General features: G+C 62.0%; 49 protein-coding genes and 2 pseudogenes (2 of these 51 cut by a window edge). 32 read left to right on the top strand and 19 right to left on the bottom strand.

All coding sequences use genetic code 11. The features are described from left to right. The 3 genes from RL_RS05240 to ribB form a co-directional block, all read left to right on the top strand. Positions 1 to 912, top strand: the 3' portion of a protein-coding gene (locus RL_RS05240) for a bifunctional diguanylate cyclase/phosphodiesterase (RefSeq protein ID WP_041936187.1). The gene continues 2,268 nt to the left of window position 1, outside the view; only the last 912 of its 3,180 coding nucleotides appear in the window; its start codon lies beyond the left edge, outside the window; its stop codon occupies positions 910 to 912. 232 nt (positions 913 to 1,144) lie between these two features. Next, positions 1,145 to 2,242, top strand: coding sequence for a chorismate synthase (aroC, locus tag RL_RS05235; protein WP_011650744.1), 1,098 nt, complete (start codon positions 1,145 to 1,147; stop codon positions 2,240 to 2,242). 12 nt (positions 2,243 to 2,254) lie between these two features. Next, positions 2,255 to 3,358 carry a 3,4-dihydroxy-2-butanone-4-phosphate synthase gene (gene ribB / locus RL_RS05230; protein WP_011650743.1) on the top strand — a complete coding sequence of 368 codons (1,104 nt, stop codon included), beginning with the start codon at positions 2,255 to 2,257 and terminating at the stop codon, positions 3,356 to 3,358. A gap of 170 nt (positions 3,359 to 3,528) precedes the next feature. Here ribB and RL_RS05225 read toward each other — a convergent pair whose 3' ends face one another. Further along, on the bottom strand, positions 3,529 to 4,719 hold the full coding sequence (locus RL_RS05225; protein WP_011650742.1) for a winged helix-turn-helix domain-containing protein: 1,191 nt from the start codon (positions 4,717 to 4,719) through the stop codon (positions 3,529 to 3,531). A 309-nt stretch (positions 4,720 to 5,028) separates the two neighbouring features. Here RL_RS05225 and RL_RS05220 point away from each other — a divergent pair, with 309 nt between their 5' ends. The 6 genes from RL_RS05220 to RL_RS05195 all read left to right on the top strand — a co-directional run bounded on the left by RL_RS05220 (position 5,029) and on the right by RL_RS05195 (position 9,612). Continuing rightward, on the top strand, positions 5,029 to 5,703 hold the full coding sequence (locus RL_RS05220; protein ID WP_028742772.1) for an energy-coupling factor ABC transporter ATP-binding protein: 675 nt from the start codon (positions 5,029 to 5,031) through the stop codon (positions 5,701 to 5,703). Continuing rightward, the gene (locus RL_RS05215; RefSeq protein ID WP_011650740.1) at positions 5,703 to 6,311 is read left to right on the top strand and encodes an energy-coupling factor transporter transmembrane component T family protein; all 609 of its coding nucleotides are present in this window, start codon (positions 5,703 to 5,705) and stop codon (positions 6,309 to 6,311) included. Before RL_RS05220 ends, RL_RS05215 begins: the two co-directional genes overlap by 1 nt. A 27-nt stretch (positions 6,312 to 6,338) precedes the next feature. Further along, entirely contained in the window at positions 6,339 to 6,902 is a 564-nt protein-coding gene (locus RL_RS05210; RefSeq protein WP_041936533.1) for a biotin transporter BioY, read from the top strand. A gap of 113 nt (positions 6,903 to 7,015) precedes the next feature. Beyond that, positions 7,016 to 7,552 carry a GXWXG domain-containing protein gene (locus tag RL_RS05205; RefSeq protein WP_011650738.1) on the top strand — a complete coding sequence of 179 codons (537 nt, stop codon included), beginning with the start codon at positions 7,016 to 7,018 and terminating at the stop codon, positions 7,550 to 7,552. A 132-nt stretch (positions 7,553 to 7,684) separates the two neighbouring features. Beyond that, on the top strand, positions 7,685 to 8,476 hold the full coding sequence (locus tag RL_RS05200) for an alpha/beta fold hydrolase (RefSeq protein ID WP_011650737.1): 792 nt from the start codon (positions 7,685 to 7,687) through the stop codon (positions 8,474 to 8,476). Then, positions 8,473 to 9,612, top strand: a complete 1,140-nt coding sequence (locus tag RL_RS05195) for a PAS domain-containing sensor histidine kinase (RefSeq protein WP_011650736.1) — start codon at positions 8,473 to 8,475, stop codon at positions 9,610 to 9,612. The genes RL_RS05200 and RL_RS05195 overlap by 4 nt, the downstream gene beginning before the upstream one ends. A gap of 470 nt (positions 9,613 to 10,082) precedes the next feature. Here RL_RS05195 and metG read toward each other — a convergent pair whose 3' ends face one another. Together metG and RL_RS05185 are read right to left on the bottom strand one after the other, a co-directional pair. Continuing rightward, positions 10,083 to 11,627 (bottom strand): methionine--tRNA ligase, encoded by a 1,545-nt coding sequence (gene metG / locus RL_RS05190; RefSeq protein ID WP_011650735.1) that lies wholly within the window; start codon positions 11,625 to 11,627, stop codon positions 10,083 to 10,085. 273 nt (positions 11,628 to 11,900) lie between these two features. Continuing rightward, the gene (locus tag RL_RS05185) at positions 11,901 to 12,815 is read right to left on the bottom strand and encodes a LysR family transcriptional regulator (protein WP_011650734.1); all 915 of its coding nucleotides are present in this window, start codon (positions 12,813 to 12,815) and stop codon (positions 11,901 to 11,903) included. 47 nt (positions 12,816 to 12,862) lie between these two features. Between RL_RS05185 and RL_RS05180 the strand changes: the two genes are divergently transcribed. The 4 genes and pseudogenes from RL_RS05180 to RL_RS05165 form a co-directional block, all read left to right on the top strand. Further along, positions 12,863 to 14,254: an MFS transporter gene (locus RL_RS05180; protein WP_011650733.1), complete on the top strand. Its 1,392-nt coding sequence runs from the start codon at positions 12,863 to 12,865 to the stop codon at positions 14,252 to 14,254. A gap of 28 nt (positions 14,255 to 14,282) precedes the next feature. Then, complete coding sequence (locus tag RL_RS05175) at positions 14,283 to 15,356, top strand: tartrate dehydrogenase (protein ID WP_011650732.1); 1,074 nt, start codon at positions 14,283 to 14,285, stop codon at positions 15,354 to 15,356. Between the two features lie 11 nt (positions 15,357 to 15,367). Further along, entirely contained in the window at positions 15,368 to 16,636 is a 1,269-nt protein-coding gene (locus RL_RS05170) for a glycerate kinase type-2 family protein (RefSeq protein WP_011650731.1), read from the top strand. A gap of 28 nt (positions 16,637 to 16,664) precedes the next feature. After that, positions 16,665 to 16,952, top strand: a pseudogene (locus RL_RS05165) (pyruvate kinase); the annotation flags it as partial. Between the two features lie 55 nt (positions 16,953 to 17,007). On the opposite strand, the gene RL_RS05160 reads toward RL_RS05165, so the two are convergent. The 3 genes from RL_RS05160 to RL_RS05150 all read right to left on the bottom strand — a co-directional run bounded on the left by RL_RS05160 (position 17,008) and on the right by RL_RS05150 (position 21,386). Next, on the bottom strand, positions 17,008 to 18,354 hold the full coding sequence (locus RL_RS05160; RefSeq protein WP_011650730.1) for an SLC13 family permease: 1,347 nt from the start codon (positions 18,352 to 18,354) through the stop codon (positions 17,008 to 17,010). Positions 18,355 to 18,450: 96 nt separating this feature from the next. Further along, positions 18,451 to 19,965 carry a malonate--CoA ligase gene (locus RL_RS05155; RefSeq protein WP_011650729.1) on the bottom strand — a complete coding sequence of 505 codons (1,515 nt, stop codon included), beginning with the start codon at positions 19,963 to 19,965 and terminating at the stop codon, positions 18,451 to 18,453. Next, entirely contained in the window at positions 19,962 to 21,386 is a 1,425-nt protein-coding gene (locus RL_RS05150; RefSeq protein ID WP_011650728.1) for a malonyl-CoA decarboxylase, read from the bottom strand. Before RL_RS05150 ends, RL_RS05155 begins: the two co-directional genes overlap by 4 nt. A 177-nt stretch (positions 21,387 to 21,563) precedes the next feature. Here RL_RS05150 and RL_RS05145 point away from each other — a divergent pair, with 177 nt between their 5' ends. Then, complete coding sequence (locus tag RL_RS05145; protein ID WP_041936185.1) at positions 21,564 to 22,214, top strand: GntR family transcriptional regulator; 651 nt, start codon at positions 21,564 to 21,566, stop codon at positions 22,212 to 22,214. 84 nt (positions 22,215 to 22,298) lie between these two features. On the opposite strand, the gene RL_RS05140 is transcribed toward RL_RS05145, so the two are convergent. The 4 genes from RL_RS05140 to RL_RS05125 all read right to left on the bottom strand — a co-directional run bounded on the left by RL_RS05140 (position 22,299) and on the right by RL_RS05125 (position 26,238). Continuing rightward, positions 22,299 to 23,045: a GntR family transcriptional regulator gene (locus RL_RS05140; protein WP_011650726.1), complete on the bottom strand. Its 747-nt coding sequence runs from the start codon at positions 23,043 to 23,045 to the stop codon at positions 22,299 to 22,301. A 163-nt stretch (positions 23,046 to 23,208) separates the two neighbouring features. Then, positions 23,209 to 24,339, bottom strand: coding sequence for a sugar phosphate isomerase/epimerase family protein (locus tag RL_RS05135; protein WP_011650725.1), 1,131 nt, complete (start codon positions 24,337 to 24,339; stop codon positions 23,209 to 23,211). Between the two features lie 88 nt (positions 24,340 to 24,427). Continuing rightward, the gene (locus tag RL_RS05130; protein ID WP_011650724.1) at positions 24,428 to 25,300 is read right to left on the bottom strand and encodes an amino acid ABC transporter permease; all 873 of its coding nucleotides are present in this window, start codon (positions 25,298 to 25,300) and stop codon (positions 24,428 to 24,430) included. Positions 25,301 to 25,305: 5 nt separating this feature from the next. Beyond that, on the bottom strand, positions 25,306 to 26,238 hold the full coding sequence (locus RL_RS05125) for an ABC transporter substrate-binding protein (RefSeq protein WP_020048733.1): 933 nt from the start codon (positions 26,236 to 26,238) through the stop codon (positions 25,306 to 25,308). A gap of 502 nt (positions 26,239 to 26,740) precedes the next feature. On the opposite strand from RL_RS05125, the gene RL_RS05120 reads away from it, so the two are divergent. The 6 genes from RL_RS05120 to RL_RS05095 are packed head-to-tail and all read left to right on the top strand — an operon-like array spanning position 26,741 to position 32,815. Further along, entirely contained in the window at positions 26,741 to 27,976 is a 1,236-nt protein-coding gene (locus RL_RS05120) for an ABC transporter ATP-binding protein (protein WP_011650722.1), read from the top strand. Then, positions 27,973 to 29,022, top strand: a complete 1,050-nt coding sequence (locus tag RL_RS05115; RefSeq protein ID WP_011650721.1) for an ABC transporter substrate-binding protein — start codon at positions 27,973 to 27,975, stop codon at positions 29,020 to 29,022. Before RL_RS05120 ends, RL_RS05115 begins: the two co-directional genes overlap by 4 nt. Positions 29,023 to 29,031: 9 nt before the next feature. Then, positions 29,032 to 29,859 carry an ABC transporter permease gene (locus tag RL_RS05110; RefSeq protein ID WP_041936184.1) on the top strand — a complete coding sequence of 276 codons (828 nt, stop codon included), beginning with the start codon at positions 29,032 to 29,034 and terminating at the stop codon, positions 29,857 to 29,859. Beyond that, positions 29,852 to 30,673, top strand: a complete 822-nt coding sequence (locus RL_RS05105; protein ID WP_011650719.1) for an ABC transporter permease — start codon at positions 29,852 to 29,854, stop codon at positions 30,671 to 30,673. The genes RL_RS05110 and RL_RS05105 overlap by 8 nt, the downstream gene beginning before the upstream one ends. Before the next feature lie 44 nt (positions 30,674 to 30,717). Next, a complete protein-coding gene (locus tag RL_RS05100) occupies positions 30,718 to 32,142 on the top strand; it encodes a M24 family metallopeptidase (protein ID WP_011650718.1) in 1,425 nt (474 codons plus the stop codon). A 1-nt stretch (position 32,143) separates the two neighbouring features. Next, complete coding sequence (locus RL_RS05095) at positions 32,144 to 32,815, top strand: flavin reductase family protein (protein WP_011650717.1); 672 nt, start codon at positions 32,144 to 32,146, stop codon at positions 32,813 to 32,815. Between the two features lie 135 nt (positions 32,816 to 32,950). On the opposite strand, the gene RL_RS05090 is transcribed toward RL_RS05095, so the two are convergent. Next, entirely contained in the window at positions 32,951 to 33,352 is a 402-nt protein-coding gene (locus RL_RS05090; RefSeq protein ID WP_028742755.1) for an acyl-CoA thioesterase, read from the bottom strand. A gap of 287 nt (positions 33,353 to 33,639) precedes the next feature. Here RL_RS05090 and RL_RS05085 point away from each other — a divergent pair, with 287 nt between their 5' ends. From RL_RS05085 to dxs, 5 genes are all read left to right on the top strand, one after another. Beyond that, positions 33,640 to 34,575 (top strand): histone deacetylase family protein, encoded by a 936-nt coding sequence (locus RL_RS05085; RefSeq protein WP_011650715.1) that lies wholly within the window; start codon positions 33,640 to 33,642, stop codon positions 34,573 to 34,575. A gap of 2 nt (positions 34,576 to 34,577) precedes the next feature. Further along, the gene (locus RL_RS05080) at positions 34,578 to 34,829 is read left to right on the top strand and encodes an exodeoxyribonuclease VII small subunit (RefSeq protein WP_003545921.1); all 252 of its coding nucleotides are present in this window, start codon (positions 34,578 to 34,580) and stop codon (positions 34,827 to 34,829) included. Between the two features lie 86 nt (positions 34,830 to 34,915). Further along, entirely contained in the window at positions 34,916 to 35,683 is a 768-nt protein-coding gene (locus RL_RS05075) for an SDR family NAD(P)-dependent oxidoreductase (RefSeq protein ID WP_041936531.1), read from the top strand. A gap of 86 nt (positions 35,684 to 35,769) precedes the next feature. Continuing rightward, positions 35,770 to 36,693, top strand: coding sequence for a pirin family protein (locus tag RL_RS05070; RefSeq protein WP_011650712.1), 924 nt, complete (start codon positions 35,770 to 35,772; stop codon positions 36,691 to 36,693). A gap of 245 nt (positions 36,694 to 36,938) precedes the next feature. Continuing rightward, a complete protein-coding gene (dxs, locus tag RL_RS05065) occupies positions 36,939 to 38,855 on the top strand; it encodes a 1-deoxy-D-xylulose-5-phosphate synthase (RefSeq protein ID WP_011650711.1) in 1,917 nt (638 codons plus the stop codon). A gap of 263 nt (positions 38,856 to 39,118) precedes the next feature. Here the strand turns inward: dxs and RL_RS05060 are convergent, their stop codons facing one another. Together RL_RS05060 and RL_RS05055 are read right to left on the bottom strand one after the other, a co-directional pair. Continuing rightward, a complete protein-coding gene (locus tag RL_RS05060) occupies positions 39,119 to 41,056 on the bottom strand; it encodes a methyl-accepting chemotaxis protein (RefSeq protein WP_041936183.1) in 1,938 nt (645 codons plus the stop codon). Positions 41,057 to 41,272: 216 nt separating this feature from the next. Further along, positions 41,273 to 42,268 (bottom strand): DUF4424 domain-containing protein, encoded by a 996-nt coding sequence (locus RL_RS05055; RefSeq protein ID WP_011650709.1) that lies wholly within the window; start codon positions 42,266 to 42,268, stop codon positions 41,273 to 41,275. Between the two features lie 89 nt (positions 42,269 to 42,357). On the opposite strand from RL_RS05055, the gene RL_RS05050 reads away from it, so the two are divergent. After that, the gene (locus tag RL_RS05050; protein ID WP_028742750.1) at positions 42,358 to 43,143 is read left to right on the top strand and encodes a TlyA family RNA methyltransferase; all 786 of its coding nucleotides are present in this window, start codon (positions 42,358 to 42,360) and stop codon (positions 43,141 to 43,143) included. After that, positions 43,140 to 44,390, top strand: a complete 1,251-nt coding sequence (locus RL_RS05045; protein WP_011650707.1) for a class I SAM-dependent RNA methyltransferase — start codon at positions 43,140 to 43,142, stop codon at positions 44,388 to 44,390. Before RL_RS05050 ends, RL_RS05045 begins: the two co-directional genes overlap by 4 nt. Before the next feature lie 50 nt (positions 44,391 to 44,440). Here RL_RS05045 and RL_RS05040 read toward each other — a convergent pair. Further along, positions 44,441 to 44,743: pseudogene (locus RL_RS05040) on the bottom strand (winged helix-turn-helix transcriptional regulator); the annotation flags it as partial. A 124-nt stretch (positions 44,744 to 44,867) separates the two neighbouring features. Between RL_RS05040 and RL_RS05035 the strand changes: the two are divergent. Further along, a complete protein-coding gene (locus tag RL_RS05035) occupies positions 44,868 to 45,872 on the top strand; it encodes an MBL fold metallo-hydrolase (RefSeq protein ID WP_041936182.1) in 1,005 nt (334 codons plus the stop codon). 62 nt (positions 45,873 to 45,934) lie between these two features. Here RL_RS05035 and RL_RS05030 read toward each other — a convergent pair whose 3' ends face one another. Then, positions 45,935 to 46,690 carry a crotonase/enoyl-CoA hydratase family protein gene (locus tag RL_RS05030; protein WP_011650704.1) on the bottom strand — a complete coding sequence of 252 codons (756 nt, stop codon included), beginning with the start codon at positions 46,688 to 46,690 and terminating at the stop codon, positions 45,935 to 45,937. A 29-nt stretch (positions 46,691 to 46,719) separates the two neighbouring features. Next, positions 46,720 to 48,498, bottom strand: a complete 1,779-nt coding sequence (locus tag RL_RS05025; RefSeq protein WP_011650703.1) for an acyl-CoA dehydrogenase — start codon at positions 48,496 to 48,498, stop codon at positions 46,720 to 46,722. 209 nt (positions 48,499 to 48,707) lie between these two features. Between RL_RS05025 and RL_RS05020 the strand changes: the two genes are divergently transcribed. Further along, on the top strand, positions 48,708 to 49,703 hold the full coding sequence (locus tag RL_RS05020; RefSeq protein WP_028742746.1) for a transporter: 996 nt from the start codon (positions 48,708 to 48,710) through the stop codon (positions 49,701 to 49,703). Positions 49,704 to 49,947: 244 nt separating this feature from the next. On the opposite strand, the gene RL_RS05015 is transcribed toward RL_RS05020, so the two are convergent. Further along, entirely contained in the window at positions 49,948 to 50,427 is a 480-nt protein-coding gene (locus tag RL_RS05015) for a BA14K family protein (protein WP_011650701.1), read from the bottom strand. Between the two features lie 226 nt (positions 50,428 to 50,653). Beyond that, positions 50,654 to 51,898, bottom strand: coding sequence for an aromatic ring-hydroxylating oxygenase subunit alpha (locus RL_RS05010; RefSeq protein ID WP_028742745.1), 1,245 nt, complete (start codon positions 51,896 to 51,898; stop codon positions 50,654 to 50,656). A gap of 418 nt (positions 51,899 to 52,316) precedes the next feature. Between RL_RS05010 and RL_RS05005 the strand changes: the two genes are divergently transcribed. The 3 genes from RL_RS05005 to RL_RS04995 all read left to right on the top strand — a co-directional run bounded on the left by RL_RS05005 (position 52,317) and on the right by RL_RS04995 (position 55,503). After that, a complete protein-coding gene (locus RL_RS05005; protein WP_011650699.1) occupies positions 52,317 to 52,925 on the top strand; it encodes a DUF6656 family protein in 609 nt (202 codons plus the stop codon). 140 nt (positions 52,926 to 53,065) lie between these two features. Next, the gene (locus RL_RS05000) at positions 53,066 to 54,040 is read left to right on the top strand and encodes an L-threonylcarbamoyladenylate synthase (protein WP_011650698.1); all 975 of its coding nucleotides are present in this window, start codon (positions 53,066 to 53,068) and stop codon (positions 54,038 to 54,040) included. A 32-nt stretch (positions 54,041 to 54,072) separates the two neighbouring features. After that, entirely contained in the window at positions 54,073 to 55,503 is a 1,431-nt protein-coding gene (locus RL_RS04995) for an FAD-binding oxidoreductase (protein WP_011650697.1), read from the top strand. Between the two features lie 18 nt (positions 55,504 to 55,521). Here RL_RS04995 and RL_RS04990 read toward each other — a convergent pair whose 3' ends face one another. Beyond that, on the bottom strand, positions 55,522 to 57,671 hold the 3' portion of the coding sequence (locus tag RL_RS04990) for a DUF1217 domain-containing protein (RefSeq protein WP_011650696.1). It continues 1,180 nt past the right edge of the window; the window shows 2,150 of its 3,330 coding nt (coding positions 1,181-3,330); the start codon falls outside the window, past its right edge — the gene reads right to left on this strand; it ends in the stop codon at positions 55,522 to 55,524.

Raw genomic sequence — 57,671 nt, 5'->3', positions numbered from 1 at the left:
ATTGCGCTCGCCAACGGCATCCATGTCGATGCGCGCAAGGTGCTGATCAATGCCGATATCGCGCTCTACCGCGCCAAGAGCATGGGCCGCAACCGCTTCGAATTCTTCAATCACAATCTCCAGGCCGATATCATCAACACCAAGCGCACCGCCGACGAGATCCTTGCCGGCATCGACAATGGCGAATTCACCGCATGGTATCAGCCGCAATTCTGCGCCCGGACGATGGAACTGACGGGCGTCGAGGCGCTGGTGCGCTGGAACCACCCGTCCAAGGGGCTGCTGACACCCGACAAGTTCCTGCGCATTGCCGACGAGATCAATGTCGTGCAGATGCTCGACCGGATCGTTCTGGAAACGGCGCTGCGCGACAAGGTGCGCTGGACGGCGCGCGACATTGTGGTGCCCAAGGTCTCGGTCAATGTTTCGGCACGGCGGCTGCATGACGGCAGCCTGTTGGAATCACTCGCCGACCTGCATATCCGCCCCGGCGAAATCTCCTTCGAACTGGTGGAATCGATCTTCCTCGACGAGAGCGAGGACGTCGTCTCGCAGAATCTCGAGCGCATCAAGGCGCTCGGCATCGATATCGAGATCGACGATTTCGGCACCGGCCATACCTCGATCGTTAGCCTGTTGAAGCTGAAGCCCAAGCGGCTGAAGATCGACCGCCAGCTGGTGCAGCCGATCGTCAATGCCTCGCAGGAGCGCGCACTCGTCAGCTCGATCATCGAAATCGCCCGCTCGCTCGGCGTCGAGACGGTGGCCGAAGGGGTGGAGACGGCGGCACATGCCGCACTGCTGCGCGATCTCGGCTGCGATATCCTCCAGGGCTTTGCCTTCTCGCGGCCGCTCTCCTTCGACGATTTCACCAACGAAGCCACAGGAACGGGGTGGCGGCTGGCGTCCTGATCGCGGCCTGCCGACAGGTCTCGCCCTTCCCCCTCCCCGCCTGAGCAGAGAGAATGGGGCCAACATGCGCCGCCCGTCCATGGCAACGAACGGAAACAGCATTTCCTGAGCTGCCGGTTTGGCGCAAAGAAAGGCTTTTGCCTCGGCGGTTTTTTGGCCTATGAGTGTCGCGCCTTTTCAAGCAATGGCGCGGCCGGCAGCGACCGGCTTTGGCGCGCCACCGTGGGAACACATGTCGCACAATACATTCGGTCACCTTTTCCGCGTAACCACCTGGGGCGAAAGCCATGGTCCGGCGCTCGGCTGCGTCGTCGACGGCTGCCCTCCGGGGCTCAGCTTCAAGCTCGAGGACCTGCAAGTCTGGCTCGACAAGCGCAAGCCCGGGCAATCCCGCTTCGTGACGCAGCGGCGCGAGGACGATCTGGTGAAGGTACTATCAGGCGTCATGCTCGACGCCGATGGCGAGACGATGACGACCACCGGCACGCCGATCTCCATGCTGATCGAAAACACCGACCAGCGCTCCAAGGATTACGGCGAGATCGCCCGGCAATATCGCCCCGGCCATGCCGACTATACCTATGACCTCAAATACGGCATTCGCGACTATCGCGGCGGCGGCCGCTCCTCTGCGCGCGAAACCGCTGCGCGGGTTGCTGCCGGCGGCATCGCCCGCCTTGTCGTGCCTGGCGTCACCGTGCGCGGCGCGCTGGTGCAGATCGGCAAACACAAGATCGACCGCCGCAACTGGGATTGGGATCAAGTCGATCAGAACCCGTTCTTCTCGCCCGATGCCGCGATCGTGCCGGTCTGGGAGGAATATCTCGACGGCATCCGCAAGAACGGCTCCTCGATCGGCGCTGTTATCGAGGTAATTGCCGAAGGTGTGCCGGCCGGCCTCGGTGCGCCGATCTATGCCAAGCTCGACCAGGATATCGCCGCGCTGCTGATGTCGATCAACGCCGTCAAGGGCGTCGAGATCGGCAATGGTTTTGCCGCCGCCGAAACGTCCGGCGAAGACAATGCCGACGAGATGCGCATGGGCAATGACGGCACGCCGATCTTCCTTTCCAACCATGCCGGCGGTATTCTCGGCGGCATCTCCACCGGGCAGCCGGTGGTGGCGCGTTTCGCCGTCAAGCCGACCTCGTCGATCCTGACCGAACGCCAGTCGATCGATGCGGAGGGCAAGAATGTCGATATCCGCACCAAGGGCCGGCACGACCCCTGCGTCGGCATCCGCGCCGTGCCGATCGGCGAGGCGATGGTCGCCTGCGCCGTCGCCGACCATTATCTTCGCGACCGCGGCCAGACCGGCCGTCTGAAATAGGAGCGCTCGCCCATGTCTTATGACCAGAAGCGCGTCGTCGACGCCATCCGGGCCTTTGAGGCCGGCGAGATGGTCGTCGTCATGGACGACAATGACCGCGAGAACGAAGGCGACCTGATCGTCGCCGCCGTGCATTGCACACCGGAGAAGATGGCCTTCATCGTGCGCCACACCTCCGGCATCGTCTGCGCGCCGATGCCGAAGGAAGAGGCCAAGCGCCTCAACCTCAACGCCATGGTGGCGGAAAACGATTCGGCCCATACGACGGCCTTCACCGTCTCGGTCGACTTCAAGCACGGCACGTCGACCGGCATCTCCGCCGACGACCGGACGCTGACGGTGCGCAACCTCGCCAATCCGAATGTCGGCGCTTCCGATTTCGTCCGTCCCGGCCACATCTTCCCGCTGGTTTCCCGCGAAGGCGGGGTGCTGATGCGCTCCGGCCATACGGAAGCCGCCGTCGACCTCTGCAAGCTCGCCGGCCTGCCGCTGATCGGCGTCATCTCCGAGTTGGTCAACGACGACGGCACGGTGACGCGCGGCCCACAGGTGGTCGACTTCGCCGCACAGCACGGGCTGAAGCTCGTCTCCGTCGCCGATCTCATCGCCTACCGCCAGCGCAAGGAAACGCTGATCGAACTCGGCACCAGCTTCGACATCGAGACGCCGTTCGGCAGGGCCAAGGCCCATACCTATTCGCTGCCCTGGGACCCGATGCAGCATCTTGCCGTCGTCTTCGGCGACATCCGCGACGGCGTCGACATCCCGGTGCGCCTGCATCCGGAGAATGTCGCCGAGGATCTGTTCGGCAAGAACAGCCCGGTCGATTTCTACATGCAGAAGATTTCCGAGCAAGGCCGCGGCGTCATCGTCTATCTGCGCGAAGGCTCGGTCGGCGTCGGCCACCACGATAACGGCCGCAAGGCCCGCAACCAGGGCCGAGAAGCCCATGCCGAAGCCCAGACGCGCGACAGCGAATGGCTGGAAATCGGCCTCGGCGCCCAGATCCTTAGGGATCTCGGCGTCAGCTCGATCAAGCTGCTCACCAGCCGCGAGCGCCACTATGTCGGCCTCGAAGGTTTCGGCATCAAGATCAGCACGACGGAGATCTGCTGAGGGCTCCTCCTCTTCTCCCCAGCGGGGAGAAGATGTCCGAAGGACAGATGAGGGGGTGAGCGACGTTAGGAGCGAGTGCACTGAGCGCAAGCGAAGGGCAATATTGAGCGGCGTGCCATGAGGCCCCCTCATCCGGCTGCCGCCACCTTCTCCCCGCTGGGGAGAAGGGGTTACCCTCTCCAGCCCTCCAAAAACACGACCTTCTCCAAGCCGGCAAACCGCACCAGCCGCTCCAACTCCGCTTCCAGCCTCTCCAATCGCCCGGCCGACGGTTTCACGCCCGGCTCCAGCCAGAGCCGCTTGACGTCGAGCGTCGACTTCTTCCGGTCCGCCTTCATGTCGATGCGGCCGATCAGCCTGTCGCCTTCGAGCAGCGGGAAGACGTAATAGCCATATTCGCGCTTCGGCTCGGGCACGAAAATCTCGATGCGGTAGAAGAAGCCGAACAGGCGTTCGGTGCGGTTGCGGTCGCGGATCATCGGGTCGAAGGGGCTGAGCACGCGGATGCGGGGCGGCGCACCGGGGTAAGTGTCGAGCGTCGACAGGAAATCGGCAAAAGCCCAGGATGGGCGCGCCTTGCCGCCGAGCGCCGGTTCGATCAGCACTTCGATCAGTTCGTCGCGATGGGTTGATACCCAGGCCTTGGCCTCATCGGGCGAGACCAGGTTCCAGAAGGCTGATATCTCGCCATGGGTGGCGAAGCCGAGCCGGGTGAGCGCGCTGCGGCAGGCCCAGTCGACGAATTCCTCGCGGCTCACCTCGGGCTCGCGGAACTCGGTCGGGATGACGCGCTCCGCCAGATCATAGATCTTCTGGAAATTCGAGCGGCCGGCGATGGCGAATTTGCCGGTGTGCCAGAAATATTCGAGCGCCGTCTTGTTCGGATGCCAGTTCCACCAGCCGCCGGAAACGTGGCCGTCGGCCTTGATGTCGCGCGACAGGATCGCGCCGTCGCGCCGCACGCGCTCATAGGTCTCCTCGAAGGCCGCCTCGAAGCCCTCGCCGCGCCATTTGCGCCAGCGTTCGATGAGCACCTTCTCCTGATGAAGGAACTTGTGCTTCCAATAGACGAAGAAGGCGCTCGGCAGGATGGAAGCATCATGCGTCCAGTGCTCGAACAGCGCGCCGTCCTTTTCGAGCAGCGCGGTCAGATGCTCGCGCCTGTAGGTCTGGTTGCGGGAAAACAGGATCTGATGATGGGCCCGCTCCACCGTCTGGATGCTGTCCACCTGGACGAAACCCAGTTCATGGATGAGCTGCAGCAGGCCGGCCTTGGTCAAGGCGCGGTTCGGCGGAGCGCTGAGGCCCTGCTTGGCAAGGAAGACACGGCGGGCGTCGGAATTGGAAAGCAGATTCGTCATGGCCCCATCATAATCCGGAAAATCTTCCTAGCCACCCGATATCGACCCATATCGACGGCAAGATTTGCACTTTCATCATCCTCGATTCCCCGTGTAGAAGCACTGCTGTCAGGTTGGCGCCAATGGCTGCCCCTCACCCTAACCCTCTCCCCGCCGGCGGGGAGAGGGGACGTGCCCTGCGAGAGGTTGGTGGGGAATGGAGAGGTCGCGGCATGGTCCCTTCGCCCCGCAAGCGGGGAGAAGGTGGCGGCAGCCGGATGAGGGGCCGGTTTCGGCAATCTCCTCCGATGAAAAATGCGAGGGATTGGTTTGGATATTCGTTTCGAAGGCGCCGGGGTCAGTTTCGGGGCGCGGGTGGCGTTGCAGCCGCTGACGCTTGGCATCAGTGGAAAACGCATCGGCGTCATCGGGCTGAACGGTTCGGGCAAGACCACGTTCGCGCGGCTGATCAACGGATTGACCAAGCCATCGGTCGGCCGCGTCACCGTCAACGGCCGCGACACCAGCGACGAGAAAACCGCTGTGGCCGATGTCGGTTTCATCTTCCAGTCGCCGCAGAACCAGATCATCCTGCCGATCGTCAAAGACGACATCGCTTTCGGGCTCAAGCGGCGCGGCTTCACCAAGGCGGAGATCGAGGCGAAGGTCGAGGGTGTGCTGGCCCGCTTCGGCGCTGAGGCGCTGGCCGATCGGCGCGCACATGAGCTTTCGGGCGGCGAGTTGCAGGTGGCGGCCCTCTGCTCGGTACTGGCAACGGGGCCGGGCATCCTCATCCTCGACGAACCGACCAACCAACTCGACCTCAAGAACCGGGCGCTGGTCGAAGGGATTATCGCCGGTCTCCCGGAAAGCGCCATCATCATCACGCATGATCTGGAGCTGATCGCCGGTTTCGAGCGGGTGCTGCTGTTTCATGAAGGGCGGCTTGCCGCCGATGCGCCGGCTGCTGAAGCGATCGCCCGCTACAAGGAGATCGCCGCCTGATGCAGTCGCTCTATGTCGAAGGCAACAGCGTGATGCACCGGCTTTCGCCGCGGCTAAAACTGTTGTCGCTGACGATCTTCGGCGTGGTGCTGTTCATCAGCGGGAACCTCGTCCTGCTGTCGATCACCGTGTTGCTGACGGCGGTTCTCTACCGGATGGTCGGCCTGCCCTTTGCCGATGGACTCAGGCGGCTGCGGCCGGTCTTCCTGACGATCGCGGTCGTGGCACTCTTCAACCTCATCTTCAATCCCTGGCAGGAGGCGCTCGTGCCCCTGCTGCGGCTGACGGCGCTGATGCTGCTGGCCGCCACCGTGACGGCGACGACGTCGATCACCGAGTTCATCGACGAGGTGACGGCGCTTGCCCGCCCGCTCGAACGCACCGGCTGGGTGCAGGCCGACGATATCGGCCTGGCGCTCGGGCTGGTGCTGCGTTTCGTGCCGGAGATCGTCGGCCGTTATCAGGCGATCCGCGAAGCGCACAAGGCACGCGGGCTGAAGGTCCGGCCGACGACGCTGCTGGCGCCGCTGATCATCCTGACCCTTAAGGATGCAGATAATATCGCCGCGGCGATTGACGCGCGCGGCATTCGGCGGCATGTGAGTTAACGTTTGATAAACACGGAATTCATGATGATGAGCACCCGCGACCTCGTTCTTACCGCCCTCTTTGCCGCGATCATCGTGGCGCTCGGCCTGCTGCCGCCGATCTCGCTCGGCTTTATTCCGGTACAGATCACCGCCCAATCCCTCGGCGTCATGATGGCCGGCGTCGTGCTCGGCGCCCGGCGCGGCGCAATTGCCGTGCTGATCGTGCTGGTGCTGGTGGCGATCGGCCTGCCTGTGCTTTCCGGCGGCCGCGGCGGGCTTGCCATCTTCGCCTCGCCAACGGCCGGCTTCCTGATCGGCTGGATCTTTGCCGCCTTCGTCACCGGCTATCTCAGCGAGCGGCTGGTCAACCATCAGCAATCCGCCCTGGTGCAGACGGTAAGCTTCTTCCTCACCGCCATGGTCGGCGGCATCGTCGTGCTCTACGCCTTCGGCATCACCTATCTGGCGACCGTCGCCGGCCTCGGCTTCACGAAAGCCTTCGTCGGCTCGATGGCCTTCATTCCCGGCGATGTGATCAAGGCTTTCGTCGCAGCCCTGCTCGGCCGCGCCGTCATGGTCGGCTATCCCCTGCTGCCGTCGCGCGCCTGAGGCACAGGCCGATCTTGTCTGGCGAATGCCCCAACGGCCCCTTCGGGGGCCGTTGCGCTTCCGCCTAGTCCGCATGAACGGGAACTTCCAAACCTTCTTTTCATTTTTCCGAAATGAACATCCCTGAAGGAGAAACCATGCGAGGCGATCAGCAGGAGGAGATGGCAGCCTGGTTCCGGTCGCTGGAGCCCATCCAGCCAAAGGACATGGTCGGCCTTTGGAGCGGCGTCGGCATTCCGTCGGGTCATCCACTGGACGGCGTGCTCGAGAATCTCAACTGGTTTGGCAAGCGCTTCCATTCCGACATGCGGGCGGACGCCCTGCTCTTCACGTGGAGACCGGGCCGTCTCGTGCCGATCGAGCCAAATTTCTTCCCTATTGGGCTGGCGATCAAGATTGCGCCCTTTGGCCGGACGTTCGTCGCCCGCCACTGCTTCTCGTACCTGCAGAAGCTGCTTCGAGCCAGAGGCACGACAGCTTCGTTGAGACTTCAGGCTCTCGACGGCGTCGAAACGGCTGCGATGGTCTACGACAAACAGCCGATCGTGGACTACTTCCGGAGGATTGACGATGACGGGATTGCCGGGATGATGTGCGTGCACGACGACCCTCGGCGATTCTTCTTCAAGCTCCGGAAACTAACGGGCTGAGGCATGTCGCAAACGGCCGGGCGTCCGCCTTCTGGAATATCATGTCACACGACCATCGAACCCGTTGCCTCCCCGATCTTTCCTCAATCCATGACAGACGGAACATGCTATGAAAGTAGGGAAGAGGACGAGATGACCGTCATCGATCGAAATCATGTTCAAGTCCGGGGCGACGGCCAGCGTGCGATGATCTTCTCGCATGGATTCGGGTGCGACCAGAATATGTGGCGCTTCGTGGCGCCGGCTTTTGAGGCCGACTTCAAGACAGTGCTGTTCGATCATGTCGGCGCGGGACGATCCGATCTTACGACTTATGATGCCCGGAAATATTCTTCATTGTCGGGCTATGCGGATGACCTCGTCGAAATTTGCCGCGCGCTCGGCCTGACCCAAACGGTCTTCGTCGGGCACTCCGTCAGCGCGATGATCGGCGTCATCGCGTCGCTCGAGGCACCGGAACTGTTTGAGAGCCTGATCCTTGTCGGGCCGTCGCCGCGCTATATCAATGACGATGACTATCACGGCGGCTTCAGCGCGGCAGATATAGACGAACTGCTGACGTCGTTGGACGACAACCACATGGGGTGGTCTGCCGCCATGGCGCCCGTCATCATGGGCAATCCCGATCGACCGGAACTCGGCGAAGAGCTGACTAATAGCTTCTGCCGCACCGATCCGGAGATCGCCAAGGCGTTCGCACGGGTGACATTCACGTCGGATAATCGCAGCGATCTTCCTGAAGTCACCGCCAGAACGCTGATCCTTCAGTGCCGGGATGATGTCATCGCCTCCGAAGAGGTCGGCGAATTCGTCCATCGGCAGGTCCCAAACAGCCAACTGGTCGTGCTGAATGCGAGTGGCCACTGTCCTAACCTCAGCGCTCCCGACGAGGTCATATCGGCAATCCGGCGGTTCATCCGATGACCGGTGCCGATATGCAGGTCGCCATGCCGGCGGAAGACCTCGAGGACTTGTACGAAAACGCGCCATGCGGCTATCTTTCGCTGCAGCCGGACGGACGCATCGTCAAGGTCAACAGAACGCTGTCGACCTGGATCGGCATCCCTGCCGAGCAACTCCTCGGCAAACGACTTCACGACCTGCTCAACACCTCGGGCCGGATATTCTACGAGACCCATTTTGCGCCTTTGCTGCGCATGCAAGGGTTTTTCAACGAGGTTGCCCTCGATCTTGTGGCGGCGGACGGCAGAAAGCTGCCTGTGCTCGCCAATGCCGTGGAAAGACGTGCAGAAGACGGTGCCCTGCTTTTCACCCGTGTAACGATGTTCCAGGCTGCCGAGCGTCGCCGCTATGAACGGGAGCTGGTCGACGCGCGCACAGCCGCCGATGCTGCCGGCGCCACCATCAAATCCAAACTCGCCTTCGAACAGCAAACCGCCGAGTTGCGGGAAGAGTTCATCGCTGTTCTCGGCCACGACCTGCGCAACCCGCTTGCCTCGATTGCAGCCGCTGCGCGCATTCTGCGAAAAGAGAAGCAGACCGATCGCGCGATTAAAGTTCTCGATTTGATGCAGGGCAGCGTCGTTCGCATGTCCGCCCTGATCGATAACGTCCTCGACTTCGCGCGTGGACGATTGGGTGGCGGCATCTCGCTCGAGAGGCGGGCAGAGCATCTCGAGCCGCTCTTGCGGCAGGTCATCGAAGAACTCCGCTTCAGTCATCCCGACCGCGCAATTGAGGTGACGATCGCATTCGACGGGCCGATAAACTGCGACAGCGGCCGGATCGGCCAGCTGGTGTCGAATCTTCTGGGAAATGCCCTGACCCATGGGGCGCCGGACGAACCGGTGCGGTTCTCGGCGGCAACTGTCGACGGAAGGTTGGAGCTTTGGATCGCCAACGGCGGCGCTCCGATTTCCAGCGACGCGATGACACGGCTTTTTCAGCCTTTCTTCACAGGCGAAGCGGGCACAAATCAAAGAGGCTTGGGGCTGGGTCTGCACATCGCCTCAGAAATCGCCCGCGCCCATGGCGGGACGATCACGGTCAGTTCCGATGACAAGGAGACGTGCTTCACCTTTGTGATGCCGTTGGATTGATCCGGGGCGCACAGCCACGCCGGAATCCGGGCAACAAAAAACCGCCTTGAGGCGGTCGGGCATTCTATCGATTTCAGTTTGATCTAGTCTCCTCCTCCACCATCTCCGCCACCGCCATCACAGCCGCCGTCGCTTGAGGCATCGAACCAGCCTCCACCTCCATCGCCGGAATTTCCTGAACTGCCCGACCTGCGCTTGGTGTTTGCAGCGGACTGGGCAGTGCGCCCTCGTGCCGCCCCGGTGATCAGGGTATACAGGACAAAGCCTGCGATGAGCATGAGAGTCATAAGAAATATACTCAATCAGTCTCCTTCGTTTGATTCAGGAAATCTTGTTTCCTGATTAAAATAGTAGATTATTTCCCCGCTTTCGAAAATAGCCTGAATATGAAACTTTCATGACATTCTGGATCACGTCAAAACTCTGCGCTGCCCAAGGTGCAGCGCAGAGGATATTGGGCTGGTTCCCCTTCAAGCCGCCGCTCTTTGCGGAAAGAGGACGGCTTGCGGAGCGGCCTTGACTCCAGCCAAGATCAAGGGGTCCTGATAGAGGCGAGGAGCCGGTATTCCCAGCCTGGAATGCAGCGTTGCGGCCGAGCTTGGCAGGAACGGGAGGAGGCAGCGGGCAACGACCGCAAGGCCGTAGACCTGCTCGGCCAGGCAAGCGCTAAGACGAGCGGCGGTCGCCCTCCGATCTTCCGGTGTGAGATCGGCAAGCAGGGCTTTCGCATCCGCCCACGGCGCGCCTTTTGTAAACCGCCTGTTCGCCTCGCCGATAAACGCAAAAATATCGGCGAGGCCGACATGCAGCTCGTAGGCATCGAAGGCCTCAGCCACCTTCCCCGGAAGGCGGGCAGCCTCGTCTACGAACGCGCTGTCCGGCACAGGCGGAACGATGCCGCCGAATGACGTGGACAGAAGCGCAAGCACCCGGTTGGCGAGGTTTCCGAGCTGCCCGGCGAGCTCGCCCGACCACGCGGCTTCGAGACGTTCGGCGGAGAAATCGCCATCGTCTCCCGAGCGTATATGCCGGAGCAGGTAATAGCGTAGCGCGTCCGGCGTTCCATAGGTTTGGATGATGCGTTCCGGATCGATGCCGTTGCCGGCCGATTTGCCGATCTTCCTGCCATCCACCGTGACGTAGCCGTGCACGAGGATCGAGGATGGCGGCGGCAGCCCTGCGGACAAGAGGATGGCCGGCCAGTAGATGGCGTGGAACTTGGAGATGCCCTTGCCGACGACGTGGATGCGTTGGCCGTCGTTCCAATAGCGCTGCAGGAGGGTTTCATCGGACCCGTGGCCGAGACCTGTGAGGTAGTTCGCCAAGGCATCGAACCAGACGTAGACGACCTCATCTCCATCGGGGATGGGAACGCCCCAGCCTCGCGCCCGCTCCGCACTGCGCGACACGCTGATGTCGGTCAGGCCACGCCGCAGCAGGGCAAGGATTTCGTTGCGCCGATGGGCGGGAACAATCCGAAGCTCGCCGGTCTCGATGAGCTCGATGAGCCGGTCGCCGTAACGGGAGAGACGGAAGAACCAGTTCTCTTCACGGATGGTCTCAAGGGCAATGCCGTGTTCCGGGCAGCGCCCGTCATCGAGTTCCGACGGCTCGTAGAATTGCTCGCAGCCGACGCAATAGAGACCCTCATATGCCTTGCGATAGAGATCGCCCTTGCCGGCGCATGCCCTCCACAAGGCGTGGACGCAGGCGATATGCCTCGGATCGTGGGAGGTGCGGACGAATTCTTCGTTGGAGATATCGAGCAGGCCGCCAAGGTGCTCGAACCTGTATGCGTTCGCATCGACGAAGTCCTTGACCTGCACTCCCGCGGCTTCCGCCGACCTGACATTCTTCAGGCTGTTGTCGTCGGTTCCGCACTGGAACCTGATGTCGTGGCCGAGAAGCCGGAAGTGGCGGGCATAGGCATCGGCCTGGACCAGTTCGAGGGCAAAGCCCACATGCGGCGCGGCATTCACATAGGGGATCGAGGTGGTGATGTAGATCTTGCTCATCGGTGTTTCCTTTCGAAGGCTGTTATTGCCCGCGAGACGGATCGACCCATGAAAAGACCGCCTCGAGGGCGGTCGCTGGTGCATTCTGGACGCACGAAACCCGCCACGCTATGAGCGCGGCATCATCATCACGAAAGTGCTGATCACGGTGTTGTCCATGTAAAATTTCTTAGCATCAAGGGAAGTTTCGGACAAGCGCGCCCTTTGAGCGGGCATGGTGCTTCATCTTTGTCTAAGCACATTCAAAGGTGAAACGCATTGGATGCCCTCGTGTCAGGCAAGCTCGGCATAGTGGGCCAGCTTGTCTTGAAGCATGGCGAGAATGCGATCTCGTCCCGGGTCGCGGACGCCCTTCAACCACGCGACCGATAGGGGAAGCTTGTTCATCGCCGCCGTTCCTCCCATATCCAGAGCGATGTAGCGGACGCCGCTGACGGCGAGCCGTGATGTCCATTGGGGTACGATCGCCAGCCCGATCTCCGCAGCCACGAGGTTGACAATCGTCTGCTTTTCTTCGGCAAGCTGGGCCACCCGTGCCTGCAGTCCCGCCTCGATGAACAGCTTCATCGTCAGGTCATGGCTATGCGGGCGCGACCGGCGCTCCGGGACGATCAACGGTTCGTCGGCGAGGTCTTCGATTCTCACGCTGGCTCTCGAAGCCAGTCGATGGTTCTCGGACATAGCGACGACCGCGGTCTCATGGAAGAGAAACATCGTCTTCAGCTTGGGATCGACGATATCGGGGGCGCGGATGAACGCAAGATCCAATGAACCCGACAGAAGTTTCGGGATCAGCCTGATCGTCTTGTCTTCCGACAATTGCGTCGAGACGTCGGGACACTGCTGGCGGAAATCGTGCAGCAGCATGGGGACGAGCCCTGCTGCCGCGCTGTCGATCGCCCCGATCCGCAGCACATCCGCTCTTGCCTGGCGGGAAGTGTGGAAGCGCTGCTGAAGAGCTTCGGTCTTGGTCAGGATCTCCCGCGCGCCCTCCAGGAAGACGAGGCCGTCCTCCGTCAGCGACACGCTGCGTGTCGTTCGCGCCATCAGCCGCGTCCCAAGGGATTCTTCAAGCAGGCGTATGTGCCTCGATAGCGACGCCGGCAGGAGGCCAAGCTTTTGAGCGGCCCGCCCGAAATGAAGCTCATCCGCTACCGACACGAAACATCGAAGCTGGTTCAGGTCCACGAAGTTCTGCTCCAGAATTCGATTATATCAAATTTTTATATATTCCTGTGTCGCTTGAGGATCAAGCCGGCGGTGGTCATAGATATTCGCAAGCGCAGGAGGTGCGCTTCGTTTATCGTCCAATCTGGGAGGAGACCGTCGTGACTCACGACTTGGAAACGCGCGTCCTGCGCAAAATCACATTCCGCATCGTACCGTTCATCATGCTGCTGTATTTCATCGCGTTCCTCGACCGCGTGAATATCGGCTTTGCCGCCCTGACGATGAACCAGGACCTCGGCTTCTCGTCGACCGTCTTCGGCATCGGTGCGGGCATCTTCTTCGTCGGCTACTTCCTCTTCGAAGTTCCCTCGAACCTCATTCTCAACAAGGTCGGCGCCCGCATCTGGATCGCCCGGGTGATGATCACCTGGGGGATCGTGTCGGGCCTCATGGCTTTCGTGCAGGGGACCACCAGCTTCTACGCCCTGCGCTTCCTTCTCGGCGTAGCGGAGGCGGGCTTTTTTCCCGGCATCATCCTTTATCTGAGCTTCTGGTTCCCCGCCCGCCGCCGGGCCGCCGTGACCGCGATCTTCATGGCCGCAGCGCCGCTTTCCACGGTCTTGGGGTCACCGATCTCCGGTGCGCTGATGGAAATGCACGGTTTTCTCGGCCTTGCCGGCTGGCAGTGGATGTTCCTGATCGAGGCAGCCCCAGCCATCATCCTTGGCGTCGTCGTTCTGTTCTATCTCACCGATCGTCCGGAAAAGGCGAAATGGCTGACGGACGAAGAGCGCAGCTGGCTCGTCAAAACAATGAATGCGGAGCAGGCGGGCAAAAGCAAGGCCAGCCACAGCATCCTGGCAGGACTGGCCGATATCCGTGTCATTGCCCTCGCCCTGGTCTATTTCGGCACCTCTGCCGGGCTTTACACCCTGGGCATCTGGGCTCCGCAGATCATCAAACAGTTCGGCCTGTCAGCGCTCCAGGTCGGCTTCATCAATGCTATTCCCGGCATCTTCGCCGTGGTCGCCATGATCCTTTGGGCACGTCATTCCGACAAGACCGGCGAACGGACATGGCACGTGGTCGGAGCCTGCCTGCTCGCGGCCGCCGGACTGGCCTTCGCAACGGGTGCGACCAGCGTATATACCGTCCTCATCGCTCTCACCCTCGTCAATATCGGCATCAGCTCGTCGAAGCCGCCGCTCTGGAGCATGCCGACCCTCTTCCTTTCCGGCCCGGCTGCGGCGGCTGGCATCGCCACCATCAACTCCATCGGCAATCTCGGCGGCTTCGTCGGTCCGTCGATGATCGGGTGGATCAAGGACACGACCGGGAGTTTCGCCGGTGGCCTCTACTTCGTCGCCGGGCTTCTGATGATCTCGGCAATCCTCACACTCGTCCTGGCACGGTCCGGCCCCAAGGCGGCTGATACCCGCGCCGCCAGTCAACACTGATCACACCTGACACGATCGGAGAATACCAATGCGTGAATATGCAATCGCCACCATCCCCGCCGACGGCATCGGCCCTGAAGTCATCGCTGCCGGTACACGTGTCCTGGCTGCTATCGAGAAGCGCGAAGGCGGGATCAAGTTCAACATCGAGAATTTCGACTGGGGATCCGACTACTACAAGAAGCACGGCATCATGATGCCGACCGATGGCTTGAAGCAGCTGAAGAAGTTCGACGCCATCTATTTCGGCGCCGTCGGATCGCCTGATGTTCCCGACCACATCACGCTCTGGGGTTTGCGGCTGCCTATCTGCCAGGGCTTCGACCAGTACGCGAACGTTCGCCCGACGAAGATTTTGCCCGGGATTACGCCGCCGCTGCGCAACTGCGGCCCTGGCGATCTGGACTGGGTTATCGTCCGCGAAAACTCCGAAGGCGAATATTCCGGCCACGGCGGCCGTGCACACAGGGGGCTGCCGGAAGAAGTGGGTACGGAAGTCGCCATCTTCACCCGCGTCGGCGTCACGCGCATCATGCGCTATGCCTTCAAGCTCGCCCAGTCCCGGCCGCGCAAGTTCTTGACCGTCGTCACCAAGTCCAATGCCCAGCGGCACGGCATGGTGATGTGGGATGAAATCGCGGCCGAAGTGGCCGAGGAATTCCCTGACGTCACCTGGGACAAGATGCTCGTCGACGCCATGACCGTCCGCATGACCCTCAACCCCAGGAGTCTCGACACCATCGTCGCCACCAATCTCCACGCCGATATCCTCTCGGACCTTGCGGGCGCGCTCGCAGGCAGCCTCGGCGTCGCGCCGACCGCCAATATCGATCCGGAACGCCGCTTCCCGTCGATGTTCGAGCCGATCCATGGCTCTGCTTTCGACATCACCGGCAAGGGCATCGCAAACCCGGTAGCGACCTTCTGGACGGCGGCGCAGATGCTCGACCATCTCGGTGAAACAGATGCATCCGCACGCCTGATGCAGGCCGTCGAACGCGTGACGGGGGCCGGCATATTGACGCCTGATGTCGGTGGGACGGCCAACACCAAGGAAGTCACCGACGCGGTCGTCGATGCGATCTACGCGTCGAACGTCTGAACGATCCGCCGATGTTCTGGACCGATCAGAAAGCACGGGAAACGCTGCATCAGATCTTTGATGCAGCGGTCGAAAGCGCCAGTCCGCAGCGGGCGGCTCTCGAAAACCTTCCGGACAAGCCAAAGGGCCGATGCATCGTCGTCGGCGCCGGAAAGGCATCGGCGGCCATGGCGGCGGCTCTGGATAGCGCCTGGCCGGATGTCGATGTCTCCGGCGTCGTCGTAACACGCTATGGTCACGCGGTGCCCGCGGGTCGTATCCGCATCATCGAGGCATCGCACCCCGTTCCGGATGCGATGAGCGAAACGGCGGCTGCCGGTGTCTTGCAAGCCGTTCGCGGGCTGACACCTGAGGATCTCGTGGTTGCTCTCGTCTCGGGCGGCGGGTCGGCGCTTCTGGTCGCTCCGGCGGGCGACATGACCTTGGCCGACAAGCAGAACGTCAATCGTGCGCTTCTGGCGAGCGGCGCAACAATCACCGAGATGAACGCCGTTCGCAAGCACCTCTCGCGCATCAAGGGAGGCCGTCTCGGGCTGGCCGCCCGGCCCGCGAAAGTCGTCACCCTGGTCATTTCCGATGTGCCGGGCGATGATCCTGCATCCATCGCATCCGGCCCGACGATCGCTGATGAAAGCACGATCGACGAGGTTCGCGGCATCATATCCCGCTACAAGATCGTCCTGCCCGATACGGCACGCGCCGTCCTCGATAGCGGCGGCGAGACGCCGAAGCCCGCCGATCTCGCAAGCGATGTCCGCATCATCGCGGCCCCCTCGCTCGCCCTGGATAGCGCAGCAAAAACGGCCGCCAACGCAGGCCTGCAAACACTTGTCCTCGGCGACGCCATCGAGGGAGAGGCGCGCGAGCTCGGCACGGTGATGGCGGGCATCGCCCTATCCGCAAAGATCAAGGGGCTTCCCCTTCGCGGGCCTGCCGTGCTCTTGTCGGGCGGCGAAGGGACGGTGTCGATCGGCTGCGAACCCGCAGGCCGCGGTGGCCGCAACACCGAATTCCTTCTCGGACTTGCGGTGGCGCTGAAGGGACATGCCGGAATATGGGCGATTGCCGGCGATACCGACGGCATCGATGGCACTGAAGATGCGGCGGGTGCAGTCGTCACGCCCGATACATTGGAGCGCGGCCGCAAGAAGGGCCTTGATGCCCGAGCCTATCTCGCTTCGCACGACAGCTATTCATTCTTCGACGAGATCGGGGATCTGGTCAAAACCGGCCCGACCCTGACCAATGTCAATGATATCCGCGCCATACTCATCGTCTGAAACGGCGATCAAGCCTGAGGAAATTCCGATGCATCGCAATCGCAGGGCCAAGATCGTGGCGACTGTCGGGCCCGCAAGCGCGTCTCCCGAAATGCTGAAGTCGCTATTCGAAACGGGCGTCGACACGTTTCGCCTCAACTTCAGCCACGGTTCACACGAGGATCATGCGGCCGTCTTCAGATCGATCCGCGCATTGGAAAGAGAAGCGGAAAGACCGATCGGCATCCTGCAGGACCTCCAGGGTCCGAAAATCCATGTCGGACGAATTCGAAACGGCGCGATTTCGGTTTCGAAAGGAGATCGGGTCCGCTTCGTTGGCCGCCGCCGGCCATGACCTGCGGCGGAAAGCGATGGTTCCTGGCAGCCGGTCGTCACACCAGCCCGGACACGACGAACACCAACCAGGCGACGATCGGGCCGATGATCGCGATCAGCGCGCTGTAGATCAGCAACTGTCGCAGCACCTGTTCTCGCCTGTCATCCGGCGCATTGGCGACGACAAGCGCGCCGTTGGTGGAAAATGGGCTGGTATCGACGATCGTCGTCGAGATCGCGATCGCCGCGACCACGCCGATGGCGCTGACGTGTCCTTGCAGGAGGAATGGAACGGCAAGCGGGATGATCGCGCCGAGCAGCGCGGTCGAGGATGCAAAGGCCGAGACGATGGCGCCGGTAAAGCAAAGCAGGAGCGCCACCAGCAGCGGCATGCCGAGACTGGATATGCCGTTCGCCACGTAGTCGACAGTCCCGGCCTTCTCCATGACGCCGACATAGGTGATGATGCCTGATATCAGCAGCACGGTCGACCAGCTGACCTTGTCGATTGCTGCCTTCTGAGTCTTCGGTGACAGCAGCGCCAGCGCGACGGCCACGGTCATGGCGACGAGGCCGACGTTGAACTTGAAAACCAGGGCGCCGATGCCGAGCGCCGTCAGGCCGATCAAGGTGGTAATTCTCTCATTGTTCAGGCGCAATGTCGTCGCGGTATCGGCCGCCGTACCATAGGCATGCTCCCTGATCGGTTTTGCCGGCGTGCCGCCGTGACCTCTGATCGACTCCGATACGCCCTCGGGGTGGAGTTCGGGCAAGGGGCCAAGTGATGCGGGATCCTGCTTCATCACCTTTGCGCCGCCGAAAACGAAGAAGACCAGCACCGCGATCGCCAGGTTGAAGAAGAAGCTGGAGAGAAACAGCGAGGTCGGCGCGAAAGGCAGGCCGGCCTTCGCAACGATCTGGTTGGTGATACCGCCATAGATGCTGATCGGCGAAAAGCCGCCCGCCTGCGCGCCGTGGATCACCATGAGGCCCATCATGACCGGGTGGATGCGGTACTGCACGGCAAAGCTCAACGCGACGGGTGCGAGAATGGCGACCGCGGCAGGCCCAAGCGCACCGAAACCGGTAATGATGGCGGCGACCAGGAACATCACCCAGGGAATCAAGCCGATCCGCCCGCGCACCAGGCGGACGGCACATTCGACGAGCCAGTCGATCGTGCCGTTGATCTGCGCTATGGCGAAAAGGTAGGTGACGGCGACGAGCGTCAGGAACAGATCACTCGGAAAGCCGGCAAAAATATCGCTGGTTTTCATCCCGATGATCATCGAGCCGAGCACGAAGGCGCCGGCAAAGGCGAGCGCACCCATGTTGATCGGCTGGATCGTCGCAATGATGAACATGGCGACCAGCAGGCCTATGGCCAATAGTTCAATACCCATGATTCCCCTCCCTCCGACGCCTCCAGCGCCGTAGTTGTTGTGTTCAAGATTGATGCGGGATGTCGACGCACCCTCCTCCCAGAGGGCGCAGCCGCCTTACCTCCTGGTATAAAGATCGGCGTATTGCTGCCGCAGGATATTCTTCTGAACCTTACCCATAGTGTTGCGCGGCAGGTCGTCGGCGAAGATGATGCGCTTGGGTTGTTTGTAGCGGGCGAGACGGTCCTGGAGGGCGCTGACGATGGTCTTTTCATCGAGGACGGCGCCGGGCTTACATACGACGACAGCCGTTACGCCTTCTCCGAAATCGGGATGCGGCACACCGATCACAGCGCTCTCAACCACACCCTCGATCTGGTCGATCTCGCCTTCGACCTCTTTCGGATAGATGTTGTATCCACCCGAGATCACCAGATCCTTGCCGCGACCGACGATGTGGACATAACCTTCCCGGTCGATCTTGCCGAGATCGCCGCTGATGAAGAAACCGTCGGCGGTGAATTCGGCCGCGGTCTTTTCCGGCATGCGCCAATAGCCCTTGAAGACGTTCGGTCCCTTGATCTCGATCATGCCCGTCTCTTCAGGTGGCAGCACGAGCCCGGTGGCGGGATCGGTGACGCGCACCGTCACATCAGGCAGCGGGAAACCAACCGTTCCGGCAATCCGTTTGCCCTCATAGGGGTTGGACGTGTTCATATTGGTTTCCGTCATGCCGTAGCGCTCGAGAATGGCGTGACCGGTACGCGCATGGAACTCGGCATGGGTTTCGGCCAGCAGGGGAGCCGAACCGGAAATGAAGAGGCGGATGCTGGCGACCGCCCCTTTTTCGAGGCGCGGGCTTTGCAGGAGGCGCACGTAGAAGGTCGGCACGCCCATCAGCATAGTTGCCTGTGGCATCAGTGAAACGACCTCGTCGGCGTCGAATTTCGACAGCAGGAACATCGAGGCGCCGGCAAGCAGTGTGACGTTCGTGGCGACGAACAGCCCATGCGTGTGGAAGATCGGCAAGGCATGGATCAGCCGATCGTCAGCGGTGACGCGCCAATAGTCTCGCAAGGTCAGGGCGTTCGAGAGCAGGTTCCCATGCGTGAGCATCGCCCCCTTGGAGCGTCCGGTCGTTCCCGACGTGTAGAGGATCGCGGCCAGATCATCCGCGGAACGCGAGGCATCGACAAAGTCGGCCGGCTCATCGCGTGCGAGATCCAGCAATGAGCCGCGGCCATCAGCATCGAGCGTTTCGACGATCGCGCCGTGGCGCTTGGCGATTGTCTCCACGCCGCCTCGAGCCGCCGGCGCAACCACCACCAAACGCGGCTCCGCATCGCCGATAAAGTAATCGAGCTCAGCCAGCGTATAGGCGGTGTTGAGCGGCAGGTAGACGGCGCCGGTTCGAAGACAGGCGAGATAGAGGATCAACGCCTCGGCACTTTTCTCGACCTGCACCGCCACCCGGTCGCCGGGGCGAATGCCGAGCGCGTCCATCGCGCCGGCAATACGGCCGGAAAGAGCGATCGCGTCATCATAGGTCCATGTGCGCGCGTTATCGATCCGGATGAACGGTGCGTCACCGGGCGCGGCAGCCCGCATGGCGTCGAAAAGATGGTTGCTCACTTTCGCCCTCCTCCAAGCGTTGAGTTCATTATGTTTGCGAATGGCCGGGAGCCTTGCTGGCCATTGCCGCTACCGCGGCCTTCGTCGTTCTGGTTGAGCAAGCTCTTGACGGCAGGCGAGGCAATCACTTCGCCGCGCTGCGCCAGAGCCTCATGGTTGGCCACGATGTCATCGAGCTTGTAGAGGTAGTTGACCATCAGGCCGTGTGCCTGCTGCATCGCCTTGGTCGAGCGGTCGCCAAGAAAATTCAGTCTTTCCAGTCGAGCGCCGTTGCCGAGATGGAAGCGGGCGACAGGATCGACCGGGCGGCCCTCCGGCGTCCGTTCGGTCAGGAAATAGCGCGCCGCAAGAGGCAGCAACACGCGCTCCACTTCCGTCGCCATCTTCTCGTTGTCAGGCCAGTTCGGATCGTCCAGCAGCATCAGCGTTTCGCGGGCCGTTTCGGATAAGAACCGATCGGTGGCCGAGGCACGCGCCTTGGCAAGCCAACGGGCAAAGCCTGGAACGGGCGACAGCGTGACGAAATTCTTCAGGCCAGGCAGGTCTCTGCGCAGGTCTTCCACGACCTGTTTGATCAGGAAGTTGCCGAACGAGATCCCACGCAAGCCATCCTGGCAGTTGGAGATCGAATAGAAGACAGCCGTCGTCGCCTCGTCGGCATTGATCTGCTCCCTGCCCTCGACCAGCACATCTCCGATCGCCCTCGGCACCGATCGTGTCAGCGCCACCTCGACGAACACCAGCGGCTCGTCTGCCAATCGGGGGTGGAAGAAGGCAAAGCATCGGCGGTCGGCCGGTGCCAAACGACTGCGCAACTCCTCCCAGCCGGCGATTTCGTGCACGGCCTCGTATTTGATGATCTTTTCAAGGATATAGGCCGGCGTCGACCAGTCGATGGGTCGCAGCGTGAGAAAGCCGCGATTGAACCAGGAGCCGAACAGATGCGTGAAGTCGGCGTCAAGCGCGTGATATCCTGCGGATTGGTCTTTGGAAGCAAGCAGCTGCTCACGCATCCGGACAAGCTTGGCGGTGCCGTTCGGCGCGTGATTCAATCGGCGCAGAAGCTCCTGTCGCCGCGGCTCGGCTGCCTGGTGGAGAGCAATGATCGCGGCAGAGCTTTTGTCGGTGCGGTAATTTTCAATCGCCTGGTCGAGCTTGGCCGTGTCGGGGCCGAACTTTTCATGCAGCATATCGAGGAATGCCTGCGCGCCCTCGCTCTCGAGCGCGCCCCAGCGATCGAGTATCTCGGCAGCAAGCGCCATGCCCGAGGCTTCGCCCCGGCTCGACAGCAGCGTTTCACAGAGTGTCTGGAGATCGGCCTTGGCTGCGACCTGCGTGGCGCGCGAGCCGGAAAACAGAAGCTGGCGTCCGCGATCCGTGATGCTCTGCAGCATGTCGGTGAAGAAGGAAGCCTCAGACATGCCATTCTCCTCTCTTCTGCTGGTATTTTCTGTTGGGTCGGCTGGGTGCGGACCGTTTTTGACGGCTGCTTCCCATCGTCGGGTTTCACCGGTAGTATGTAGAATGCCACTCTTCGTACACGAGGTCAATGATCGTGTATACAAGAAGTGCTTTTATGTATGAGGGAATTGAAACGAATGTCCGAGAATGTCGGCCGATGGCTTCGCGATGAGATTGAAAATTCAATTCTTTCCAACGAGTTCTCCCCCGGTGAGCGGCTCGACGAAACAGTGCTTGCGACGCGTTTCGGGGTCTCCCGCACGCCTGTCCGTGAGGCGCTGATGCAGCTCGATGCGATCGGCCTCATCGAAATTCGACCGCGCAGAGGCGCAATCGTCATCGATCCGGGGCCGCACCGCGTCTACGAGATGTTCGAGGTGATGGCCGAATTGGAGGGCCTGGCCGGGTCGCTCGCCGCACGACGGCTGGACAAGGCCTCCCGGGAAGCGATCACGGCCACCCACAGCCGCTGCGGGCAATCAGCCTCTGCCGGTGACAGCGATGCCTATTATTACGACAATGAGGAATTCCATAAGGCCATCTATGCGGCCGGCCGAAGCGAATTCCTCGAGGAGCAATGTGTGCAGTTGCACCGGCGCCTGCGGCCTTATCGCCGCCTCCAGCTGCGCGTGCGCAACCGTCTGTCGACGTCCTTCTCAGAACATTGCGCCATCGTCGACGCGATCTTTGCCGGAGACGGAGATGAAGCCCGCCGCCTGCTGCGGACGCATGTCGGCATTCAGGGAGAGAGGTTCAGCGATCTGGTCGCAAGCATGGCGGTCAGATGATTGGACTGCTGGAGTAATCTCAAGCGGCAGGAAAGCCCCACACCCGCGCGATGGAACTCGTCATCCGATGCGCGCGGGTCTCCGTCAGGAAAAATTCTCCAGCACGGCCAGGAATGTGTGCCGGTCGCCCTGCCCTTCGGTCAGGCGCACGCGACCCTCGATGTCGGCGAGATGGTGGTCCATCAGTTGTTGCGCCTTGGCGAGGTTCTTCTCCTTCAGGGCGGCAACGATCATGCGATGGTGGTCCGCGCCGCAGTCGTCCTTGCGGTCCTCTTCGTATAAGGACATGACGAGGGAAAGCCGAGCAACGATCTTGGCGAGCACTTCGGTCAGCACCGGGTTGCCGGCGATTTCGGCAAGCACGATGTGGAACTTGCCGGACAGAACCGTCTTCGACTTTTCGTCGCCGTGGTGGTGGATGTGCTCTTCTTCATCCGTCAGCTTCTGCAGCGCATCCAGTTGCTCCGGCGTGACGCGGGCGATCACCAGTTCGAGCAGCAGGCCCTCGATCTTCCGGCGCGCCTCGAAAAGGCTCTTGGCCTGCTCGACGCTCGGCTCGGCAACGAAAGTGCCGCGGTTTCTCTTCCGCTCCAGCAGGTGGTCGCTTTCAAGCACGCCGAGCGCCCCACGCACCACCGTTCGGCTGACACCGAAATGCTCGGCGATCGCTTCCTCCAGGATTTTGGTGCCGGGCTTCAGCGCACCCTCGCCGATGGCGGCGGCAAGCGTGGAGCGGATGCGTTCCGAAACATCGTCATTGGTATCGGTGCTTTCCACCGGCCCATTGGCCGCTGTCATCACTTTGGCACTCTGACGGCGCATCTTCCTCATTGCAGTCTCCAAATTGCCTCTGGCGGCTCGGCGTGGATTCGATTGATCACCAGATATCCAAGCGCCGTAATTATTTCCATAAGAATATTTTTGCGTAAATAATTCCGGCACCAGCATTTCGATAGGCGGTGCCGGCGGAAAAACGCCGGCACCGCCTCGGGACTCAAGCCGCTTTCTGCTTCTTTTCCGGCACGGACAGGGCAAGGCCCTTTTCGGCGCAAACCGTCTCGACATGACGCGCCGACTGCCGGATGAAAGCGATTGCCTCGTCGAAACCGTAGGATTGCACCTCATAGGTCGGATAGCCGTAGCGGCTGCTCTCATAGGTCTCCCAGTCGAGAACGGCCCCGGAGGCGACCCGTTTCTCATAGGCATCCACCATCGCCATATAGGCCGCTAGCTCATCCGCCGTCAGGTCGGGGTGGCCGGCGCGCCAGATAGGATCGTCGATCTCGATGCACTGGCGCGGATTGGCCTTGCGCGGCTTGTCGGCGACAGACTGGGCAACCTCCAGCGACAGGTTCAGCGTCGGGTTGGCCTCCGCAAGAATGGGGAGGATCGCAGCAAAATCGACGATGCCGCCGCCAACGGGTCTGGTCTGGAAATCGAGACCACCTGGAGCGCGCCCGACATAGGCATCCTTGATATGGGTCTGGCGGATATAGGCAGCCAGGCGCTTGGCGGCGAAGACCGGATGCTCGCCCCGCTGCAGTCCGTTGGCCGTGTCGAAGACGACGCCGACGCAATCGGCGCCGACCCTCTCGATCAATCGCAGGATCTCGAAGGAGGTGATCTCGTCATGGGTTTCGATGTTCATGTGCGCGCCGTTGGCGCGGGCGACGGGCGCCAGCTTGCGGAGGACCTTTTCGATCCCGAGCAACTGCTCTTCCCAGGTCACATCGGTGCGGAAGCGGTCATTGGCCAGCCGGCCGCGATATTCGCCCTTGAAATTGCCCGGAGCGACCCAGAGCTCATGGCAGCCGATTGCGGCACTTGCCTCGATCATGCGTGTGAAACCGGCAATGATATCGCCGCCGCCGGCGGCCCGGAGTGCCGGTTCCTCGGCGCTGCAATAGGGATTGATCTTGCCGATGCCGCTTTCGAGATAGAGGCCAAGGTCGTCGGCCTTCGCCCTGATCTCGCGCAGCAGGCCGCTGTCGAGGTCAGGGCTCATGTCCAGCGCCGTACTGAAGAAAATGCCTGCGAGCCCAAGTTCCTTGACGTGATCGAGGCTTGCCAAAGGCCCCCGCTTCTTTGCCTCGGGCAGCTTTATGCTGTCGATTCCCAATTTCATGTGATGCTCCTCTGCTGTTTCCTGATGGGGCGCGCTGCACTGGCGACCCCTTCGTTGTTGATCTCAATTCACGTCGATGGATCCGCGATCACGCCCGTCCGGGGGCGCGAGGCTTCTCTGCTGTCCGGCCTTTCGGAACGAGACTCTTTTCGAGATAGTGCTGGCCTATGGATGCGACGCTTGTGATGGCGAGGTACCAGATCGAGGCGACGAACAGCAGTTCGATGACGAGGAAGTTCCTGGCGTAGATCGCCTGGGCCTGCGTCAGCAGATCCTGCATGCCGATGACCGAGACGATGGCGCTGGCCTTCAGCATGCCGATGGCCTGGTTCCCCGTCGGCGGCACGATGATACGCGTAGCCTGGGGCATGATGACGGTGAAAAAAGTCTGTGTCTTTTTCAGCCCGAGCGCCGTGGCCGCTTCGCGCTGGCCGCGATCGACCGCAATCAGGCCACCGCGGATGATCTCCGACATGTTCGCGGCTTCGTGCAGTCCGAGTGCGAGGAAGCCGGCCAAGGCCGGCGTCACCAGATCGTTGATCGAAATGGTGAAGCTTCCCATCCCGACCTGCGGGATGAAGAGGGCGATATTGAACCAGAAGAAGATCTGGACAATCAACGGCACGCCGCGAAACCACCAGACGAAGCCGGCGGCGATCACCTTGAGAACCGGGTTCTGGCTCGTCGCCATCAGCGCCAGCAGGCATCCAAGCACGATGCCGAACATCATGGCGCCTGCCGTCAGTTCAAGCGTCAGCAGCACGCCACGCAAGATCGAAGGATCCACCAGATAGCGAGGGATCTCGGACCACTGGATGCTCTGGCTCTGCCCGACGACGAGCGAGAAGAAGGCCAGCGCTGAAATCGCGATGGCACCGGTTGCGATCTGCCCCCAACGCATCGGTCTTCCGACCGATGGCGCAAGGGAGAGCGATATGGGTGACGCTTGAAACAAGGCCATCGGCGTCAATCCGCAGGCATGCTGGCGGCATCGTTGACCTTGACGGTCTTCACGGCCAGCGGTCCGAGGCTCCACTTCTTCATGATGGTCTCGTAGGCGCCGGAGTCCACCATCTGCTGCAAGGCGGCAACGACGCTGTCGCGCAGCTGCGGATTGTCCTTGGCCGTCAGCATGCCGAGATAACCGACGGCAAGGCGGATATCCGGCAGCGCCTGCAGGCCCTTGCCGTTTCCGGTCTGGTGTTCGGTGGTGTAGACGCTGGTGGCGTAACCGTTGACCGTGGCGTCAGCCCTCCCGGTGCGGACGGCCTGCAGCACATCCGGCATTTTCGGGATCGACATGATGTTGACCGGGGTCGCGCATTTGGCCGATGCCGCCTCGACCATCCTTGCCTGGAAGGTACCGACGGGAACGGCGACCTTCTTGCCGCACAGATCCTCCATGCCCTTGATGGCGAGAGGATTGTCCTTGATCGTCATGATCGTCGTCGCGTCATACATATAGTCGATGACGTCGACCTGCTTTTCCAGCTCCGGATCGTCGTTGATCCCCGAGATCGAGATGTCGAAGCGCTTCGCCAATATGGAGGGCACGATGGCCGCACCCGCGCCGACATCGGTCATCTCAACATCGACACCCAGGATGACACCGAGTGCGGCAGCGATATCGGCATCGATGCCGATCAGCTTGCCGTCTTCGCCATGAAAGCTGATCGGCGGTGTCAGGTCGGTCGCGACCTTCAGCACACCCGATGACTTGATGGAGGGCGGCAGCCCGTCGGCCAGTTTCTGGGTGAGGACGACACCGGGGAGCTTGGCGACATCGGCGTCGGCCGTCATCTTCTCGGCGGCACCGCCGGCAGCGTAAGCAGAGGCCGCGATCAAAGTGACCATCGCTCCGGCAACTCCGGCCTTCAAGATTTTCTGGATGCGCATCATGTGATCCCCTTCATTTTGGTACCGGTGAATTCTCGGGATCATCCATGCAATCGCCGTGCCACTTGCAGTTCTTGATCAATAATTATCTGATATCACTAGGATTTTTGTTGATGACGATATTTCGGAGAAAGTTTCGAACTATAATTCGCATAAAGTTTCGAACATAGAATGCACAATTTTTACGCTCCAGGCCCCGCCGCATCATTTTTGACAGTCTCATTCGCCCCCAAGACCCAAAAACACCTATTCAGAGGCCAAAACCCGCGCTTTTCGGCGATTGATCGCCCGCTCAGGGGCCGTGGCTACTTCCATCTTATGCCCATTTAATATACGGCACTGGCGAAAATTTATACAAAAAGTAAATGCGAATTTCAAATCGAATGATTATTATTACAAACTTTCGAAACTTTATAAGTCAAAAATATCAGTTTATTTTCATATACTTGTCAGCGTCGGCAACGACGAACGGCAAAACTGGCACGCCGCTTGCAATTCGTTTCTCATGAACAAGCTCGACGCAAAATTTCTCGCCGGACCGCATCTCCGTCTTGTGCCGGAGACCGCGCAGCAATCCGTGACCTCGACCCAGAACCAGGGAGGCCCTATGCCAGGCATACCGAATACAGCTGAACGCAAACGGCTCAGCGTTCAGGGCCTCACACACAGCTATGGCGGCCAGAATGCCATCAGCGACGTGGCCTTCGATATCGAGGCCGGCGAGATCGTTGCCCTGCTCGGGCCGAGCGGCTGCGGCAAGTCGACCGTGCTGCGCGCCATTGCCGGGCTGATCCAGCCGAAGACCGGCAGGATTGAGCTGGGAGATCAGGACCTCGCCAATGTCTCGGCCCGCTCGCGCGGCGTCGGCATGGTCTTTCAGAACTATGCTTTGTTTCCGCATCTGACGGTCGCAGAAAACATCGCCTATCCGCTCGCCTGCCAGAAGCTTCCTCGCACTGAGCGCAAGGCGCGCGTCGAGGAGATGCTGTCTCTCGTCAGGCTCAAGGATTACGGCAACCGCCTGCCGCGGGAACTTTCCGGCGGCCAGCAGCAGCGCGTCGCCGTCGCCCGCGCCATCGCCGGGCGACCTTCCCTTCTGCTTCTCGACGAACCCTTCGGCGCGCTCGATCGCGCCCTGCGTTTCGATCTGCAAGTGGAACTGCTGCACCTCCAGAAGACGCTCGGCATCACGACGCTGATCGTCACGCATGACCAGGAGGAGGCCCAGAGCCTCGCAAACCGCCTGGTGCTGATGAACAAGGGCAATGTCGAGCAGATCGACACGCCGATGACCGTCTACGATCGCCCGAAGACGCTTTTCGTCAACACCTTCATCGGCCAGGCAAACCTGCTCAACGGAACGGTGCTGCGCCTCGATGCCGACAGCACGCTGATCGGCCTTGCCGATGACCGGACCCTGCTCCTGCCGCGCCGGCTGAACTTCACCCTCGGCTCGAAGGTCACGATCACCTTCCGGCCGGAAGAGGTTCGCCTGTCGACGCAGCCGAGCGAGAGCACCCTGCCGGTTCGCATGACGGTTTCGGTGCCGCTCGGCCCCTCCCTCGTCCATGACCTTGTTCTGGAAGACGGAACGGGCCTGCGCGCCTCCGAGGTCAGAGGCCCCACCACATTCATTCCCGAACCGGGAACGCAGCTATTTGCCGAGATCGACACCGCAAGGTGTCACGCCTTTCCGGCCGAACCGGAAATCATGAGTGAAGAAACAATTCAACAGAGGTGAACGTGATGAAGGACTTTCAGATTACCCGTCGTGGGTTCGGTTTCCTGGCGGCCGGTGTTGCCGCATCGGCCATGCTTCCATTTGCCGCCCGCGCTGCCGGCGGCGGAGCCGTTGCCGCCACTTTCCCGGGCAGCTGGGAAGATGCCTACCGCACTGTGCTGACGCCGATGGTCAAGGATGCAGGCTATGACCTGACCATTGCCCCGGCGATGGCGCAGGACCAGCTTGCCAAGATCATGGCGAGCCCCGGCAACCCGCCCTATGACACGCTGCTGATGTCGCCTGGCCAGATGGCCGTCGCCATCGAGAAGGATCTCATCCAGAAGATCGATCCGAGCAAGCTCAAGAACTGGGGCATGCTCGATCCGTCCTTCCAGGGCGAGTACGGCCCGACCGTGACCATCGAGGTCAACGGCATCGCCTACAATCCCGATCTCGTTCCGAAGCCGAAGGGATATCGCGATCTCTTCGAAAACCCGGCCTATAGCGGCAAGGTTTCCTGGACCGGCTTTGCCTCGAACACCGCCGTCATGGCCTATACCGAGATCGCCAAGATCTTCGGTTCCGGCCCGAACGACATGGACGCCGTCTTCAAGCTGTTCAAGGATCATCCGGAGCATCTGAAGGGCGTGGTCGACAGCACCAACCACCAGATGACGCTGTTCCAGCAGGGTGAAATCGCCGTTTTCATGTGCTCGACCGGCAATGTTGCCCGCCTGAAGAGCCTCGGCCTCAACGCCGAGTTCGTCCAACCCGAAACCGGCTCGCCGGCAGCCCCCGTCAATATCCACCTGACCAAGGGCACGGCCAATCTCGACGCGGCCTATGCCTATATGGATGCCGCGATCTCCAAGGCCGCCCAGGACCTGCTCAAGGAGCCGCCCACCGAGATGTTCCCGACCAACAAGGACGTGGCGCTGACGCCAGGCATCGAAGCCTATGTCACCCGCGACCAGATCAAGACCATGGTCTATCCGGACTGGGTCGCGATCAACAAGAACCGCGACGGCTGGATCCGCCAGTTCGACGCGCTGGTTGCCGGTTGAGGTGATGTGATGAAGGCGAGCGGCTTCCCATACGTCCTACCGATGCTGTTGCTTTCCGTGGCGTTCTTCGCAACGCCGCTCGCCGTCCTCGTCGGTTTCAGCTTCGCCGGCCCCGGCGGAGCAACCCTCGAACATTATGCCCGCTTCTTCGGCGACGCGTTCAATTTCCGCGTCCTCGTCAATACTGCAAGGCTCGGGCTCGAAACCGTCATCGGCACGACCTTGCTCGGCGTGCCGATCGCGCTTCTCTACTGGCACGGCGGCCGAAACCTGCGGCAGGTGCTGATCTTCCTGACGCTCATTCCGATGCTGACCAGCAATGTCGTGCGCACCTTCGCCTGGATCGTCATCCTCGGACGCCAGGGGCCGATCAGCGAAGCGCTGGTCGCGCTCGGCCTGACGGGGATGCCGACCAGCCTGCTGTTTACCGAACTCGGCCTGGTCATGGCCATGTGCCAGATCGACCTGCCGCTGATCATCCTGCCGCTGATTGCCATCCTGTCACGTACGCCGGTGCAACTGACGGAAGCGGCTCAGGTTTCCGGCGCCGGCCCCTGGCGCATCTTTGTCACCGTGCTTTTGCCGCTGATGCTGCCGGGCCTGCTGGCGGGCTGGATCCTGGTTTTTGCCAGCACCAGCAGTTCCTTCGTCACCCAGGCCGTCATCGGTGGCGCCCGCAACGTCTATGTTCCGCAGTTGATTTACCGCGAAGTCGGCACGCTGTTCGACTGGCCGCTGGCCTCGGCCATCGCCGTCGTCCTGCTGCTGTCCACCGGCTGCCTGCTGGTCGCCCTTACCATGATATCCCGTCACAGGAGGTTGGTCGGTCATGCGTGATCGTCGCGAAAATCCCATTCCCGTCATGCTCTACAAGGCATTCGTCTACGGTTTCGGCGGCCTCTGCGTCATCTATCTCGTCGCACCGATCGTGATTGCGCTGACGATGTCGTTTACCTCGGGGCAGACATTGAAATATCCGCCGCAGGGCTTTTCGCTCAGGTGGTATGCGGCGCTGCTCGATCCCGTTCGCTCGGCAACCGAACATATCGCCGCCTGGAACTCGCTGAAGATCGCCGGCCTTGCCGTCCTCGGATCGCTGATCTTTGCGGTTCCGGCAACCATCGGCATGACGCGCATGAAGCGCAGCACTGTCGGCACGATCGAGCCGCTGCTGCTCGCCCCGCTCGTCCTGCCGAGCCTGGTCTACGGTCTTGCCGCCTTGATCGTCGCCAATTTCATCGGCTTCAAGCCGTCGCTCTGGCTGACCGTATCAGGCCATGTCGTCGTCTTCGGGCCGCTGATGTACCGCGCCGCCTCCGTCGTCGCCCAGGGTCTCAATCCCTCGCTTGCCGAGGCATCGACGACGATGGGCGCGAGCTGGTTCATGACACTGCGGCGCGTCACCCTGCCGCTGCTGATGCCCGGCATTCTGGCCGGCGCATTCCTCGTCTTCATCCAGTCGCTCGATAATGTGTCGGTGTCGCTTTTCCTCGCCGATGCCAGAACGACCGTCCTGCCGCTGCGCATGTTCGCGCTGATCGAGGAATCGCTCGATGTGCGCGTCGCGGCAATCTCCGGAATTCTGATTGGCGTGACGCTGGTGGGACTGCTTGTTGCCCGGCGTGTGCTCGCGCCGCCGCGGCAGGCCTGAACGATCCGTCATTGACCTATGCTTGAATTAGAAGGAACAAACTCATGAACATGCGCGCGACAAACGCAGGCGCCTATCGGATGGGATCGCTGCTGGCCGATTTCCAGCCGGATTTCGATTTCTCCGCGCCGCTGCCGCTTCCTGTCGAAGAGTTCGAGGATCGCCTTCGCAGAATTCGCCGTCAGGCGGTCGAAGCCGGTCATGACGCGCTGGTCGTCCATGCCGGCAGCGTCGGCTGGTTCCACGCCTCGAATGCCTATCTGCGTTACATCTGCGACTGGATGCGCGAAGGCGTGCTGATCATTCCGACCGATGCCGACAAGGCGATGGTGCTTCTCTCCTTCTTCACTCAATCCGTCCTGCTTCCGCCGGGCGGCGAGCCCGTGCTCGTCGACGAAATCTGGCAGATCGGCCCGATCGGCCGCGAATATGCCGACCGCCCCGGCGATTCCGTCCTCAAGACCGCCGAGAAATGTGCCGAGGTTCTCGCCAGTCTCGGTCTTGCCAAGGCGCAGATCGGCAGGATCGGCGACCGTACGTCTCTGACCTTCTGGTCTGCGCTCGACGAGTTGATGCCGAAGAGCAAGTTCGTGGCCGACAACGCCATTCTCGACCGCATGCAGAAGGTCCGCTCACTGCCCGAGATCGAGATGTTCCGCGCCGCCGCCCAGTTGATCAGCATCGGCACGCAGGCCGCCTATCATGTGGCGAAGCCAGGCGTCACCGACCATGAAATCCTGGCCGTCTTCACCTATGCGCAGATGGCACTCGGCGGCGAAACCGGCGACGGCTACCAGATCGGCATCAATGAATTCGGCACCCATTGCGGCAAACCCTATGGCCACATCGTCCGGCCCGGCGACCTCATCAACCTCTATATCTCCAACGTCACCTATCGCGGCTATACCGCCCAGACCGCCCGCATGATCGCGGTCGGCGATATCAGCAGCCATCAGGAGGATGTGCTTGCCGCCTGCACCGAAGGCGTCAAGCGGGCCGAAAAGCTGATTAGGCCCGGCGCATTGATGCGCGACGTCAACAATGCCGCCTTCGAGCCGATGATCGAGCGCGGCATGCTCACCTCAGCCGAGGCGCGAACCATGCCCTATAACTGGTCGCCGATGGAAGATGGCGGAGCGCGCCTGATCCCCAATCAATATGTGAAGGACATCGACTGGGAAGCGCAAGGCCGCAAGCTCATGCACGTCTATCCGGCAACGCACGGACCGCACAATCCGAACCTCGGCCATTCGGTCGGCATGGCCGGCGGCCAGAACAGCTTCAACATCTCCTCGCATAACTACGACAGGATGGAGGAGGGCATGGTCTTCGTGCTGCACACGCAATGGCTGGAGCCGTTGTCGGCCGGCTGCAACATCGGCGACATGTATGTCGTGACCAAGGACGGCTTTGAGAACCTCAGCCGCCATACCCCGCTTGAAACCCACCGCGTCGCAGCCGAGGCCTGACATGACCCATCATAAACAACACACGCATTTCGATTTCGCCAAGCTGACCGAGCGCGAGCGTTACAAGATCCTCATCGGCACGGTCATTCCCCGCCCGATCGCGCTGGTGACGACGGTGAGCAAGGAAGGCCTGCCGAATGCCGGCCCGTTCAGCTTCTTCAACGTCCTGACCCACGACCCGGCAATCGTTGCCATCGGCGTCGAGAATTATGCCGACATGCGCTTCAAGGATACCGCCCGCAACATCCGCGAAACCGGCGAGTTCACGGTCCATATCTGCGATGACGCGCTTGTCGACCAGATGGAAGTCTGCGCCATCAAGTTCGGCCCTGAGGTCGACGAACTCTCGGAAGCCGGACTGGCAACGGCGCCGGGACAGATGGTCAGAAGCCCCCGCATCCTGGCAGCACCCGCCGCTCTCGAATGCCGCCGCCACACCACCTTGCAGGTCGGCCCGGCGCGCGAGATCATCCTCGGGGAAGTGCTCGGCGTCTACGTCAGAAGCGACGCGGTCAATCCGACGAACCTGCATATCGACCAGCAACTGATGGACGCCGTCGGCAGGATGGGTGGCCATACCTATGCGAGGACGCGCGACCAGTTCGACATCAAGACGCAGACCAAGGAGGAGTGGAGTTCGCGAAAGAGCGTTTCAGAGCCGGTCAGCGCATAGCCGGGCTTGGCATATTCCAGCGTAATCCGGCTATTCAGCGGCCGGAAAGAGCGCTCCCGTTTCTCGGAGGCACTGAAATGCCTTCTTTTGGTTTTCGCGCAACTCCCGGGAAAACCGTTTCGCCTTTGGAATCCCCTAATTCAAAAATCGATAAAGCCAGTCGCGCGTCTCCTCGGGCAGCGAGGCCGGCGACTGGTCTTCGGGGGCGTGGGCCTGCCAGATGATTTCCACCTCGGCGGCGCGCTCCTCGCCCGTATCGATCGAAATGAGGAAGCCGATGGAGCGCACGCCGATCTTGTCGATGGTGGCGGTGAAGGTTGCCGGCTCGTCGTAGTGCAGCGGACGGTGGAGAAAGCAGGAAACTTTGCTGGGGCTATAGACGGGTTCGTCATCGACATCGGGCCGTGAGGACCAGAAGCTCGCAAGCACGGACTCGGCATAGGAAATATAGGAGGCCAGAAACATCTGGCCGTTCATATCGACATCGCGAAACGGCACGCGTATTTCCGCCACATCCGGGCGTTCCGACTGACTCATCAACAGATCTGCCCTACTGAGTTCCCCATGGCAACATTACTGCATAATTGCTTATACCGGAACTAGCTTAAGGATAAAATTACGCAATAGTTCAAAGTGTTACAGTATCCTTTGCACGCCTGAAAAGATGCGGCGCCGTTGCCATGGACCGGCTCGACGAAAACTGCGCAAATGAGACAGTGTGATAGGTCAACGGTCGGCAGGCGCGGCAAGAGCGCTTGTTGAAATCGTCAGGCGATGCCCCATCTGCTGTGGCACATGACATAAGCGACCGATAGAGTGTCTTCATGAGCACCCGTCTTTATGAACACCCGATCTTCCTGGAACATGTCACGCCCGCCGGCCATCCGGAGCGATCGGACAGGATCCGCGCCATCAATGTCGCGCTGGAACATCCGAATTTCGAGCGGCTGGAGCGTCGGCCGGCGCCGCAGGCGAACGAGGATGCGGTGCTGCTTGCCCATCCGGAGGAACATCTCATCGCCGTCATGCGGGAGATCCCCGAGGAAGAGGGTGAGATCAACCAGATCGAAGCCGACACCTATGCCAGCAGCAAGAGCCTGCAGGCGGCGCTGACCGGCATCGGCGGGGCGATGGCGGCGGTGGACGATGTCTTTACCGGCCGGGCCGACAATGTCTTCGTCGCCGCCCGCCCGCCGGGGCACCATGCCGAGAAGATGACGGCGATGGGCTTCTGCTTCTTCAACAATGCGGCGATCGCCGCCCGGCATGCGCAGAGGACGCATGGCGCCGAGCGCATCGCCATTGTCGACTGGGACGTGCACCACGGCAACGGCACGCAGGATATCTTCTGGGACGATGCTTCGGTGCTGTTCTGCTCGACGCATCAGATGCCGCTCTATCCCGGCACCGGCGCCAAGGACGAGAAGGGCAAGCACAACACCATCGTCAATGCGCCGCTGTCGCCGAATGTCGGCAGCGACCATTTTCGCGAGGCGTTCAAATCGCGCGTGCTGCCCGCCCTTGACGATTTCCGGCCGGATCTCATCATCATCTCCGCCGGCTTCGACGCGCATCACCGCGATCCGCTGGCGCAGATCAATCTGACCGGCGAGGATTTCGACTGGGCGACCGGGCGTGTGCTCGAACTCGCGGACCGGCACGCGAAGAACCGGGTCGTCAGCCTGCTCGAAGGCGGTTATGATCTCGAGGGACTCGCCGAATCGGCGGGCATGCATATTCTGAGAATGATGAAGGGTTGAGAATGACTGACAGCGCCAAGCCGGAGGTGTCCGGCCTTTCCTTCGAAAAGGCGGTCGCCGAACTCGAAAGCATCGTCGCCCGGCTGGAACGCGGCGATGTGGCGCTGGATGAATCGATCGAGATCTATGAGCGCGGCGAAGCGCTGAAGAAACATTGCGAAACGCTGCTTTCGGCCGCCGAAAACCGCATCGAGAAGATCCGGCTCGACCGCGCCGGCAAGCCGCAGGGCGTCGAGCCGCTCGACGGCGCCTGATGCGGCAAACTCCCTTTTGAAGGTGCTTGGCTATCGGCTTCGGACCGATCTATGATCCCTTTGCAAAACAGCGAGGGGACATGGGAATGACGGACAGGTTGAAGGGCAAGGTCGCCATTATCTCGGGCGGCGCGACCGGCATGGGCGGCGCCGCTTCGAAGCTTTTTGCGGCGGAAGGCGCGCGTGTTGCGATCATCGACCGCAATGGCGATGCAGCCGCAGAGACCGTGAAGCAAATCCGTGATGCCGGCGGCAAGGCCGATTGCTGGACGGCCGACGTCTCGGACGAAGCCGCCGTCAATGCCGCCGTCGCCGGCGTCGAAAAACGTTACGGTGCAGTCACCGTGCTCTTCAATCACGCCGGCACGATCGTCATCAAACCTTTTCTCGAAACGACCGTTGAGGAATGGGATTGGCTGCACGCCGTCAATGTGCGCTCGATGTTCCTGATGACCAAGGCCGTGCTGCCGAAGATGATCGCCAGCGGCGGCGGGTCGATCGTCTGCACCTCGTCGATCTCGGCGGTCGCCGCCACGCCGATGGAAGTGCTTTACGACACGACCAAAGGGGCCGTGCATATGTTTGCCCGCGCCATCGCGGTGGAATTCCGCGACCGCAACATCCGCTGCAACGCCGTCTGCCCCGGCTTCATCCGCACGCCGCATGGCCTGCGCGAGGTGGCTGACCTGCAGGCGCTCGGCGTCGACGTTTCGGATGCCGCCATTGCCGCGCAGCAAGGTCGGATCGGCGAGCCGGAGGATGTTGCGCGGGCCGCGCTTTATCTCGCCAGCGACGAGTCGGGCTTCGTCAATGGCGCGCATCTCTTCGTCGACAATGGTTTTACCGCGATCTGAGCCGGCGCGCGTCCGATTGGACGTGCGGCGCTCGAGGCGCTATCTGTGGGCGATGACGCTTGGCACTGTAGCGATCGGAGATCCCAATGTCCTTTTTTCCCGGTAAAGATCCCCTGCCCGGCGATGCCTTCGCCTGCGACGCGATCGAGAACCTGATCATCCCGCGCACCAGCGATATCGGCGGTTTCCAGGTGCGCCGCGCGCTGCCCAGCCGGCAGCGGCGGCTGGTCGGGCCATTCATCTTCTTCGACCGCATGGGGCCGGCGATCCTGAAGCCCGACGAGGCGCTCGACGTCAAGCCGCATCCGCATATCGGACTGTCGACGGTCACCTATCTGTTCGACGGCGAGATCCGTCATCGCGACAGCCTCGGCACCGAAAAGGTCATCCGTCCCGGCGACATCAACCTGATGACGGCCGGCCGCGGCATCGTGCACTCCGAGCGCACTCCCGACAATCTGCGCGGCCATCCGCTGCTGATGTCGGGGCTGCAGACCTGGCTGGCGCTGCCCGACGACAAGGAGGAGATCGATCCCGCCTTCGCCCATACGGAAAAATCCGCCATGCCGCTGATCGAGACGGCAGGCGTGCGCGGGCGTGTGGTCATCGGCTCGTTCGAAGGCATGACATCGCCGGTCGGCGTCTTCTCCGACACGCTCTATGTCGATCTCGACCTGCAGCCAGGCGCCAAATTTCCCTTCGGCGCGGCGCATGAAGAGCGCGCCGTCTACGTGCTGTCGGGCGAGGTCGTCATATCAGGCGACCGCTTCGCCGCCGACCAGCTGCTGGTCTTCCGGCCGGGCGATCAGATCACGCTGGAAGCCGGCCGCGACGGCTGCCACCTGATGCTCTTCGGAGGGGCGGCGCTCAATTCGAAACGTTATATCTGGTGGAATTTCGTCTCCTCCTCGAAGGAGCGGATCGAACAGGCCAAGGAGGAATGGCGCACCGGCCGCTTCGATATCGTTCCCGGAGACGAAGAGGAATTCGTGCCTTTGCCGGAAGGCTAAACGGATCCCGATGATCCGATTCCTCCGGATCGGGATCGAGAAATAGAGCTGGATCTCCGCCGAAAACCGTTCACACTTTTCGGCACCATGCTTTAATAGTGGGAGCATGATCTTGTCCGAAAACCGCTCACACTTTTCGGCATCATGCTCTAAGGTAAAAACCTTCGGTTCCTGAAATGCACTTGTTTTGCCGCAATCTAATCGAATAAAGCGGAACAAGGAAAAGCAAGAAAGAGCGCCCGCCCGTGACACAACTGCCGAAGACCCCCCTGCTCGACCAGGTCATCTATCCCGCCGACCTGCGCAAGCTCGAGGATCGCGACCTGCCGCAGCTTGCCCGCGAAGTCCGGGACGAAATGATCGATGCGGTGTCGCGCACCGGCGGCCATCTGGGCGCCGGTCTCGGCGTCGTCGAATTGACGATCGCCATCCACAGCGTCTTCGACACACCTGATGATCGGCTGATCTTCGATGTCGGCCATCAATGTTATCCGCACAAGATTCTCACCGGCCGGCGTGACCGCATTCGGACGCTGCGCCAGGAAGACGGGCTGTCCGGCTTCACCCGCCGGGCGGAGAGCGAATATGATCCCTTCGGCGCGGCGCATTCCTCGACCTCGATTTCGGCCGGCCTCGGCATGGCGATTGCCGCCGACCTCGACAAATCGGACCGCCGCGTCATCGCCGTCATCGGCGACGGGGCGATGTCGGCCGGCATGGCCTATGAGGCGCTGAACAATGCCGGCGCGCTGGATGCGCGCCTCATCGTCATCCTCAACGACAACGACATGTCGATCGCGCCGCCGACGGGCGCCATGAGCGCCTATCTTGCCCGTCTCGCCTCGGGGCGCACCTATATGGGCTTCCGTGACTTCGGCAAGAAGCTGACGGCCTATCTCGGCAAGAATATCGACCGGGCGATCACCCGTGCCGTCGAGCATGCGCGCGGCTACGTCACCGGCGGCACGATGTTCGAGGAGATGGGCTTTTATCATATCGGCCCGATCGACGGGCATTCCTTCGACCACCTGCTGCCCGTGTTGCGCAATGTGCGCGACAATGGGCGCGGACCGGTGCTGATCCATGTCGTCACCCAGAAGGGCAAGGGCTATCCGCCGGCGGAAGCGGCGGCCGACAAGTATCACGGCGTCAACAAGTTCGACGTCATCACCGGCGCCCAGGCAAGGGTCAAGCCGAATGCGCCGAGCTATACCAGCGTCTTTGCCGAAGCGCTGGTGCAGGAAGCCACCCTCGACGACAAGATCGTCGGCATCACCGCCGCCATGCCGAATGGTACCGGCCTCGACAAGCTCGCCGAGGCCTTTCCGTCGCGGTGTTTCGACGTCGGTATTGCCGAGCAGCATGCCGTCACCTTCGCTGCCGGCCTGGCAGCGGAAGGCTACAAGCCGTTCGCGGCCCTCTATTCCACCTTCCTGCAGCGCGCCTACGACCAGGTCGTGCACGACGTAGCGATCCAGGGACTGCCGGTGCGGTTTCCGATCGACCGTGCCGGTTTCGTCGGCGCCGACGGGCCGACGCATGCCGGCTCCTTCGATACCGCCTTCCTCACCACCCTGCCCGGCTTCGTGGTGATGGCGGCGGCCGACGAGGCCGAACTCAAGCATATGGTGCGCACGGCTGTCGCCTATGATGGCGGGCCGATCTCGTTCCGCTATCCGCGCGGCGAAGGCGTCGGCGTCGATATGCCGGCGCGCGGCGAAATCCTGCAGATCGGCAAGGGCCGCATCGTCAAGGAAGGCACCAAGGTGGCGCTGCTCTCCTTCGGCACACGGCTTGCCGATTGTCTGCTGGCCGCCGAGGATCTCGACGCCGCCGGGCTTTCGACGACGGTCGCCGATGCGCGTTTCGCCAAGCCGCTCGACCATGACCTGATCCGCCAGCTTGCCCGCCACCATGAGATGGTGATCACCGTTGAGGAAGGCTCGATCGGAGGCTTCGGCAGCCATGTGATGCATTTCCTCGCCACCGAAGGCCTGCTCGACAACGGGTTGAAGCTGCGCTCGCTCGTCATGCCCGACATCTGGATGGAGCAGGCCAAGCCCGAAGCCATGAACGCCCACGCCGGCCTCGACCGCGCCGGCATCGTCTCGACGGTGTTCAAGGCGCTGGGGCGCGGGGTTGCGGTTGGGGTTGCGGGATAGGATTTGGGTGAGGGCGTGCCGTTGCGCTGCCCCTCATCCGCCTGCCGGCACCTTCTCCCCGCAGGCGGGGCGAAGGGGGATAGCCGCAGCCTTTCCGTTCCTCTCTCGCCTCTCGCAGGGCACGTCCCCTCGCCCCGTTTACGGGGAGAGGGTTAGGGTGAGGGGCAGCCTCTTGCTCCCACCATGCCGATCTTCCCAATAAAAAAAGGCGGCGCATCGCTGCACCGCCCTCTTCATTTAACGTCCCTAAGAAAGGGCGCCTCTCAGAACTCCGTCCACTCTTCCTGAACGGTCGCCGCACCGCTTGCCTGTCTTCCGCCGAAGGCCTTGGCGACGGTGCGGGTCAGGGCGTGGGCTGGAGAGGCGACTGGGCGGGAGCTCGTGCCGGCAACGCTGGCGCGCGGCGCCGGGGCCACCTGACCGAGCTTGAACTGGCGCAGCAATTCTTCGAGAGCGTTTGCCTCCTGCGCGAGCGCATGGCTTGCCGCGGTCTGCTCCTCGACCATGGCGGCGTTCTGCTGCGTGCCCTGGTCCATGTTGTTGACGGCGGTGTTGATCTCCTGCAGGCCGATCGACTGTTCGCGTGTGGCGGTGACGATGGCGCTGACGTGGTGGTTGATCTCCTGCACCTCGGAGACGATGACCTCCAGCGCCTTGCCGGTCTCGCCGACCAAGCCGACGCCGGCAACGACTTGTTCGCCCGAGGTGGTGATCAGCGCCTTGATCTCCTTGGCGGCCTTGGCCGAGCGCTGGGCAAGTTCGCGCACTTCCTGGGCGACGACGGCAAAGCCCTTGCCGGCATCGCCGGCGCGGGCGGCTTCGACGCCTGCATTCAAGGCCAAAAGATTGGTCTGGAAGGCGATGTCGTCGATCACGCCGATGATGTTGGAGATTTCGCCCGAGGACTTCTCGATCTGCTGCATGGCGGAGACGGCCTTGCGGACGACTTCGCCTGATTTCTCGGCGCCGAGGCGGGCGCGCTCGACGAGATTGCCGACATCCTCGGCGCGCTTGGCGCTGTCGCGGACGGTCGTCGTCACTTCCTCGAGCGCAGCTGCGGTCTGTTCGACGGCGGCAGCCTGCTGCTCGGTGCGGTGGGCCAGATCGTCGGCGGCCGAGCGGATTTCGCCGGCGCCGGCATTGATCGCCGAAGCGTTGCGGCCGACCGATTGCAGCGCCGCCTGCAGCTTTTCGACGGCATGATTGAAGTCATTGCGCAGGCTGTCATATTGCGAGGCAAACGGCGTCTGGATACGACCGGCCATATCGCCATTGGCAAGCTCGGCAAGGCCGCCCGCCAAGGCGTCGATGGCAAAGCGGATCTCGCTTTCCTCGCGCGCCTTCTGCTCGTCGCCTGCCCGGCGCTGGCGCTCGGCATCGTCGCGCATGCGGTCGGTCTCGCCGGCAAGACGCAGCTTCTCGATCGCCGCCTGCTTGAAGACCAGGACGGACTGGGCCATGCGGCCGATTTCATCGCCGCGCTCGACAGCCGGAACCTCGATATCGTTCTGGCCGCCGGCGAGGCGATCCATGGCGCTCGTCATGCCGACGACCGGGCGGACGATGGTGCGCGACATCAGCCAAGCAAGCATGGCGGCGGCAACCGAGGCGACGATGCCGCCGGCAAGCAGCGTCGTCTTCAGATGGCTGTTGGCATCGGCGCGGATCGTGGCCAGCGCTTCCGACTTTTCACGCGCGGTGGCCTTGATCTTGGCGGAGGCCTGGCGGAAGCCGTCGAGCTGGCCCTTGGTGGCGTTGACGCCGATCTTGACGACCTCTTCGATCGGCATGTCGGTTTCCTTGCGCGCCTTGGTCTGCGGCTCGGCAAGTTCATGAAAATAGAGATCGGCGGCCTTCTGCATGCCGTCGATCATCTCGACCAGCTGCGGCTCGCCGGCCGCCGTCTGCTTGGCGGCGGCAATCGCCTTCAGCATGCGCTCGCGGTTGGCGAAGACATCGCCATAGGTGCTGTCGCTGCGGAAGAGGATGAAGCCGCGCAGGTTGACGGCCTGCTCGAGCATTGCCTGCAGTGCATCGTCGATCTGGTTGACGAGCAGCTCGGACTTTTCCTGCTCGGCAGACGCGGCCGCGGACGCCGTCGCCTTGGAATAGACGAAAGCGGAAACGGCGACGAAAATGAGAATGAGGGCTGCGAACGTGGCCGCAAGCTTACCGTTCAAGGATATGTTTTTGGCGGACATCGGTGATTTCTCCTGACGACAGTCGACGCGGCGAGAGGCAGGTCGCGCGAAACGCGCAACCGCAGGGACGTTTGAAGCTGAGGACATGATTGGAAACGCTTGCACCTTCATGGCGCCGGGCAGTCCAGACGAACCGCTGCAATCAAGCCCAACCTATATGGGCAGGCTTTAAATTTGTTTAAATTTGTGCAGCGCAACAGCGGCCAAGCCTGCGGATTATTGTGCCGTTTCTGGAGGATTGAGGATCAGGATGTCGAAATCCTTCGCAGGATCGAAATCCTCGGCCGTCATCCGGAAGGTCGTCGGGCCGATCTTCCGAACGTTGCTGCCGCAGAAGCTGATGAGGCTGCCGGGCTTGCCCTTGTCGATCGTCAGCTGGAAGCGCTTGATCGGTCCCGCCCAGTTGGCGCCGGTCGACAGCACATAGGAGATCCAGCTTTCGGTATAGTTGGCGCCTCCGGCCTCGGCTTCCCGCGCACGCTGCTGGGCAACCCTGACGAAATCTCCGTCGAGGCAGTATTTGCTGGAATATTCCTCGAAGCGCTCACCCTTCGGCTCGCCACCTTCGAGAAAGCTGATGGCGACAGTGCCGCCGACGGCCGGCTTGTAACGGTGCGCTACGCTGACCTTTTTCTTCGCCGGAAAGGTGGTGCGCCACCAATAGGTCGAGCGCAGTGTCCAGAGCGGCACGAGATCGACCTTGGCATCGCCGGCGCTCATGGGATAAACGAGGCCGCGAGCGATCCAGTCCTTGCGGACGGTTTCGGGAAGCTTGGCGAGCGCCTCGGTCGTCTTCTGGCTATAGGGCAGGACGGGAATGCCCTGCTTGGCGAACTCGTCGGTCACGTCGATGCCGAGCGAGACGACGCGCTGCTGCAGCTTGGCGGTGATCGGACTGCCGTCTTGCAGGGTGGAAAAATGCAGGAAATTATCGCTGTCATAATCGGAAATGGCGGAATTGTTGTCGACCTGACCTGATATGTCAGGCATCGGAAAGGCGACCAGGCTTTCGACATCCTTGTCGGAGCTATTCTCGAAGACGTAGTCGACACGCACTTCCGAAGCGGAGATGAAGAGATCCTCCTCCGCCATGCTGACATCGTCGGATTGGGCAAAGATAAGCCCGCCGGTCTTGACCTCGGCCATAGTGTCGTTCGCGAGCGCAGGCGATGCCATCGCTACCGCGACAATCAGAGTGAAGAGCTTCAGCATAGAGCACCCCCATGCGGCTCGCCCCGCGATCGCCGCGGCAGGATTATCGCCGAAAGCTTTTGAGGGTCAATGACGGTCTTGGGAACAAAATGCTTGCAACCGGCGGCTTTGCCGGTCATGCACAGCCGATGTCAGATCAAAACACCCAACGCCTCGACCAGCTTCTCGTCTCCCTCGGCCTTTTTGCCAGCCGCTCGCGCGCCCGCGACGCCGTGCAGCGCGGCACCGTCAGGATCGGCGGCCAGGTGGTCACGAAGGCCGGCGCGCTGTTTAGCGCAGACGCGGCAATCGAGATCGACGATCCGGCGCAGGACTACGTCTCGCGCGCCGCACTGAAGCTTGCCGCCGCACTCGATCATTTCCGGCTCGATCCCGCCGGCCATCACTGTCTTGATGTCGGTGCTTCCACCGGCGGCTTCACCGAGGTGCTGCTGCAGCGCGGTGCCGCGCATGTCACCGCGATCGATGTCGGCCATGGGCAGATGCATCCGCGCATATCAGGCGATCCGCGGGTGACGAACAAAGAAGGCCTCAATGCCCGGAACCTGACGGCAGACGATGTCGACCATCCCGCCACCTTCATCGTTTCCGACGTCTCCTTCATCACGCTGAGGCTGGCGCTCGCGCCGGCCCTTGAGATCGCCGAACCCGGCGCTGTCGCCGTGCTGCTGGTCAAGCCGCAGTTCGAGGCCGGGCGCGAGGCGATCGGCAAGGGCGGGATGCTGAAGGACCCCTCGTCTGCTCCCGCCGTTGCTGCAGAACTGGAGCGCTGGTTCGTCGAGGATATGGGCTGGAAAAGCCTTGGCCTCATCCCCTCCCCGATTTCCGGCGGCGACGGCAATCAGGAATTCCTTCTGGCAGGATTGAAGCCGTGAGCACCGAAACAGTCACGATCGAGAAGCTCGGCGCCCAGGGCGACGGCATCGCCAGCAGCGCCGGCGGACCTGTCTATGTGCCCTTTTCCCTGCCCGGCGAAACGGTGGCGATTGCCCGGGTCAAGAGCCAGGGCACGATCATGTCGATCACGACGCCCTCGCCCGACCGGCAGGAGCCGCCTTGCCGACACTTCGGCCCGGATGGCCTCAACGGCACCTGCGGCGGCTGCACGCTGCAGCATATGGCAGATGCGCCCTACCGCGCCTTCAAGCGCCAGCTGGTCATCGATGCGCTGAAATCGAAGGGGCTGACGCCGGAGGTCGGCGCGATCGTTCCGGCCCGGCCGGGCGAGCGCCGGCGTGTCGTGTTTGCTGCACGCAAGACCGAGAAGGACATGCTTGTTGGATTCAACCAGGCCGAAAGCCACCATATCGTCGCCATCGAGGAATGTCCGATCTCGTCGGCAGGGATCATCGCCCGGCTGCCGGCCATCAGGGCGATTGCGGCATCGCTGGCGACCAGCGCCGAACCCTTCCGCATCGCCGTGCTCGAAACGCTTTCCGGTCTGGACATCTCCGTCGACGACGTGAAGAAGCTCTCCGATCCGCAGCGACGCAAGGCAATCGAGACCGCGCTCAGCCTGCGCGGCATCGCCCGTGTTTCGCTGAACGGCGAAATCCTCGTCGAGCCGTCGAAGCCGATGGTCGAATTCGGCGGCGTCCAGGTTTCTCCGCCGCCGGGCGGTTTCACCCAGGCAACGAAGCCGGCGGAAGAGGCGATGGCGGAGCTGGTCATGGCCCATGCCGGCAAGGCGAAGCGGATCGCCGATCTCTTTGCCGGCTCCGGCACGTTTTCGCTGCGGCTGGCGCGGATCGGCCGCGTGCACGCCGTCGAAGCCGAGGCAAAGGCGCTCGCAGCACTCGATCATGCCGCCCGCAACACGCAAGGGCTGAAGCCGGTCACCGTCGAAAAGCGGGATCTCTTCCGCCGTCCCCTGATGACGCAGGAATTCAAGCCCTATGACGCCGTCGTCTTCGATCCGCCGCGCGCCGGTGCCGAGTTCCAGTGCCAGGAGCTTGCCCGTTCGGCGGTGAAGAAAATTGTGGCCGTCAGCTGCAATCCGCTGACGCTGGCGCGGGATCTCGCGATCCTCGTCGAGGGCGGCTACCGGATCACGCAAGTGACGCCGATCGACCAGTTCCTCTGGACTTCGCATGTCGAGGTGGTGGCGACGCTGGAGAAATAGGCGGGCCTGTCGGCTCACTTTTGCTCTCTGGTGCCGGCTGTGCGGTGCCAATGACGGTGCGCCCATGCCCCGATCATGATGAGCGCCGGCAGGAAATCCCGGCCGGCTTTGGTGAGGGTGTATTCTTCGCGGGGCGGCCGTTCGGAATAGCGGCGCTTTTCCAGCAAGCCATCATCCTTCAGGGCCTTAAGCCGCTTCGCGAGCATGGTCGCTACGATGCCGAGGCTCTTCCTGAATTGGTCGAAGCGAGTGTGGCCCGTATGTGCATCCCGCAAGACTTGAATGCTCCACGCATCACCCACAGATTTACGGCCTCGGGCAACCGGGCACTGGCGAACTGACCTATTTTTCATTCGGTATCTTTTCGATAGTGACATGATATCGAAAAGATAGTAACTGATTGGCGGACGATGATCCACGCCCAAGGAAAGTCAAACATGATCGGCAGAAACAGAAGCGTTGCCCTGGTCACCGACAATGCGTAGGGCCAAAAGACGCAACCCCTACTATGACGGTCCAGTGTCCGATCATTTCGACGGCACGCATTTCTTCAATCCCGAAGGAATTGAGCCCCTTGGTTTCCGCGATCTGCTGCGGTGGCAATTCGGCGGTGGCCGTGAGCGCTGGCCGAGGTCGGTCCCAAGTCCATACGCGGCGGCCAAGCCGGATCCATACGTCGACGGCGAGGATCTAAGGGTGACCATGGTCGGCCATGCAACAATACTCGTGCAGGTCGCTGGGCTCAACATCCTCACCGACCCGGTATGGTCAGAGCGCGCCAGTCCCTTCGCTTTTGCCGGACCCAGGCGCGTCGTCCGACCGGGCATCGCGTTCGATGATTTGCCGCCGATTGATCTCGTGCTGGTATCGCACAATCATTATGATCATCTCGATGTCGCGACGCTCAAGCGGTTGGGCGAGAAGCATCGGCCGCGTGTCGTGACGCCACTCGGCAATGACACGATCATTCGCCGTGCCGTGCCCGATATACAGATGACGTCGATGGACTGGGGCGAGCGCATTTCGCACGCCGGAATAAGCATTGATGCCGAGCCTGCACACCATTGGTCCGCCCGCGGAACCGCCGATCGCCGGATGGCACTCTGGGCGTCGTTCGTTTTGTCGACTCCAGCCGGAAAAATTTATCACGTCGGAGATACCGGCTTTCACCACGGCATCAATTACAAAGCGGCACAGCAGAAGCATGGCGGCTTTCGCTTGGCCATTTTACCCTTCGGCGCCTATGAGCCGCGATGGTTCATGAAAGGGCAGCACCAGAATCCGCAGGAGGCGGTGATCGGGATGAAGTTGGCAAATGCGGCCTATGTGGCCGGGCATCACTTCGCCACGTTCCAACTGACAAATGAAGCGGTCGACGCCCCGGCAAGAGCGTTGCAAGACGCGATGAGCGAACATGATATTCCCCCGGAACGGTTCCGGCCGCTCAGGGCAGGCGAGGTATTCAATGTGCCGGCGGCCTGATCGCCATCCGTTTGCTCCTGGTGTTGGTCGGCCTGCTGACCGAGATCGCCGCGAAGCGACGCTCAGCGGCGCATGAAGGCTTCGAAGGCCGCCCGGGCCTCGGCACTTTTGAGCCGCGCGGAGAAATAGCGGGCCTCCTCGTCAATGCGGGCGATGATCTCGCCACGATCGCCGCGAATGAGATCGCGGGCGATGCGCAGCGCCTCTGGCGGCTTGGCGGCGAGCTTTGCGGCGAGGCCAAGTGTCAGAGCATCGACTTCGCCAGGTTCAACGACCTTCCAGACCAGGCCGGCTTCCTTCGCTTCCTCGGCCGAGAACGCTTCGCCGGCCGCCAGCAGGGCGAAGGCGCGCTGATGCCCCATCAGGCGCGGCGCGAGGAGGCTGGAACCGGCCTCCGGCACCAGCGCCAGATCGACGAAGGGGGTCCGGAACTGGCTGCGGCTGGAGGCGATGGTCAGGTCGCAATGGAGATGGATCGTCGTGCCGATGCCAACCGCCAGACCGTCGACGCCGGAGACGACGGGTTTTTCGGAATTCACCAGCGCATAGAGGAAATCGAGGATCTCCTGCTCCAGACCGCGGCCGCCCATTGCGGCAGCCAGAAAATCGTTCAGGTCGTTGCCGGCCGAAAAGCAGCCCTCGGTGCCGAGGAAAGCGGTGGCGCGAATGTTGGGGCTTGTGTTCGCCGCATTCAGCGCATCGGCCATCGTCCGGTACATGGCGCGGGTGATGGCGTTCTTCTTCTCCGGCCGATTGAAGCGGATAGACTGGACGCCGGGATAGGCGGAAGGCTGCTCGACGATGATGTGATCGGTCATTGGGTTTCCTCAGAGGTCATGGGGTCTCCTCAGGCAAGCAGGATGCGGGCAGCGGCAAGGCTTGCCGCGCCATTGACGACGCGGTCGCGAAGGGCTGCGGTCTCGGCAAGCAGGTTTTCGGCGGCAAAGCGGCAGAGCGCGATGCGGTTTTCGGCCGCACCATCGGCGCTCTCGACGAGACCGCCCTTGGCAAGATAACAGCCGGTGAGCACCAGCCCGAACAGACGCTGATAGGGGGTGGCACCGGAGAGCGCTTCGGCGGCCTTGTCGTCGGCAAGCGTCTTTATCAGCCAAGCGGTCGCCAGCTCGAGATCGACGATCGCCGCGTCGAGCCTCGCAGCGGTCTCGCCGAAACCATCAAGATTGGAGCGGCGGACGCCATTGGCGATCTCTCTGAGCTCTGCGATGAAGCCCTTCACCTGACCGCCGCCGGAGAGCGGCAGCTTGCGGGTGACGAGGTCGATCGCCTGGATGCCGTTGGTGCCCTCGTAGATCGGGGCGATACGGGCATCGCGGAGATAACGCGCCGCGCCCGTCTCCTCGATAAAACCCATGCCGCCATGCACCTGGATGCCGAGCGAGGCGACGTCGACGCCGGAATCGGTCGAAAAGGATTTGGCAATTGGCGTCAGCAAAGCGGCGCGCTCCTGCCATTGGCGACTGATATCGCCTGCCCGGTGCGACATGTCGATCGCATGGGCGCAGGCATAGGAGATGGCGCGCGCCCCTTGCGTCAGCGCCTTCATGGTGAGGAGCATGCGGGCGACATCGGGATGTTCGACGATCGGGCTCATGCCGGCGCTGCTTGAGCCCGGCGCCCTGCCCTGCGTGCGTTCCCTGGCATAGGCGAGCGCCTTCTGGGTGGCGGCCTCCGCGATCGCCACGCCCTGCATGCCGACGGCAAGACGGGCATTGTTCATCATCGTGAACATGCAGGCCAGTCCCTTGTTCTCCTCGCCGACCAGCCAGCCCACAGCGCCCTTTTCACCGCCGAATTTTCCGTCGCCGTAGATCATCGTGCAGGTCGGCGAGCCGTGGATGCCGAGCTTATGCTCCAGCGAATGGCAGAACAGATCGTTGCGGGGCCCAAGCGAACCGTCGTCGTTCACCAGGAATTTCGGCACGAGGAAGAGCGAGATGCCGCGTGTGCCGGCCGGCGCATCCGGCAGGCGGGCGAGCACCAGATGGATGATGTTGTCGGCCGCGTCATGTTCGCCCCAGGTGATGAAGATCTTCTGGCCGAAGAGGCGGTAGCTGCCGTCATCGCGGCGCTCGGCGCGGGCTTTCAGCACGCCGAGATCGGAGCCGGCATGCGGTTCCGTGAGGTTCATGGTGCCGGTCCATTCGCCGGAGACCATCTTTTCCAGATATTTGTCTTTCAGCGCAGCACTGCCATGGGCGCCGACCGCCTCGATGGCGCCCATCGTCAGCGTCGGAGCGAGTCCAAAGGCCATGGAACCGGAATTCCACATTTCGAGTGCCGCGACATTCAGCATATGCGGCAAGGCCTGGCCGCCGAACGCTTCGGGCGCCGTCAGGCCGTTCCAGCCGCCGGCGATCCAATGGCGGTAGAGATCGCGCCAGCCATCCGGCAGCCGGACTTCGCCATCGATCAGGCGGGCGCCCTGGCGATCGCCGATTTCGGCAAGCGGCGCCACTTCCTCTGTGGCAAAACGTCCCGCCTCGGCGAGGATGGCGTCGACGAGATCCTCGCCGAGATCGCCGAGAAGGCCTTCTGAAATCGCGTCGCCCATGCCCGCTACATGCTTCAACGTGAACGCGATTTCCTCGACGGGCGCCTTGTACATGGTTTTTCCTCCGCAGACCGGCCTCGCGCGCGGCAAAGCACCTCCGCGGCAAGGGCTAATTGATTTTTACGTAAACGTCAATTTCGATTTCTTCGGTGGTCATGCGATAGTTTGGCCGAGATGTCGCTTTGCTCTTGCACCGTCGGCCAAATGGACGTCATGAACAACCTCTAAGGGAAGACATCGCCTTCGCAAAGGATCGGCGAACAATGGACACATTGCCCGTCAACATACCCGGTTTCGTCTGGGCCTATCGCTTCTCGCCGGGTGAAAAGACGGCGGTGCGGCTGAACAACAGTGCGACGGTGGCGGAACTGACCGCAGACAACTGTTTCTACTGGCTGCACCTCAACCTTGTCGACGCCCGCGTGCCGGCCTTGCTCGATACGCTGGACGGGCTGACGGAGGACGCGAAATCGGCGCTGACGACGCGCGACACGCATGCGGCCATCACCGTCGACGAGCAGATGCTCTATGGCACGCTCGTCGACTGTCAGCGCGATTTCGCCGAGGATACCAACAATCTCGGCTGGCTGCATTTCGCCATGTCCGACCGCTTCCTCATCACCACAAGGCTGCAGCCGCTGCGCAGCGTCGAGCGGGCGCGGGCGCTGATCGATAAGAATCCGGGCAAATTTTCCCGGCCGGTCGATCTCTTCGAACTGCTGGTGATCGAATTCCAGCGCACGCTGATCGCGATCGTCATCGAACTCACCGAAGAACTGAACCAGATCGAAGATATCGTCTACGACAGCGCGCAGCGCGATGAACGCCGACGCCTGGCGCCGGTGCGGCGCACCGTGGTCAGGCTGCATCGGCATCTGCGCACGGTGCTGGCGCTGATGCGCCGGGCGGCGGCGGCCGACGACGACGAGATGCCCTTCGGCTTCGACGACGTGGCGCGGCGGCTGACGAGCCGGCTGGAAACGGTCGACCACGATATCTATGCACTGCAGGATCGGGCACGCCTGCTGCACGAAGAAATCGATTCGAAACAATCCTCCGAAACCAACCGCCACCTATACCTGTTGTCGATCATGACGGCCTTCCTGCTGCCGCCGACGCTGGTGACCGGCTTTTTCGGCATGAACACGGCAAACCTGCCCTTCGCCGTCGGCGACTACGGCACGGAATACGCCGTCGTCCTCATCGTCGCCTCCATTGCCTTTGCCTGGTGGCTGCTGAGACGGGTGGATATTCTTTGAGGGTGATGGTGCGGGCGTGACTGCCGAGGGTGCGGCCTAGGCTCGATCCGACGGGTAGCGAACTCCCCCGCCCCTCATCCGCCTGCCGGCACCTTCTCCCCGCAGGCGGGGCGAAGGGGGATAGCCGCAACCTCTCCGTTCCTCGCCGACGTCTCGCAAGGCACGTCCCCTCGCCCCGTTTACGGGGAGAGGGTTAGGGTGAGGGGCAGACGTTTATCGAGAGCAGCGCGCTTCCAGCCTAGCCTCAATACGGCGAATAGCACTGCTGGCGCGGGCCGTTATAGGGTTGGAACGTGTTGTCGTAAGCGCGATAGGACCGGTAGCGGTTGGCGCACCAGGCGACGTGGCTCGAACCCATGCGGGGCGCAGGCTCGACATAACGCGGCTGCGCGACAATGGCGCCGCCGATGACCGCACCGGCGCCGAAGGCGGCGAGCGGATACCAGTAGCCGTTATAACGGCGGTATCCCGGGCGGTAATAGGAATATCCGCGATAGCCACCGTAATAGCCGGGCCGGTAGTAGGCGCCGGGACGATAGCCAGGCCGGTAGCCCGGACGGTAACCGGGGCGATAGTAGCGGCGGTATTGGACGTTCTCGACAGCGGAGGATTTTTCCACCTGCGGGGCGGTCGGCATCTGGATTGCCTGCGACGGCACGAAGCCTGTCAGAACGACGGCCGCAGCCAGAACTGCAGTCGCGATCTTGTTACTCAAACCGAACATTCTTCTCTCCCATTCAACAGCGATAACCGCCGGCTTAGCAACGCTTTCGTGCCGGAATGGTTCCGAAAGCGGCCGAGGCCGGCTGCTTTCGTATGTTTAAAGAAATCGATCTGAACCGGGCATTAACCGGGAGGCCGTCCTCGATGATGTCGCCCGGAACGCACTTCAGTCCTTTGTTCATGCATGTCGTTATCCCGGAACCGCTAACAGTTCCGGGCGACATGCATCAGGCCACGGCGGAAATTTTCGCCTGGTCGCCCTGCAGGCGGTTCACCATGAAGTTCGAATACCATTCGAGGAACTGCATGACGCCGCCCTCGTGCAACGCGGAATAGGGGCCGGGCTCATAGGCGGGCGAGTGAATGCCGAAGGCGTTTTCCTCGACGATGCGGCGATCCTGATCGTTGGTTTCGGTCCAGACATGGGTCAGTTCCTCGAGATCGTAATCCACGCCCTCGACGGCGTCCTTGTGGACGAGCCACTTGGTCGTCACCGCAGTCTCGTTGGCGCTGAGCGGCAGGACGCGGAAGGAGATGGCATGGTCGCCGAGCAGGTGGTTCCACGTCGTCGGGTAGTGGAAGAGCAGCATGGTGCCGATATGGCCGATCGAGATATCGTCGGAGAGCGGACGCTTGACGGCGCGCTTGCCCGACATTGTGTAGCTTTCGGCATCCTCGATCAGCGGCATGCGGGCGGTGCGGAACTGACCGTCCGGCGAAATCTGGAACTTGCTCGGCAGCCCGGCGGCTTCGCAGCGCGCCCAATGGCCGGCGATCTCGGGATCGTCGGCGCCGCCATCCGTGCCGGTCACGCTCGGCGCTTCGGGATAGGTGCGGCAGAGTTCGGGGTGATTGGCGGCGCAGTGATAGCACTCGCGGTTGTTTTCCCAGACAAGCTTCCAGTTGCCCTTCTCGATGATCGTGCTCTGGAAGGCGACCTTGCTCTCGCTGATCCGGTGCGGCGCGACATAGGGTTCGATCTTGTCGCGCACCGTCTGGAAATCCGGGGCGGTGTTGGCAAGGCAAATGAAGACAAAGCCTGCGACGGTTTCGCAGTGGACAGGCTTCAGGTTGAAACCTGATTTGTCGAAATCATCGCCCATGTGGCGGGCGAAGGCGAGCTTGCCTTCGAGATCATAGGTCCACTGATGATAGGGACAGACGAGACGCACGGAAGAGCCGTGCTCCTTGGTGCAGACGCGCGAGCCGCGATGGCGACAGCTGTTGTGGAAGGCGCGGATGACATTGTCACGGCCGCGGACGATGACGACGGGATAGCTGCCGATCTGAACGGTGAAATAGGCGCCCGGCTTCGGCAGCTCGCAATCATGGCCGATGAACAGCCAGTCGCGATAATAGATCATCTCCATGTCGAGCTGGAAATAATCCTCGTCGATATAGAACGGCTGTTCGAGGCTGAAGCCCTCACGGCGGCTCTTGAGCTGACGCAAAACGTTGCTGCGAATATCCATCTTCATGTCCTCGTGCACCCGGCTGCCGCCTTCCGGCAAGAAGGCCGGCGGAAGCGCGCCCGCTTCCTTCTCCTTCGGGAGAAGTGTTCATGGCGTCATTTAATCACCGAGCCTGCCTGCCGCGTGGTTGTAATGCGACATCGGCTTCGAAATTGACGACAGGATGCGGCAAGCCGCAAGCTGCCGATCCCGGTCGATGACATCGCCCGACTCTCCGGGCAATTATCCTCAATTGCGACATGGCGTAAAGACCCGCTCCGCAAAGAGGTCGGCTGCCTGATATCGATGTCAGTCGCGTTTGCGACATCTGCCGGCATTTGCCCTTCAGCCGGCCGGCTGTGGGGTCATTTTTTAACATCGCCTTAAGCATACGGTCCTATCCTCCTGATGATCACCGACCGACCGAAGAACGCGAACCATGGCCAGACTCCGTTATTTCGACGCGAAAGATGCGAGCAGATCGCAAGAGCCGCAGCTGATTGCCGCCCATTCCGAATTCCTCCGCACCGGCCGCATCCCCCGCGAGCGGCGGCATTGGCTGGCCGAGGAAAAGCGGTATTTCACCCATGACGAGGTCGCCGCGAAGACCGGACGCAAGCTGCAGGTGGCCGGCGAGAAGACGCATCAGCACATCAACGGCTTTCACCACTCGATCCAGTTTCCGAAGATGATCTTCCACCGGACGCTGGAGGACAGCCCGCATCTCGGCTATTGCCACGTCACCGCCGCGCGGACGAAATTCGCCCATTACGAAGAGGTAAGCTGGGCCTTCTACATCGCCAATTTCTATTCCGACATCGGCGATAACGACAATTTCTTCGAGCGCATCGATGTCGGTTATTCCCGCATGTATTTCGCCGTCGCGATCAAACCGGGCGAGGACTCCGCGGAAAAGATGACCATCGACCGCTCCGTGCGCGGCAACGGCCTGCTCTTCCGCACCCACGATCCGCAGGCGGCGATCCGCAATATCCTGCTGCTCGGCGCCCGCAACGAACAGCTGCGCGAAATCATCCGCCAACTCTAAAGCGCGACGCGCTTCAGGTCCTTGCTTGATGCATGTCGTTGTCCCAAAACCGCTGCACACTTTTGGGCGACAAGCATACAACGCGATTGATCGCGGGCGGCGGAAAGCCTAATGACTGCCAAGACTAACACGGGCAGGACATGGCACGCATAATCGACATCACGGCGGACAGGCAGGCAGCGCTCGAGGCGGCCTCAGCCGCTCTTGCCAACGGCTTTGCCATCGCCATCCCGACGGAGACGGTCTACGGCCTGGCCGCCGACGCCACCAATCCTTTAGCCATCGCCCGCATCTACGAGACAAAGGGACGGCCGCGCTTCAACCCGCTGATCTGCCATATGGCCGACCTCGCGATGGCCGAGGAACATGCCGAGTTCGACCCGCTATCGCGGGCGCTCGCCAAAGCCTTCTGGCCCGGTCCGCTCACCCTCGTGCTGCCGCTGAAGCGGGAAAGCCCGATCCATTCGCTGGCGACTGCCGGGCTCGACAGCGTCGGCATCCGCGTGCCGAAGGGGTTTGCAGGCGCTTTGATCGGCGCCTTCGGACGGCCGCTCGCGGCCCCCAGCGCCAATACGTCGGGCGGGGTCAGCGCCACGAGTGCCGCCCATGTCGAAGCCGATCTCGGAGCGAAAATCCCGTTGATTCTCGATGCAGGCCCGAGCGCTGTCGGCGTCGAATCGACGATCGTCAAGGCAGAGGGCGGCCGACTGCGGCTGCTTCGGCCGGGTGGACTGGCGGCGCGCGAGATCGAGCGCATCGCCGGCCAACCGCTGCTGCGGGCGAAGGCAGCATCGGCGGCCATCGAAGCGCCGGGCATGCTCGCCTCGCATTACGCGCCGGGTGCTTCCGTGCGGCTCAATGCAACGGCAGTCGAACCCGGCGAAGCGCTTATCGCCTTCGGCAGCGCTGCGGTCTCCGGCGCGGACAGTGCGCGGATCGTGCTTGATCTCAGCCCGCACGGCGACCTTGCAGAGGCCGCGGCCAATCTTTTCGACTACATGAAGCGGGCCGATGCCAGCGGCGCCCGGAGCATCGCCTTTTCGCCCATTCCCGAGGAAGGGTTGGGCGAAGCGATCAACGACCGGCTGCAGCGGGCAGCCGCGCCCCGCGACTGAAGGACCGGGAACAGGATGGAGAATCGAGCCCGATGAGCAGCATTTCCAGCAAGGATCTCGACCGCTTCGTGGCGATCGTCGGCGAAAAATACGCGCTTCGCAGCGAGTCCGATCTTGCGCCGCATCTGATCGAAAACCGCGGGCTCTATCACGGCTCCTCCCCTCTCCTCCTGAAACCCGGTTCGGTCGAGGAAGTCTCCGCGATCATGAAGCTTGCGACGGAGACCGGAACGGCGATCGTGCCGCAGACCGGCAATACCGGGCTCGTCGGCGGCCAGACGCCGCGTCAGGGCAAGTCCGATGTCATCCTGTCGCTCGAGCGCATGAACAAGATCCGCGATGTCGATCCGGTGGCGAACGTGCTGGTGGCCGATGGTGGCGCCATACTGGCCGACGTGCAGAAGGCGGCCGAGGCGCATGGGCGGCTGTTTCCGCTTTCGCTCGGCTCGGAGGGCTCGTGCCGCATCGGCGGCAACCTTTCCACCAATGCCGGCGGCACGGCGGTGCTTGCCTATGGCAATATGCGCCAGCTCTGCCTCGGCCTCGAGGTGGTGCTGCCGACCGGGGAGATCTGGGATGGCCTGCGCCGCCTGAAGAAGGACAATACCGGCTACGACCTGCGCGACCTCTTCATCGGCGCCGAAGGCACGCTCGGCATCATCACCGGCGCGGTGCTGAAGCTCTTTCCCCAGCCGCTCGGTCATCAGGTGGCATTCGCCGGCCTGAATTCGGTGGTCGATGCCCTTGCCCTCTTCAACCTGGCCTCCAGCCTCTGCGGCGCCTCGCTGACCGGTTTCGAGCTGATGCCGCGTTTCGGCGTCGAAATCACCACGCGCCACATCGACGGCGTGCGCGATCCGCTGGAAACGGCCTATCCCTGGTACCTGCTGATCGACATTTCGACGTCGGATTCGGCCGAGACGGCGGAACGGATGATGAATGGCGTGCTGGAGCAGGGTTTCGAGGCTGGGCTGGTGCTGGATGCCGCAATCGCTGCATCGGTAGCGCAGCAGAAGGCGATCTGGCACATGCGCGAAAGCATGTCGGATGCGCAGAAGCCGGAAGGCGGGTCAATCAAGCACGATGTGTCGGTGCCGGTGTCGAAGATCCCGCATTTCATGGCCGAGGCCGAAGAAGCTGTCATGGCGGCCATGCCCGGCGCCCGCATCTGCGCCTTCGGCCATATGGGCGACGGCAATATTCACTACAATATTTCCCAGCCGCTCGGTGCCAACAAGGCTGCCTTCATCGCTCGCTGGCGCGAGATGAACCACATCGTGCATGGGCTGGTGCTGGCGCATGGCGGCTCGATCTCGGCCGAGCACGGCATCGGCCAGCTGAAGCGCGACGAACTGGCGGCGATCCGCCCGGTAATCGAAATCGAGCTGATGCGCCGCATCAAGCGCGCCTTCGACCCAGCCGATATCATGAACCCGGGAAAGGTTGTCAGCCTCGATCCGTGAGGCTGCACGCCATCAGGCCTACTGCGTGCCGCCGTTGGTCAAGATCATCAGCGCCGGCGACTGCTGGGTGGCGTTCTGGACGTCGTACATCGCGGTGAACCGGCGCAGCAGCTTGTCGACCTTCTTCGGATCCTGGAGATCCTCGAGCTTGACGAAGCGGTTGATGAGATCGGCCTGTTTGGCGACATCCATGCCCGAGATCTGCGACGGCAGGCTGTAGGCCGTGGTGATGACCTGATAAAGCGCCTTGTCGCCGAGGATCCCATAGATCGAGGTGATGCTCGAGGCCTTGCGGCTGAAATAGAGCGCCAGACGGACGCCGTCATTGCTTTCGCCTTGCTGGGCTTCCATCGTCTGCTGAACGTAGAGCTCCTGTGTATGCTCCTCGGCCGCCTTGTTCTGGATGGTGCCGATCTTGGCGCGGGTCAGGTTGCCGTCCTTGTCGAAATTGAAGGCAGCGACGATGTCCTGGAATCGCGCATCGGCGGTGGCGTTGAGATAGCTCTTCTTGTCGTCGGGATCGGATGTGAAGATCTTCTTGAGCGTCGCCTTGTCGTAATCCTTCGGATCAAGGTTGTTCGCCTTCAGCACCAGATCGGTCAGGCGGCTGTCGTCAAGGAAATCGTCGAGCGACTTTACCTTCGCCATGCCCTTGGCGAAATAGTCGACTTCAGCCGTCGCGTCCTTCGCCGCCTTGTCCTTCACCGGACCGTCCTTCATCAGCATGGTGATATGCGATCTATAGTCGGTGGCGTATTTGGCCATGGTCGCGTCGGGCAGCGCCTGGAAGGGTGATGCCGCCTTGCCGTCGGGGCCGAAGTTGAAGGCGCGGGCAAGATTGGTGATGCGCTCATCCTTGAGCGAGGCGACATAGCCATCCGGATCATAGGCATCGCTTGTCAGGATCTTGCGCATCATCGAACGCGAGACCTCCTGGTCGGTCAGGCCGAAGGCCTGCAGCGCCACATGGAAGAGATCCGGCAGATTGTCATTGCTCTTGCTGAAATCGGCCGCCGAATTGCTGCGCAGGAAATCATTGACACTGTTGACGTCGGAGAAATTCAGCAGGCTGCTGCTGTCGGCCATAAGCTTCTGGTAGTTGGATGCAACCTCGTCGATCGCCTCGTCGCGCTCGTCGTCATAGCGCGCCGCGTAATTGTCGTTGGTGGTCTGTGCCTGGTCGGCCGTCTGGACCGAGCTGACGACAGGAAGCGATCCGTCGGCGGCGAAGTTGAAGTCGGCATTGAGATCGGCATGGCCGGCCGCGGCAGCGGCCGTCGCATCGGTCAGGATGCTCTTCAGATCAGCGTCCGAAATATTGAACGGCAGATTGTAGGTGCTCTTCAGGAAATTGGTAATGGCGCTGTCGGCAAGCAGATCATCGACATTGCTGATCGTCGACATCCTGGCGGAATAATCATCCGTGCGCGCCGTGGCGGCAAATTTCGTGCTGCTGATCTGGGTGGCTGTCTGCGCCGCCATGCCGTCCTCAAGCGTGCCGTCCGCCTTGAAATTGAAGGCGGCGGCAACGTCGGCATAGGTGCCGGTGCCGCTCTGATCGGTCAGGATAGCGCGAAGGTCGACGTCGCTGACCGTCGACGGGATGCCGTAAGCGTTGCGCACGAAATTGTTCAGCTTCTGGTCCGCCAGCAACTGATCGACGTTTGAGATGCCGGCGATGGTCGACTGGTAATAGACTGCCGCATTGTCGGCCTTGCTGGTGGTGCTGGCACTTTGCGTCGCCGTTTGCGAGGCGTAAAGGGTCGCGATCGAACCGTCCGATTTGAAATTGAAGAGGTCGTGAACGTCGCTATAGCCCTGGGCGCTGGCAGCCGTGCGGTCGACGAGGAAAGTCCTCAACGTCGCATCGGAGACGCTGTCTGCGATCTGCATGCTGTTTCTGATATAGCTGACCGCAACCGCATCCGACATGATGTCGTCGACATTGGTGACGTTGCCGATCATGCTGTTGAAATGTGCTGCGTTCACCGCTGACTTGTCGGTCGTCGATTTCCGCTGCGCCGCAGTCTGGATCACGGAACCGTTGATCGAACCGTCTGCCTGGAAGTTGAAGTCGGCATTGAGATCGGCATGGCCCTGGGCCGCGGCATAGGCCGAATCGGTCAGGATGTTCTTCAGATCGGCATTGCTGAAGTCCGTACCGAGAC

The organism is Rhizobium johnstonii 3841 (genome assembly GCF_000009265.1).
Taxonomy (GTDB): domain Bacteria; phylum Pseudomonadota; class Alphaproteobacteria; order Rhizobiales; family Rhizobiaceae; genus Rhizobium; species Rhizobium acaciae.
This window is presented reverse-complemented; position numbering and strand designations above follow the sequence as displayed.

What these genes read in the sequence shown, in the direction of transcription:
- RL_RS05005 (WP_011650699.1), top strand. Translation starts at nt 52,317, where the DNA reads ATGGCCAGACTCCGTTATTTCGACGCGAAAGATGCGAGCAGATCGCAA.
- RL_RS05145 (WP_041936185.1), top strand. Translation starts at nt 21,564, where the DNA reads ATGTCCGAGAATGTCGGCCGATGGCTTCGCGATGAGATTGAAAATTCA.
- RL_RS05070 (WP_011650712.1), top strand. Translation starts at nt 35,770, where the DNA reads ATGTCCTTTTTTCCCGGTAAAGATCCCCTGCCCGGCGATGCCTTCGCC.
- ribB (WP_011650743.1), top strand. Translation starts at nt 2,255, where the DNA reads ATGTCTTATGACCAGAAGCGCGTCGTCGACGCCATCCGGGCCTTTGAG.
- RL_RS05140 (WP_011650726.1), bottom strand. Translation starts at nt 23,045, where the DNA reads ATGAGGAAGATGCGCCGTCAGAGTGCCAAAGTGATGACAGCGGCCAAT.
- RL_RS05135 (WP_011650725.1), bottom strand. Translation starts at nt 24,339, where the DNA reads ATGAAATTGGGAATCGACAGCATAAAGCTGCCCGAGGCAAAGAAGCGG.
- RL_RS05020 (WP_028742746.1), top strand. Translation starts at nt 48,708, where the DNA reads ATGGACACATTGCCCGTCAACATACCCGGTTTCGTCTGGGCCTATCGC.
- RL_RS05175 (WP_011650732.1), top strand. Translation starts at nt 14,283, where the DNA reads ATGCGTGAATATGCAATCGCCACCATCCCCGCCGACGGCATCGGCCCT.
- RL_RS05105 (WP_011650719.1), top strand. Translation starts at nt 29,852, where the DNA reads ATGCGTGATCGTCGCGAAAATCCCATTCCCGTCATGCTCTACAAGGCA.
- RL_RS05110 (WP_041936184.1), top strand. Translation starts at nt 29,032, where the DNA reads ATGAAGGCGAGCGGCTTCCCATACGTCCTACCGATGCTGTTGCTTTCC.
- RL_RS05215 (WP_011650740.1), top strand. Translation starts at nt 5,703, where the DNA reads ATGCAGTCGCTCTATGTCGAAGGCAACAGCGTGATGCACCGGCTTTCG.
- RL_RS05055 (WP_011650709.1), bottom strand. Translation starts at nt 42,268, where the DNA reads ATGCTGAAGCTCTTCACTCTGATTGTCGCGGTAGCGATGGCATCGCCT.
- RL_RS05120 (WP_011650722.1), top strand. Translation starts at nt 26,741, where the DNA reads ATGAACAAGCTCGACGCAAAATTTCTCGCCGGACCGCATCTCCGTCTT.
- RL_RS04995 (WP_011650697.1), top strand. Translation starts at nt 54,073, where the DNA reads ATGAGCAGCATTTCCAGCAAGGATCTCGACCGCTTCGTGGCGATCGTC.
- RL_RS05210 (WP_041936533.1), top strand. Translation starts at nt 6,339, where the DNA reads ATGAGCACCCGCGACCTCGTTCTTACCGCCCTCTTTGCCGCGATCATC.
- RL_RS05075 (WP_041936531.1), top strand. Translation starts at nt 34,916, where the DNA reads ATGACGGACAGGTTGAAGGGCAAGGTCGCCATTATCTCGGGCGGCGCG.
- RL_RS05010 (WP_028742745.1), bottom strand. Translation starts at nt 51,898, where the DNA reads ATGGATATTCGCAGCAACGTTTTGCGTCAGCTCAAGAGCCGCCGTGAG.
- RL_RS05060 (WP_041936183.1), bottom strand. Translation starts at nt 41,056, where the DNA reads ATGTCCGCCAAAAACATATCCTTGAACGGTAAGCTTGCGGCCACGTTC.
- RL_RS05225 (WP_011650742.1), bottom strand. Translation starts at nt 4,719, where the DNA reads ATGACGAATCTGCTTTCCAATTCCGACGCCCGCCGTGTCTTCCTTGCC.
- RL_RS05015 (WP_011650701.1), bottom strand. Translation starts at nt 50,427, where the DNA reads ATGTTCGGTTTGAGTAACAAGATCGCGACTGCAGTTCTGGCTGCGGCC.
- RL_RS05090 (WP_028742755.1), bottom strand. Translation starts at nt 33,352, where the DNA reads ATGAGTCAGTCGGAACGCCCGGATGTGGCGGAAATACGCGTGCCGTTT.
- RL_RS05035 (WP_041936182.1), top strand. Translation starts at nt 44,868, where the DNA reads ATGCGTAGGGCCAAAAGACGCAACCCCTACTATGACGGTCCAGTGTCC.
- RL_RS05080 (WP_003545921.1), top strand. Translation starts at nt 34,578, where the DNA reads ATGACTGACAGCGCCAAGCCGGAGGTGTCCGGCCTTTCCTTCGAAAAG.
- metG (WP_011650735.1), bottom strand. Translation starts at nt 11,627, where the DNA reads ATGAGCAAGATCTACATCACCACCTCGATCCCCTATGTGAATGCCGCG.
- RL_RS05205 (WP_011650738.1), top strand. Translation starts at nt 7,016, where the DNA reads ATGAACATCCCTGAAGGAGAAACCATGCGAGGCGATCAGCAGGAGGAG.
- RL_RS05050 (WP_028742750.1), top strand. Translation starts at nt 42,358, where the DNA reads ATGCTTGCAACCGGCGGCTTTGCCGGTCATGCACAGCCGATGTCAGAT.
- RL_RS05000 (WP_011650698.1), top strand. Translation starts at nt 53,066, where the DNA reads ATGGCACGCATAATCGACATCACGGCGGACAGGCAGGCAGCGCTCGAG.
- RL_RS05095 (WP_011650717.1), top strand. Translation starts at nt 32,144, where the DNA reads ATGACCCATCATAAACAACACACGCATTTCGATTTCGCCAAGCTGACC.
- RL_RS05130 (WP_011650724.1), bottom strand. Translation starts at nt 25,300, where the DNA reads ATGGCCTTGTTTCAAGCGTCACCCATATCGCTCTCCCTTGCGCCATCG.
- RL_RS05200 (WP_011650737.1), top strand. Translation starts at nt 7,685, where the DNA reads ATGACCGTCATCGATCGAAATCATGTTCAAGTCCGGGGCGACGGCCAG.
- RL_RS05100 (WP_011650718.1), top strand. Translation starts at nt 30,718, where the DNA reads ATGAACATGCGCGCGACAAACGCAGGCGCCTATCGGATGGGATCGCTG.
- RL_RS05150 (WP_011650728.1), bottom strand. Translation starts at nt 21,386, where the DNA reads ATGTCTGAGGCTTCCTTCTTCACCGACATGCTGCAGAGCATCACGGAT.
- RL_RS05125 (WP_020048733.1), bottom strand. Translation starts at nt 26,238, where the DNA reads ATGATGCGCATCCAGAAAATCTTGAAGGCCGGAGTTGCCGGAGCGATG.
- RL_RS05160 (WP_011650730.1), bottom strand. Translation starts at nt 18,354, where the DNA reads ATGGGTATTGAACTATTGGCCATAGGCCTGCTGGTCGCCATGTTCATC.
- RL_RS05085 (WP_011650715.1), top strand. Translation starts at nt 33,640, where the DNA reads ATGAGCACCCGTCTTTATGAACACCCGATCTTCCTGGAACATGTCACG.
- RL_RS05195 (WP_011650736.1), top strand. Translation starts at nt 8,473, where the DNA reads ATGACCGGTGCCGATATGCAGGTCGCCATGCCGGCGGAAGACCTCGAG.
- RL_RS05170 (WP_011650731.1), top strand. Translation starts at nt 15,368, where the DNA reads ATGTTCTGGACCGATCAGAAAGCACGGGAAACGCTGCATCAGATCTTT.
- RL_RS05025 (WP_011650703.1), bottom strand. Translation starts at nt 48,498, where the DNA reads ATGTACAAGGCGCCCGTCGAGGAAATCGCGTTCACGTTGAAGCATGTA.
- RL_RS05030 (WP_011650704.1), bottom strand. Translation starts at nt 46,690, where the DNA reads ATGACCGATCACATCATCGTCGAGCAGCCTTCCGCCTATCCCGGCGTC.
- aroC (WP_011650744.1), top strand. Translation starts at nt 1,145, where the DNA reads ATGTCGCACAATACATTCGGTCACCTTTTCCGCGTAACCACCTGGGGC.